The 57,671-nt window shown below is 38.2% G+C and carries 60 protein-coding genes and 1 riboswitch (1 of these 61 cut by a window edge); of the genes, 46 read left to right on the top strand and 14 right to left on the bottom strand.

All coding sequences use genetic code 11. From position 1 onward, the window contains the following. The 4 genes from M3166_RS07970 to M3166_RS07955 all read left to right on the top strand — a co-directional run. Positions 1 to 650: the 3' portion of a SigF/SigG family RNA polymerase sporulation sigma factor gene (locus M3166_RS07970; RefSeq protein ID WP_079525741.1), read on the top strand. The gene continues 118 nt to the left of window position 1, outside the view; the window shows 650 of its 768 coding nt (coding positions 119-768); its start codon lies beyond the left edge, outside the window; its stop codon occupies positions 648 to 650. A 61-nt stretch (positions 651 to 711) separates the two neighbouring features. Next, on the top strand, positions 712 to 2,157 hold the full coding sequence (locus M3166_RS07965; RefSeq protein WP_251688983.1) for a spore germination protein: 1,446 nt from the start codon (positions 712 to 714) through the stop codon (positions 2,155 to 2,157). Positions 2,158 to 2,260: 103 nt separating this feature from the next. Further along, entirely contained in the window at positions 2,261 to 3,580 is a 1,320-nt protein-coding gene (gene lysA / locus M3166_RS07960) for a diaminopimelate decarboxylase (protein WP_251688981.1), read from the top strand. Between the two features lie 194 nt (positions 3,581 to 3,774). Further along, positions 3,775 to 4,134 (top strand): GNAT family N-acetyltransferase, encoded by a 360-nt coding sequence (locus M3166_RS07955; RefSeq protein ID WP_251688979.1) that lies wholly within the window; start codon positions 3,775 to 3,777, stop codon positions 4,132 to 4,134. 1 nt (position 4,135) lies between these two features. Here the strand turns inward: M3166_RS07955 and M3166_RS07950 are convergent, their stop codons facing one another. Next, a complete protein-coding gene (locus tag M3166_RS07950) occupies positions 4,136 to 4,636 on the bottom strand; it encodes a DUF309 domain-containing protein (RefSeq protein WP_251688977.1) in 501 nt (166 codons plus the stop codon). Positions 4,637 to 4,782: 146 nt separating this feature from the next. Between M3166_RS07950 and M3166_RS07945 the strand changes: the two genes are divergently transcribed. The 13 genes from M3166_RS07945 to brnQ all read left to right on the top strand — a co-directional run bounded on the left by M3166_RS07945 (position 4,783) and on the right by brnQ (position 18,915). Next, the gene (locus M3166_RS07945; protein ID WP_251688975.1) at positions 4,783 to 5,565 is read left to right on the top strand and encodes a segregation/condensation protein A; all 783 of its coding nucleotides are present in this window, start codon (positions 4,783 to 4,785) and stop codon (positions 5,563 to 5,565) included. Further along, a complete protein-coding gene (gene scpB / locus M3166_RS07940; protein WP_251688973.1) occupies positions 5,531 to 6,121 on the top strand; it encodes an SMC-Scp complex subunit ScpB in 591 nt (196 codons plus the stop codon). Before M3166_RS07945 ends, scpB begins: the two co-directional genes overlap by 35 nt. 12 nt (positions 6,122 to 6,133) lie before the next feature. Continuing rightward, positions 6,134 to 7,108, top strand: coding sequence for a D-alanyl-D-alanine carboxypeptidase family protein (locus tag M3166_RS07935; protein WP_251688971.1), 975 nt, complete (start codon positions 6,134 to 6,136; stop codon positions 7,106 to 7,108). A 359-nt stretch (positions 7,109 to 7,467) separates the two neighbouring features. After that, positions 7,468 to 8,211 (top strand): pseudouridine synthase, encoded by a 744-nt coding sequence (locus M3166_RS07930; RefSeq protein ID WP_251688969.1) that lies wholly within the window; start codon positions 7,468 to 7,470, stop codon positions 8,209 to 8,211. 107 nt (positions 8,212 to 8,318) lie between these two features. Beyond that, positions 8,319 to 8,852, top strand: a complete 534-nt coding sequence (resA, locus tag M3166_RS07925) for a thiol-disulfide oxidoreductase ResA (RefSeq protein WP_251688967.1) — start codon at positions 8,319 to 8,321, stop codon at positions 8,850 to 8,852. Between the two features lie 13 nt (positions 8,853 to 8,865). Beyond that, on the top strand, positions 8,866 to 10,524 hold the full coding sequence (locus M3166_RS07920) for a cytochrome c biogenesis protein ResB (RefSeq protein ID WP_251688965.1): 1,659 nt from the start codon (positions 8,866 to 8,868) through the stop codon (positions 10,522 to 10,524). After that, entirely contained in the window at positions 10,521 to 11,705 is a 1,185-nt protein-coding gene (gene ccsB / locus M3166_RS07915) for a c-type cytochrome biogenesis protein CcsB (RefSeq protein WP_251688963.1), read from the top strand. Before M3166_RS07920 ends, ccsB begins: the two co-directional genes overlap by 4 nt. Positions 11,706 to 11,894: 189 nt before the next feature. Then, the gene (locus M3166_RS07910; RefSeq protein ID WP_353056557.1) at positions 11,895 to 12,611 is read left to right on the top strand and encodes a response regulator transcription factor; all 717 of its coding nucleotides are present in this window, start codon (positions 11,895 to 11,897) and stop codon (positions 12,609 to 12,611) included. Then, on the top strand, positions 12,604 to 14,379 hold the full coding sequence (locus M3166_RS07905) for an ATP-binding protein (RefSeq protein ID WP_251688960.1): 1,776 nt from the start codon (positions 12,604 to 12,606) through the stop codon (positions 14,377 to 14,379). Before M3166_RS07910 ends, M3166_RS07905 begins: the two co-directional genes overlap by 8 nt. A 162-nt stretch (positions 14,380 to 14,541) precedes the next feature. Beyond that, a complete protein-coding gene (locus tag M3166_RS07900; protein WP_251688958.1) occupies positions 14,542 to 15,075 on the top strand; it encodes an RNA polymerase sigma factor SigX in 534 nt (177 codons plus the stop codon). Further along, entirely contained in the window at positions 15,072 to 16,289 is a 1,218-nt protein-coding gene (locus M3166_RS07895; RefSeq protein WP_251688956.1) for a hypothetical protein, read from the top strand. Before M3166_RS07900 ends, M3166_RS07895 begins: the two co-directional genes overlap by 4 nt. A gap of 104 nt (positions 16,290 to 16,393) precedes the next feature. Then, positions 16,394 to 16,567: riboswitch (FMN riboswitch) on the top strand. A gap of 242 nt (positions 16,568 to 16,809) precedes the next feature. After that, positions 16,810 to 17,385: an ECF transporter S component gene (locus M3166_RS07890; RefSeq protein WP_251688954.1), complete on the top strand. Its 576-nt coding sequence runs from the start codon at positions 16,810 to 16,812 to the stop codon at positions 17,383 to 17,385. A gap of 177 nt (positions 17,386 to 17,562) precedes the next feature. After that, a complete protein-coding gene (gene brnQ / locus M3166_RS07885) occupies positions 17,563 to 18,915 on the top strand; it encodes a branched-chain amino acid transport system II carrier protein (protein WP_251688952.1) in 1,353 nt (450 codons plus the stop codon). Between the two features lie 50 nt (positions 18,916 to 18,965). On the opposite strand, the gene M3166_RS07880 is transcribed toward brnQ, so the two are convergent. Together M3166_RS07880 and M3166_RS07875 are read right to left on the bottom strand one after the other, a co-directional pair. Next, positions 18,966 to 19,823 carry a YitT family protein gene (locus M3166_RS07880; protein ID WP_251688950.1) on the bottom strand — a complete coding sequence of 286 codons (858 nt, stop codon included), beginning with the start codon at positions 19,821 to 19,823 and terminating at the stop codon, positions 18,966 to 18,968. A gap of 138 nt (positions 19,824 to 19,961) precedes the next feature. Beyond that, complete coding sequence (locus M3166_RS07875; protein WP_251688948.1) at positions 19,962 to 21,380, bottom strand: S-layer homology domain-containing protein; 1,419 nt, start codon at positions 21,378 to 21,380, stop codon at positions 19,962 to 19,964. Positions 21,381 to 21,939: 559 nt separating this feature from the next. On the opposite strand from M3166_RS07875, the gene M3166_RS07870 reads away from it, so the two are divergent. The 3 genes from M3166_RS07870 (at position 21,940) to M3166_RS07860 (ending at position 24,262) form a co-directional block, all read left to right on the top strand. Beyond that, positions 21,940 to 22,335 (top strand): MerR family transcriptional regulator, encoded by a 396-nt coding sequence (locus M3166_RS07870; RefSeq protein WP_008408113.1) that lies wholly within the window; start codon positions 21,940 to 21,942, stop codon positions 22,333 to 22,335. A 40-nt stretch (positions 22,336 to 22,375) separates the two neighbouring features. Next, a complete protein-coding gene (gene glnA / locus M3166_RS07865; RefSeq protein WP_251690033.1) occupies positions 22,376 to 23,722 on the top strand; it encodes a type I glutamate--ammonia ligase in 1,347 nt (448 codons plus the stop codon). A gap of 129 nt (positions 23,723 to 23,851) precedes the next feature. Beyond that, the gene (locus tag M3166_RS07860) at positions 23,852 to 24,262 is read left to right on the top strand and encodes a VOC family protein (protein WP_251688946.1); all 411 of its coding nucleotides are present in this window, start codon (positions 23,852 to 23,854) and stop codon (positions 24,260 to 24,262) included. 178 nt (positions 24,263 to 24,440) lie between these two features. On the opposite strand, the gene M3166_RS07855 is transcribed toward M3166_RS07860, so the two are convergent. Beyond that, complete coding sequence (locus M3166_RS07855; protein ID WP_251688944.1) at positions 24,441 to 24,617, bottom strand: aspartyl-phosphate phosphatase Spo0E family protein; 177 nt, start codon at positions 24,615 to 24,617, stop codon at positions 24,441 to 24,443. Positions 24,618 to 24,992: 375 nt separating this feature from the next. Between M3166_RS07855 and M3166_RS07850 the strand changes: the two genes are divergently transcribed. Genes M3166_RS07850 through M3166_RS07840 form a run of 3 tightly spaced genes read left to right on the top strand, consistent with a single transcriptional unit; the run spans position 24,993 to position 28,258 of the window. Further along, on the top strand, positions 24,993 to 26,108 hold the full coding sequence (locus tag M3166_RS07850) for an ABC transporter (RefSeq protein WP_251688943.1): 1,116 nt from the start codon (positions 24,993 to 24,995) through the stop codon (positions 26,106 to 26,108). 11 nt (positions 26,109 to 26,119) lie between these two features. Continuing rightward, entirely contained in the window at positions 26,120 to 27,334 is a 1,215-nt protein-coding gene (locus tag M3166_RS07845) for an ABC transporter permease (protein WP_251688942.1), read from the top strand. 12 nt (positions 27,335 to 27,346) lie between these two features. After that, entirely contained in the window at positions 27,347 to 28,258 is a 912-nt protein-coding gene (locus tag M3166_RS07840) for an ABC transporter ATP-binding protein (RefSeq protein ID WP_251688940.1), read from the top strand. 103 nt (positions 28,259 to 28,361) lie between these two features. Here M3166_RS07840 and M3166_RS07835 read toward each other — a convergent pair whose 3' ends face one another. Next, positions 28,362 to 29,606 carry an MFS transporter gene (locus M3166_RS07835; RefSeq protein ID WP_251688938.1) on the bottom strand — a complete coding sequence of 415 codons (1,245 nt, stop codon included), beginning with the start codon at positions 29,604 to 29,606 and terminating at the stop codon, positions 28,362 to 28,364. 66 nt (positions 29,607 to 29,672) lie between these two features. Next, positions 29,673 to 30,410, bottom strand: a complete 738-nt coding sequence (locus tag M3166_RS07830) for an SDR family NAD(P)-dependent oxidoreductase (protein ID WP_251688936.1) — start codon at positions 30,408 to 30,410, stop codon at positions 29,673 to 29,675. A 136-nt stretch (positions 30,411 to 30,546) separates the two neighbouring features. On the opposite strand from M3166_RS07830, the gene M3166_RS07825 reads away from it, so the two are divergent. Beyond that, complete coding sequence (locus M3166_RS07825) at positions 30,547 to 31,428, top strand: LysR family transcriptional regulator (protein ID WP_251688934.1); 882 nt, start codon at positions 30,547 to 30,549, stop codon at positions 31,426 to 31,428. Between the two features lie 512 nt (positions 31,429 to 31,940). Here M3166_RS07825 and M3166_RS07820 read toward each other — a convergent pair. Both M3166_RS07820 and M3166_RS07815 read right to left on the bottom strand, forming a co-directional pair. Then, a complete protein-coding gene (locus tag M3166_RS07820; protein ID WP_251688932.1) occupies positions 31,941 to 32,450 on the bottom strand; it encodes a DUF3231 family protein in 510 nt (169 codons plus the stop codon). A gap of 314 nt (positions 32,451 to 32,764) precedes the next feature. Next, the gene (locus M3166_RS07815) at positions 32,765 to 33,268 is read right to left on the bottom strand and encodes a CarD family transcriptional regulator (RefSeq protein ID WP_251688930.1); all 504 of its coding nucleotides are present in this window, start codon (positions 33,266 to 33,268) and stop codon (positions 32,765 to 32,767) included. A 175-nt stretch (positions 33,269 to 33,443) separates the two neighbouring features. On the opposite strand from M3166_RS07815, the gene M3166_RS07810 reads away from it, so the two are divergent. After that, positions 33,444 to 33,857, top strand: a complete 414-nt coding sequence (locus M3166_RS07810) for a MarR family winged helix-turn-helix transcriptional regulator (RefSeq protein WP_251688928.1) — start codon at positions 33,444 to 33,446, stop codon at positions 33,855 to 33,857. An 85-nt stretch (positions 33,858 to 33,942) separates the two neighbouring features. Here the strand turns inward: M3166_RS07810 and M3166_RS07805 are convergent, their stop codons facing one another. After that, positions 33,943 to 34,506: a nitroreductase family protein gene (locus tag M3166_RS07805; RefSeq protein ID WP_251688926.1), complete on the bottom strand. Its 564-nt coding sequence runs from the start codon at positions 34,504 to 34,506 to the stop codon at positions 33,943 to 33,945. Between the two features lie 358 nt (positions 34,507 to 34,864). Between M3166_RS07805 and M3166_RS07800 the strand changes: the two genes are divergently transcribed. After that, a complete protein-coding gene (locus M3166_RS07800) occupies positions 34,865 to 35,065 on the top strand; it encodes a cold-shock protein (RefSeq protein ID WP_008404960.1) in 201 nt (66 codons plus the stop codon). A gap of 142 nt (positions 35,066 to 35,207) precedes the next feature. Here M3166_RS07800 and M3166_RS07795 read toward each other — a convergent pair whose 3' ends face one another. From M3166_RS07795 to M3166_RS07775, 5 genes are all read right to left on the bottom strand, one after another. After that, positions 35,208 to 35,387, bottom strand: coding sequence for a hypothetical protein (locus M3166_RS07795; protein ID WP_251688924.1), 180 nt, complete (start codon positions 35,385 to 35,387; stop codon positions 35,208 to 35,210). 221 nt (positions 35,388 to 35,608) lie between these two features. Next, positions 35,609 to 36,307, bottom strand: coding sequence for a glycerophosphodiester phosphodiesterase (locus tag M3166_RS07790; RefSeq protein WP_251688922.1), 699 nt, complete (start codon positions 36,305 to 36,307; stop codon positions 35,609 to 35,611). A 14-nt stretch (positions 36,308 to 36,321) separates the two neighbouring features. After that, a complete protein-coding gene (locus M3166_RS07785) occupies positions 36,322 to 36,564 on the bottom strand; it encodes an excalibur calcium-binding domain-containing protein (RefSeq protein ID WP_427711641.1) in 243 nt (80 codons plus the stop codon). Positions 36,565 to 36,677: 113 nt separating this feature from the next. Then, positions 36,678 to 37,454, bottom strand: coding sequence for an enoyl-ACP reductase FabI (locus M3166_RS07780; RefSeq protein WP_079525816.1), 777 nt, complete (start codon positions 37,452 to 37,454; stop codon positions 36,678 to 36,680). Between the two features lie 141 nt (positions 37,455 to 37,595). Then, positions 37,596 to 37,844, bottom strand: a complete 249-nt coding sequence (locus tag M3166_RS07775) for a ferredoxin (RefSeq protein ID WP_008404945.1) — start codon at positions 37,842 to 37,844, stop codon at positions 37,596 to 37,598. A 102-nt stretch (positions 37,845 to 37,946) separates the two neighbouring features. On the opposite strand from M3166_RS07775, the gene M3166_RS07770 reads away from it, so the two are divergent. The 20 genes from M3166_RS07770 to mtrB all read left to right on the top strand — a co-directional run bounded on the left by M3166_RS07770 (position 37,947) and on the right by mtrB (position 57,606). After that, positions 37,947 to 38,987 carry a helix-turn-helix domain-containing protein gene (locus tag M3166_RS07770; RefSeq protein WP_251688918.1) on the top strand — a complete coding sequence of 347 codons (1,041 nt, stop codon included), beginning with the start codon at positions 37,947 to 37,949 and terminating at the stop codon, positions 38,985 to 38,987. After that, positions 38,984 to 40,429, top strand: a complete 1,446-nt coding sequence (locus tag M3166_RS07765; protein WP_251688916.1) for a RecQ family ATP-dependent DNA helicase — start codon at positions 38,984 to 38,986, stop codon at positions 40,427 to 40,429. The genes M3166_RS07770 and M3166_RS07765 overlap by 4 nt, the downstream gene beginning before the upstream one ends. An 81-nt stretch (positions 40,430 to 40,510) precedes the next feature. Then, the gene (locus M3166_RS07760) at positions 40,511 to 41,206 is read left to right on the top strand and encodes a LysM peptidoglycan-binding domain-containing protein (RefSeq protein ID WP_251688914.1); all 696 of its coding nucleotides are present in this window, start codon (positions 40,511 to 40,513) and stop codon (positions 41,204 to 41,206) included. A gap of 179 nt (positions 41,207 to 41,385) precedes the next feature. Continuing rightward, complete coding sequence (locus tag M3166_RS07755) at positions 41,386 to 42,144, top strand: metallophosphoesterase (protein WP_251688912.1); 759 nt, start codon at positions 41,386 to 41,388, stop codon at positions 42,142 to 42,144. Between the two features lie 42 nt (positions 42,145 to 42,186). Next, positions 42,187 to 43,152 (top strand): YpdA family putative bacillithiol disulfide reductase, encoded by a 966-nt coding sequence (locus M3166_RS07750; protein WP_251688910.1) that lies wholly within the window; start codon positions 42,187 to 42,189, stop codon positions 43,150 to 43,152. Between the two features lie 12 nt (positions 43,153 to 43,164). Then, the gene (locus tag M3166_RS07745; protein WP_251688908.1) at positions 43,165 to 44,130 is read left to right on the top strand and encodes an asparaginase; all 966 of its coding nucleotides are present in this window, start codon (positions 43,165 to 43,167) and stop codon (positions 44,128 to 44,130) included. A 128-nt stretch (positions 44,131 to 44,258) separates the two neighbouring features. Beyond that, on the top strand, positions 44,259 to 44,933 hold the full coding sequence (gene prsW, locus M3166_RS07740) for a glutamic-type intramembrane protease PrsW (protein ID WP_251688907.1): 675 nt from the start codon (positions 44,259 to 44,261) through the stop codon (positions 44,931 to 44,933). Between the two features lie 162 nt (positions 44,934 to 45,095). Next, entirely contained in the window at positions 45,096 to 45,884 is a 789-nt protein-coding gene (gene sleB, locus M3166_RS07735; protein ID WP_251688892.1) for a spore cortex-lytic enzyme, read from the top strand. A 13-nt stretch (positions 45,885 to 45,897) separates the two neighbouring features. Further along, positions 45,898 to 47,181, top strand: coding sequence for a PepSY1/2 domain-containing protein (locus M3166_RS07730; RefSeq protein ID WP_251688890.1), 1,284 nt, complete (start codon positions 45,898 to 45,900; stop codon positions 47,179 to 47,181). 108 nt (positions 47,182 to 47,289) lie between these two features. After that, on the top strand, positions 47,290 to 47,943 hold the full coding sequence (locus tag M3166_RS07725; RefSeq protein ID WP_251688888.1) for a flagellar brake protein: 654 nt from the start codon (positions 47,290 to 47,292) through the stop codon (positions 47,941 to 47,943). A gap of 427 nt (positions 47,944 to 48,370) precedes the next feature. Continuing rightward, positions 48,371 to 49,045: a (d)CMP kinase gene (gene cmk, locus M3166_RS07720; protein ID WP_079525837.1), complete on the top strand. Its 675-nt coding sequence runs from the start codon at positions 48,371 to 48,373 to the stop codon at positions 49,043 to 49,045. A gap of 115 nt (positions 49,046 to 49,160) precedes the next feature. After that, positions 49,161 to 50,303 carry a 30S ribosomal protein S1 gene (gene rpsA, locus M3166_RS07715; RefSeq protein WP_251688885.1) on the top strand — a complete coding sequence of 381 codons (1,143 nt, stop codon included), beginning with the start codon at positions 49,161 to 49,163 and terminating at the stop codon, positions 50,301 to 50,303. Positions 50,304 to 50,686: 383 nt separating this feature from the next. Continuing rightward, the gene (gene der / locus M3166_RS07710; RefSeq protein WP_251688883.1) at positions 50,687 to 51,997 is read left to right on the top strand and encodes a ribosome biogenesis GTPase Der; all 1,311 of its coding nucleotides are present in this window, start codon (positions 50,687 to 50,689) and stop codon (positions 51,995 to 51,997) included. 113 nt (positions 51,998 to 52,110) lie between these two features. Continuing rightward, positions 52,111 to 53,124, top strand: a complete 1,014-nt coding sequence (locus tag M3166_RS07705) for an NAD(P)H-dependent glycerol-3-phosphate dehydrogenase (protein WP_251688881.1) — start codon at positions 52,111 to 52,113, stop codon at positions 53,122 to 53,124. A 144-nt stretch (positions 53,125 to 53,268) separates the two neighbouring features. Next, the gene (locus tag M3166_RS07700; protein WP_251688880.1) at positions 53,269 to 53,538 is read left to right on the top strand and encodes a DUF2768 domain-containing protein; all 270 of its coding nucleotides are present in this window, start codon (positions 53,269 to 53,271) and stop codon (positions 53,536 to 53,538) included. 20 nt (positions 53,539 to 53,558) lie between these two features. Then, positions 53,559 to 54,281: a hypothetical protein gene (locus tag M3166_RS07695; protein WP_251688878.1), complete on the top strand. Its 723-nt coding sequence runs from the start codon at positions 53,559 to 53,561 to the stop codon at positions 54,279 to 54,281. A gap of 97 nt (positions 54,282 to 54,378) precedes the next feature. Further along, the gene (spoIVA, locus tag M3166_RS07690; RefSeq protein ID WP_285848802.1) at positions 54,379 to 55,893 is read left to right on the top strand and encodes a stage IV sporulation protein A; all 1,515 of its coding nucleotides are present in this window, start codon (positions 54,379 to 54,381) and stop codon (positions 55,891 to 55,893) included. Positions 55,894 to 56,092: 199 nt separating this feature from the next. Further along, the gene (locus tag M3166_RS07685; protein WP_004232618.1) at positions 56,093 to 56,365 is read left to right on the top strand and encodes an HU family DNA-binding protein; all 273 of its coding nucleotides are present in this window, start codon (positions 56,093 to 56,095) and stop codon (positions 56,363 to 56,365) included. A 400-nt stretch (positions 56,366 to 56,765) separates the two neighbouring features. Continuing rightward, positions 56,766 to 57,335: a GTP cyclohydrolase I FolE gene (gene folE / locus M3166_RS07680; protein WP_079525849.1), complete on the top strand. Its 570-nt coding sequence runs from the start codon at positions 56,766 to 56,768 to the stop codon at positions 57,333 to 57,335. A 55-nt stretch (positions 57,336 to 57,390) separates the two neighbouring features. After that, entirely contained in the window at positions 57,391 to 57,606 is a 216-nt protein-coding gene (gene mtrB / locus M3166_RS07675; RefSeq protein WP_008404919.1) for a trp RNA-binding attenuation protein MtrB, read from the top strand. Positions 57,607 to 57,671: the final 65 nt, after the last annotated feature.

The following is a 57,671-nucleotide window of genomic DNA, read 5'->3' as shown; positions in this document are numbered from 1 at the left end:
CTAGACTTGTTTGGTCTATCGTTCAACGCTTTGCGTCAAGAGGTGTTGAACTGGAAGATTTGTTTCAAATTGGCTGTATTGGCTTAATGAAATCGGTTGATAAATTCGACTTGTCCTATGAAGTGAAATTTTCCACATATGCAGTGCCGATGATAATTGGGGAGATTCAACGTTTTTTAAGAGATGACGGCATGGTAAAGGTAAGTCGTTCTATAAGGGAATTGAATTACAAAATTCGTCATGCGACTGATGACTATTTAAAAACGAATGAAAAACCTCCATCTGTTGCAGAATTGGCTGAAATATTGCAAGTTTCACAAGAAGATATTTTATTGGCAACTGATGCAATGCGTGATCCGGCGAGTTTGCATGATCAGCTCTTTGAAAATGATGGAGATTCCATTACATTAATGGATCAGATGCGTGACGATAAGTCTGAGCTTGCATTTGATTATGTGCCATTGAAAGACATGTTGAAGAGACTAGGGAAACGGGAACAATCGATTATTTATTTCCGCTATTATCTGGATTTAACCCAAACGGAAATTGCCGATCGTCTCGGTATCTCACAAGTACAAGTATCACGATTGGAAAAGAAAATACTAGCCCAGTTGAAATCATGGATGGATCAGTCTACATTAAGCAGATAAGTTAAGTGACCCGCAATTACTCCATGGTGCATTAGACTAAATATGAATAAGCGGTGAAAAAATGACAAATCAGCTTTTTACATCAATGAAAATTGCAGAAGGATTTTTTAATTCACAATTTGAACCAGATAAAAATTTTGATTTATGTATTAAAGAAATTATGATCAAAAATTTGCCGACATTAACGGTATATGTGAGCGGGCTCGTAAATGGAGACAGTTTGACAGAAATTCTTTCGGAATTACAGCGTGACAATGAGGAAGAAGAAATTCTGGATGAACAGGACTATTTTCACGCCCACTTCAATTATTATGGGGTAGATTTAGCGAAATCGATTGATGACTTTATGCTCGGCGTATTAAGTGGCCGGGTAGGCTTTGTAACGAAGAGCGGTTATTGTTATTTGGCGGAATTCCGGAATTATCCGGGTCGGAATCCGGAAGAGCCGGATAATGAAAAGGTTATTCGTGGTTCGCGCGATGGTTTTGCCGAAAATATTATTTTGAACACGGCATTAGTTCGTCGACGAATTCGAAGTGAAAAGCTGCGATTTCAAATGCACCATGTAACGACCTATAGTCAAACAGATGTCGTTCTTTCCTATATGAGTGATTTAGTCAATGATAAGCATCTTAACTGGCTTGTTGAACGACTTCAGCAAATTAGGCATGATGGGTTAACGATGAGTGACAAATCGCTGGAGGAATGGCTGTTTAAACAGAAATATCACCCGTTGCCTTTTGTGCGTTATACGGAGCGGCCTGACATTGTAGCTGCCCATATTTTAGAGGGGCATATTGCGATAATGGTCGATACATCGCCTTCTGTAATGCTTATTCCTGTCACCATGTTCCATTTGCTGCAGCATGCGGAAGAATATCGCCAGGCGCCGTTAGTCGGTACGATGATGCGGTTTCTTCGTTTTGGAGCGGTTATTTTAAGTTTTCTTTTACTTCCTTTTTGGTATTTACTCGTTACACATCCTGAGTTACTCCCCGATAAGTTAGCATTTATCGGGATAAATGAAAGTGGTGAAATTCCTATATTCCTGCAAATATTAATTGCGGATATCGGAATTGAATATTTGCGAATTGCTGCGATTCATACACCGACACCGTTATCGACTGCAATGGGTTTAATCGCCGGTATTATCATCGGACAAATTGCGATTGACGTTGGACTATTTTCAAGTGAAATTGTTTTATATACCGCGATTACCGCAATTTTTACATTTGCTATTCCGAACTACGAATTGAGTATTTCAGTGAAAGTTTTCCGTTTGATGTTGTTAAGTGCGACGGCGTTATTTGGTATCAATGGATTCTTTATTGGCGGATTCCTGATTTTTACGTACTTATGCTCATTAAAGCCGATGAATGTTCCGTATTTATGGCCTCTTGTTCCGTTTTTCCCAAAGGCGTTCGCACGTGTCATTATTCGGACACCTATGTCGGAGGATGCTCCAAGACCATTTATAGTGAACGCAAAAAAGCGAAAACGTGTATAAACATGAATTGCATCACTTTGACACCTATGTTAAAGTTCTCATATAATATTTTGTGATTTTTGAGAATATTAGCGAGGATTAGCTAAAGTCAGGGGAGAATACGATGCATTTATATGGAACACAGCAAATTAATGAACTCGGCCATTTAACAATTGGCGGAGTAGATACAATTGAATTGGCAAAACAATACGGGACACCGTTATTCGTTTATGATACAGCGTTAATTCGTAAACGTTCACGCGGCTTTATCGATACATTTGAACAATTAGGTGTAAAAGCGCAAGTTGCTTATGCATCTAAAGCATTTGCCTGTGTTGCGGCATATCAGTTAGCTGCGCAGGAAAACCTGTCGCTGGATGTTGTATCAGGAGGAGAACTTTATACAGCGATTAAAGCTGGATTCCCGGCAGATCGCATCCATTTCCATGGCAATAATAAATCGGTTGCCGAACTTGAATTGGCGTTTGAAACGGGAATCGGTTGTATTGTAGTCGATAACTTTTACGAGATTTCGTTAATTAAAGAAATTGCACAGCAGAAAAATCAGCAAATGAAAATTTTATTACGTGTAACACCAGGTGTTGAAGCACATACACATGATTTTATTACAACAGGTCAAGCAGATTCTAAATTTGGCTTTGACTTAAATAATGGACAAGCTGATGAGGCATTTAAGCAAGTAGTAAACGATGAACATATCGAACTATTAGGTTTACATTGCCACATCGGCTCTCAAATTTTTGAAACAGAAGGCTTTAGTTTGGCAGCAGGTAAAGTAATGCAAAAAATGGGTGCATGGAAGGAACAGCACGGTTTTATTGCACAGGTACTGAATCTTGGCGGTGGCTTCGGAATCCGTTATACAGAAGAGGACAAGCCTTTAGAACCTCATGAATATGTTGCGGACATGATTCGAACAGTGCAGGATGAAAGTAAAAAACTTAATTTGGCAATGCCGGAAATTTGGATAGAGCCAGGCCGCTCTTTAGTTGGAGATGCTGGTACATCACTGTACACAATCGGTTCTCAGAAAACAGTACCAAATGTGCGTGAATATATTGCTGTTGATGGCGGGATGAGCGATAATATCCGTCCAGCACTTTACGATGCAAAATATGAAGCGATAATTGCCAATAAAGCAAATGATCCAAAAACAAGTACATACACTGTTGCAGGTAAGCTATGTGAGTCAGGAGATAAGTTAATTATTGATGCGTCATTACAAAATGCACATACCGGTGATATTTTAGCGATGTTCTGTACAGGGGCATACGGTTATTCGATGGCATCAAACTATAACCGTGTTCCAAGACCGGCAGTTGTGTTCGTTGAAAATGGAGAGCACCAATTAGCGATTAAACGTGAAAGCTATGAAGATTTAGTGACAAATGATTTGCCGTTAACATTTACAAAGGGTGAATAGCCGTTGAAATTATCAAAGCAAGCTAAATGGGGTTTCGGTCTATTAATTGGAATTGTGATTTGGTCGCTCTTGTTTATTTACATTATTAGTCCGCTAATTTACAAATTTTCAAACTGAACGTTGGAAAATTGTGTTATTGCATTTCGGTCGATCTTTTGATAGGATGTGCAATGGTAGAATTGAGGGAATGTAAAATGTTAGTTCGATATAAAAAAGCACTTGAAAAAATTGCAATGGGATTAATTTCGTTAATGCCGCAAGAAAAAGATATTAAACGCTTAATGGAAACCATTCAACATTATGATCAAAATGAAAATTGGACACTTTTCTTATGGAAAAATGGCGAAGAATATGTAGGGGCTATTGGGATTGCAGAAGAAAAAGATGCTGCAATCGTCCAACATATTACAGTCATCCCATCGTATCGGGGTGAAGGTGTCGCATTAAAGATGTTACATGAACTGCGGAATATGGGGTATGAGCATATTCAAGCGAATGAAGATACAAGTGCATTTGTCCAGAAATGTATACCTATATTAAAAGAAGTCGACTAATTTACTGTCGACTTCTTTTTTTTAATTCTCTAGCTTCAAGTATTTCAGTCCGGTCCCGAAGCATATGTTTATTGAAAATAAAGTGTGAATCCATTAGAGGAATCGACTTTATTCTTTCATGTACCAATTCTTGAAGCTGTCGATCTGTAATAGGCAGTGTAAAGTGTGCGAATGGTTCATTTTCCTGCATTTTTCGAAGTTGGTTTTTCATTAGGCGAAGCAGTTGTCTTACATCGATAAACTCGAAAAATTGACTATTATGATTCAGCTCAAAGTTAACAATGGCTTTCTCCATTATGCGTGCAGCGCCAGTAACATTTGCCCGCCGAAAGTGGTACATACCTGTCGCAAGCTGGACATAGCCTACTAACGGATGGAGCTTTTCTTTTGGTGCAATTTCTTTCCAATATTCTTCTAAAACTTCATGGCATTCAAAATAGTCATTATTGCCATTAAAATAGGCGCAATAATCGATAAATAGTGGATGAAACAAAGGATGCATTGTTGTCCCCTTTCCTCTATACTAATTAGATAGGTTCTGCTATATTTTGTTGAATTTTGACGAATAAAGTAACTAGCAAAACGTAAAATTAATCATAGCGAATTAGATGCTAATGATAATTTCCGATTAACGATAGGTGGTATTTTATGTCTTACGAAGTGAAACTAGACGCCTTTAGCGGGCCACTAGATTTATTATTGCATTTAATTCATCGTTTGGAAATTGATATATATGATATTCCAATGGCGGAATTAACGGAACAGTATATTGATCATATCCATGCGATGCAAACATTGGAACTGAATGAAGCAAGCGAGTATTTAGTAATGGCCGCAACATTATTGGCGATTAAAAGCCGTATGCTCATTCCGATTAATGAAAACGAAATCGATGCAGAGGAGCTCGAAATAGATGAGGTCGATCCACGGGAAGAGCTTGTTGCACGTTTAATCGAATATAAAAAGTATAAAGAAGCAGCTGTTCAACTTCAGGAATTGGAAACAGAACGCGGGCAAGTGTTCACGAAAGCGCCTGCAGACTTGTCGGAATTTATGCCGGAAGAACAATTAGCGCTTTTTGATCAAAATGTAAATGTTTACGATATGTTAAGTGCGTTTCAAAAACTGATGCGTCGTAAACAGTTGAAAAAACCATTGTCAACGCGTATCGCAAGACAGGAAATTTCAGTGAAGGAACAAATGCGTTCCGTTGTGAACATTTTAAAAAATGCAGGCGGAAGAGTGATGTTCTCGCAATTGTTTGAAGCAGAGGATAAGCCAATGCTTGTATTGACGTTTTTAACATTACTGGAATTAATGAAGCGCCAAGTGATTTTTGTCGAACAGCAAAATAACTTCGATGATTTATCTGTATTATTGACAAAAGAGGAGATCAATGATGAATTCGAACAACTTACTGAGCCGAATTGAGGCACTATTATTCGTAGCTGGTGATGAAGGTATGACCGTTAAACAACTTGCACAATATATAGAAGTAGAACCTATGGATATTGAAGCGGGATTAAGCGAACTCCTGTCTCATTACAATGAGGAGGAAATGCGGGGAATTACATTAAAACAGCTTGCCGGTACATATCAGTTAACAACAAAACCGGAAGTGACGGACACATTGAAAAAATTAATTGAAAACCCGACAAATCAAGTATTAACCGCAGCTTCATTAGAGGTTCTGGCAATTATAGCGTATAAGCAGCCGATCACGCGCGCGGAAGTGGAAGATCTGCGAGGGGTGAAAAGCGAACGCCCGATTGCGACACTCGTTTCTAGGGCGCTCGTACAGGAAGTTGGCAGGGCGGAAGGAACAGGACGGGCAATCTTATATGGTACGACAAAAGAATTCCTAAATTATTTTGGCTTAAAAAATATTAAAGAATTGCCGCCTTTACCGGAAGAAGTCGATCAGGAAGATGATCAGCCGACTGATTTATTTTTAACAAAGTTCCAGGAAACATTTAACCAAAACTAAAGGAGTGGCCTGTTGAAAAAGTGGTTTGTTTCTATTGTTGTATTGTTCGTATTTTTGAGTAGTTCGTCACAAATTCAGGCGGCGTATAATAGCTATGTTGTTATCGATGCGGAAAATGGACGGACATTAATGGGTGTGAATGAACATGCACGCCTGCCGATTGCCAGCCTGACAAAAATCTGGACGGCCCTGGTTGTTTTAGAAAATAGTGAGCTTACCGATGAAGTTGTCATTTCGAAGGAAGCCTCGCTTGTTGAAGGCTCATCAATTTACTTATTGGAAAACGAGACGTATACGATTGATTACTTGCTTCATGGTTTAATGATGCAATCAGGAAATGATGCCGCTACTGCGCTGGCGGAACATATTGGAGGATCTGTAGAGGGCTTTGTTCAGCTTATGAACGAGAAGGCAGAGCTTTATCAATTGAATGAAACAACTTTTACAAATCCTACAGGGCTGCACAATGAAGCCCATTTATCCTCTGCCTACGATACGGCAAAGATGCTGCAAATTGCGATGATGAATCCACAGTTCAGAAAAATTGCATCTACTCAAAATTTTTCGGATGGCAGGCAGTGGAGAAATAAACACCGGCTTATGCATGAGAAGATAGGAGCCGTTGCAGGGAAAACAGGCTATACAAAAGTGGCTGGAAGAACATTGGCAACTTATTTTGAACGGGAACAAAAGTCATTTGTTGTCGTTACTATTAACGAAGGAAATGATTGGAATATCCACCGGAACTTGGCGGATTTTGTCGACAATAATTTTGAACATAAAACGATTGTGAAGAAAGGGAAATATAATGCGAACGGGTTGGCAATCGAGTTAGATGAACCGTTCCAAATGCTGCTTCATAAGAAAGAACGACCGAATTTTGAGCATATTGTAAAAGTTTCACGGCTGAAAGGGTCGGATCGAGGGGTTTGGCTTTTATACGCAGATGAATCGCTCGTATCATCAAAACTCGTTACAGTAAAATAATCCAAAAAGTGAAATACTTTAACTTCAGGATTGAAGTTAAGCCCCCCGGAGATGTCATGGATTCGAAAAAGAGTTCTTAAAAGGAAGTCAGCTTAAAAGCGTCGCATCATGCGACAACGGCTGACTGACCCACATCCAGTGGGCCTCAAAGCCGAATCCAGACGCAATTACGCCAGAGCGTAATTGATTAAGTTCTAAAAGTATGACATAATTTTTATTCGTTAAGGATTTATTTTCGCTCGTATTTGTGGATTACAGCAATAGTATTTAATAATTAACAAAGCAGTAAATGAAAAGTGCAGGGACGAATGCTGAAGAAGTATGCGTCTTTGCAGTTTATCAATCAATGAGGTGAACTTATGGAAAGATTACAAAAAGTGATTGCCTATGCAGGCGTTGCATCACGACGTAAAGCAGAGCAATTAATCGTAGAAGGTAAAGTAAAAGTAAATGGAGTCGTAGTTAAAGAGCTTGGTACAAAAGTATCCAACTCGGACACGATTGAAGTTGAAGGCGTAAAACTGGAAAAAGAAGATAAAGTTTATTTCCTGCTATATAAACCACGTGCCTATATTTCAGCAGTAACTGATGATAAAGGTCGAAAAACAGTAACTGATATTTTTAAAAAGCATGTTCACCAACGTATTTTCCCGGTAGGTCGTTTAGATTATGATACGACTGGATTATTGCTTTTAACGAATGACGGCGAGTTTTCAAACTTAATGACACATCCGAAATTCAAAATCGATAAAACATATATTGCACGTGTTAAAGGGATTCCAACAAAACAAGGTTTAATGAAACTACAAAACGGAATTAAGCTGGAAGACGGAAAAACGGCTCCTGCAAAAGTTAGCATGACAAGCTTTGATGAGAATGCTGGTAAAGCGATTTGTGAGATTACCATTCATGAAGGGCGAAATCGTCAAGTCCGTCGTATGTTTGAAGCAATCGGTACACCTGTCGTGAAATTAAAACGTGAGCGCTTTGCATTTTTAGATTTAACTGGACTTAGCCCAGGCGAATACCGTCAGCTGACAAAACATGAAGTAAAACTACTACGTGTATTAGCTGAAACAGGAAAAATTGAGTATAACAATTAATAGTTTAAGAAATTCATAAATCATTCTGAAAGAAAAGAATTTAAATTTTGTAATAATTTGCTATAATAGGCAACAGTAGTTGCTGAAGTGGAAGGGGGTTTTTTATTTTGGAAAAAAAGAAACAACGTTCTGTGACTCGCGGTATCATTTTAACCATTTTAGCAATCGCAATCGGATATACAGTTTACGCTGCCGTAACGAAAGATAAAATTAATATTGTACAAGCCGGGGCACAGGCGCCTGATTTTGAAGTAGTAGATTTGCATGGTGAAAAGCATAGATTGAAAGACTACGAGGGAAAGGGTGTCGTACTGAATTTCTGGGGTACATGGTGTGAGCCGTGTGAACGCGAATTCCCTGCAATGACTCGTCAATATGCAGAATTTAAGGGCCAGGATGTTCAAATTATTGCCGTTAACTTCGCACAGTCTGAATTCGAAGTAAAAAAATATGTGGCGAATATGGGGATGACGTTCCCGGTTGCGATCGATAAAACGAAAAGTGTTTTCACTGCCTATAATATTGGACCCCTGCCTACATCAATTTTCATTAAACCCGACGGTACAATAGACCGTATTATTACTGGAGAAATGACCGAAGGAGAAATTGTGCAATATATGGGGTCAATAAAGCCGGAATAGGAGTTTTTACGCAATGAATAAACTACTTTGTGAATGCGGGCATGAAAATCCTGAAGGTACAACACTCTGCCAAAAATGCGGTTCTCCATTATCCGCAGAGGAAAAAAGCAAAAAAATTGCAGATATGCGGTACGAAGGGACAGCCATTCGTTCAAAAACTTATAACAAGTCAGTTATTGATAAGGTTTGGAATTTTTTCTCAAGTGTAAAAGTCGGAATTACGCTCATTATTATCAATTTAATAGCAGCATCAATTGGTACAATACTGCCTCAGGAGTTTTATATAAGCGTAGCAACAGACCCGGAGAAGGAAAAGTACTATTCAGATGTTTATGGATGGTTCGGTGAAATATACTACGCGTTAGGTTTATCGGATCTTTATTCATCCCTATGGTTCCAATTACTTGTATTAATGTTAGGTGTGTCCATTATTATTGCAAGTATTGATAGAGGTATTCCATTACATAAATCTTTAAAAAATCAACGAGTGAAACGACATACAAACTTTATGAAGCGTCAGCGAATTATCGGTGAAGGGAAACCAAGTGAAACGCCTGAACAAACGCTCCAGCTCGTTGAACAATCTTTAAAAAATTTAAAATACAATGTGCGTCGTGAAAATGATTCCATTTTAGCGGAACGCGGGCGTTTTTCCCGCTATGGTGCTTACGTAAACCATGTTGGATTAATTGTCTTTCTGATTGGGGTCATGCTCCATCTAGTACCGGGCATGTACGTGGATGAATCGATGTGGCTTCGTGAAGGCGAGACACGTGCTGTACCAGGTATGGACGGGTACTTTCTGAAGAATGACAAATTTATTCTTGAAACTTACGACAATGTTCCCCAGGGCGAGCAGATCAAACAAGGGGTCAATGTAGTCGCGAAAAACTTCCAGACAGACGTGACATTGTATAAACAGAAAGAAAACAGTGTGCCGGGACAGGCGGAAAACCTGGAAGAAGTAACGAAATACGGAATTCAGGTAAACCATCCGCTGAAGCATGAGGGCTATGCATTTTATCAGATGGATTTCCGTTTAAATGAGATTAAAACAATGGTGTTTGATTTAACGAATAAGGAATCGGAAGAATCGCTTGGTCAAATTAGCATTGATTTAACGAACCCGCAGGAAGTGTATACGCTCGAAAATGGCGCACAAGTCGAATTAATGGGTTATTATCCGGACTTTTCAGGTTTTAAAGAAGGCGTACCGCAAACTGTGTCCCAAACACCGAATAATCCGGCATTTATTTTTAAAATGATTACTCCTGAAACACCTGAAGGAGAAACAAGCTTTGTTGCGATTCAGCAAACGCTTGAGCCTGAAGGTGACAATATTTATAAAATGAAGTTTTCGAATGTGGAAACACGCCATATGTCTGGTTTAACGATCCGTTATGATCGGACAATCCCTATTCTAATCGTAGGGGGTATTATCTTTATGATTGGTGTTGCAATCGGTTCCTATTGGAATCATCGCCGTATATGGATTGAACAGTTGGCGGATGGAACAATACGTCTGGCGGCACATACGAATAAAAACTGGTTTAGTATGAAAAAAGATTTAGATGCATTAACGAAGCATGCTCATTTACCGCAATACGTAGATCAACAGGAAATAGAAAACAATGAACATGTTGAAACAGAAAAGGATGGTAAAACCTTATGAGTTTAATCGATTTAAGCGGTTATTTACTGTATGCTGCATTCATTTCTTACTTAGTTGGTACATTTTTATTTGCAGGCGCAATTAAAGTGAAAAATGACACGGCAGCAACACGGGCGGATAAATACGGTAAAATTGCCCTTGTTGTTACAATTATCGGTTTTGTTGCACAGTTAGGTTATTTCATTACGCGTTGGGCGTATACAGGACATGCACCGGTTAGTAATATGTTTGAATTTACTACAGCATTCGGTATGTTCATAGTACTATCGTTTATCGTCATTTACATTACGTATAAAGTTGCAGCATTAGGTGTTGTTGCTTTACCAATTGCATTATTGATAATTGCCTTTGCCTCTATGTTCCCGACAGAGGTAAGTCCTTTAGTACCTTCACTGCAAAGTCATTGGCTGACGATACATGTTACGACTGCAGCACTAGGGCAATCGATTTTTGGGATTAGTGCGGTAGCCGGACTTATTTACTTGCTCAGAAATGTGAATATGGACGAGCGCTCAAAAGAAAGCTTTTGGCTGGAAACAGTCATGTTCTGCTGTGTACTAGTTGTAGGATTTGTTGCAGCAACGGTTACATTCAACGCCATGGGTTATGAAGCAAAGTATGAATACGTTGATACATTGGATCAAGTCAATACATCTACGTATTTGATGCCGGCTGTTTTCGGTATGAATGAATATGTGGAACTGTCTGAAGACCGTATGACACCATTATTTGAGTTGCCTGCATTGATTGATGCACGAAAGCTAACAACTGTTTTCTGGTCTGTTCTATTCGGTACAATTATTTATATATTGATTCGACTGATCTTTAGAAGAAAGATAGCGAAAATGTTCCAGCCATTAGTAAAACGGGTGAACTCGACGCTGATGGACGAAATCGCCTACCGTTCAATCTTGATTGCTTTTCCGATTTTCACATTAGGCGCGCTTATTTTTGCGATGATTTGGGCACAGGAAGCATGGGGCCGATTTTGGGGCTGGGATCCAAAAGAAGTATGGGCACTTATTACATGGCTGTTTTATGCAGCATTTTTACACCTTCGCCTCTCAAAAGGTTGGGAAGGAAGAAAGAGTGCATGGCTTACGGTAATCGGTTTCCTTATTATTTTATTCAATTTAGTCGTAGTTAATCTAGTTATCGCTGGATTGCACTCTTATGCATAATGTGACAACAATTTGCTTTTTACACTATTTTTAAAGCAATTTTGATCGTTTCCAATTCTATGCAAAATAATTAATAAACTGTCATAAAGTTAGAAAAGTTCAATCAGAATGATTGGGCTTTTCTTTTCAATCGTTCGCTAAAAAGGTACAATAGAGAAGAGAAATAGAGTTTTGAAAGGGGCAACACCAGTGTCTGAAAATATTTCTGTGTTAATTGTGGACGACGAGGATCGAATTCGTCGTTTGTTAAAAATGTATTTAGAGCGTGAGGGCTATACAGTAGAAGAAGCGGAAAATGGAGAACAAGCACTTTCGATGGCACTTGAAAAAGATTATCATTGTATTTTGTTGGATATTATGATGCCTGAAAAAGATGGTTTGGAAGTTTGTGCTGAACTGCGCGAAAAGAAAACAACGCCTATTATATTGTTGACGGCAAAAGGTGAAGAAGCAAACCGTGTACAAGGATTTGAACTTGGTGCGGATGATTATATTGTGAAACCATTTAGTCCGCGAGAAGTCGTATTACGTGTAAAAGCAATATTACGACGCTCAGCAGTATTTTCACCTGTTTCAAATGCTTCATCTTCTAAAGATTTAGTTGTGTTCCCGCATTTAACAATCGACCATGATGCACATCGTGTGACAGCAGATGGAACGGAAGTAAATTTAACACCGAAAGAATATGAATTATTATACTTTTTGGCGAAGTCACCCGATAAAGTATTCGACCGTGAGCAATTATTAAAAGAAGTATGGCATTATGATTTCTTTGGTGACCTGCGCACAGTTGATACACATGTAAAGCGCCTGCGTGAAAAGCTGAACCGTGTCTCTGAAAATGCAGCAAAAATGATTGTTACGGTTTGGGGAGTAGGCTATAAATTCGAGGTCGTAAATGATTAGAATAGCAACAAGTATTGTCGGGAAGCTATGGGTAACCATTTTGCTTCTCGTTTCATTTGTCCTGTTTATTTTTACAATTTTCATGTTGGAGTTTCTTGAAAACTATCATAACGAACAGTCCGAGATTTCATTAAGGCAAACAGCCGCAGCCATTGCGAGTATTATCGATGAAGAAGAGATCGATGATAAGCAGTTTGCAATCATCTCGGAGTTATTGACGGAAACGACAAACGTACTTATCGCCAAAAGTTCAGATGAAATATTGTATGCAAGACAAGAAGGCATCAATAAAGAAGAAATTCAGCAAAAAATTATAAGCAGCAAAGCATTTGAAGAAGTATATGCATCATCAGAGCCAATAGTAAAGGAACTGATGCTACCTTCGAATCGAGAAGAAGCGAACAGCTCCAATTATATTGTATTAGGCTTCCCGCTTAAAAGTGTTGAAGATCTACATGGGGCCGTCTTTATTTATAAAAATCCCGATGCTTTACACCAGACTAGTAATGAAACGACGAAAATTGTTGTGTTAGCTGCGGCTATTGCATTTATATTGACGACAATTTTTGCATTTTTCCTTTCTTCTAAGATAACGCTTCCATTGCGTAAAATGAGAGAGCATGCATTTGAATTGGCAAAGGGGCGTTTCGATTCAAAAATTGAAACGAAGCAAAATGATGAAATTGGTCAGCTTGCCGTCGCCTTTAACCAGATGGGCCGCCAATTGAAGCATCATTTGGAAGTGATCAACCAGGAAAAAGAACAATTATCGAGCATTTTAACATCGATGACCGATTCTGTTATTACATTTAATCGCGATAAGACGATTTTAGTGAGCAATCCTCCTGCTGAGCGACTACTGCAAAAATGGTTCGTCGAAAAAGGATTGGATAGCTCAAAGCCGATACCGGATGAACTTTATCAAATGCTTGACCATGTGTTGAATTTCGAGGATCAGCTGGACGAAGAGTTTGAAATGGGTAAATCCTATTACAGTATAACAATTAGTCCTTTGTACAGCAGAGATTCCATTCGTGGTGCAGTCGCTGTTATACGCGATAAAACCGAGGAAACGAAACTGGAAAAACTGAAATCGGATTTCATTGCCAATGTTTCACATGAGCTCCGGACACCAATCGCGATGCTACAAGGCTATTCGGAGGCGATTATTGATGGGGTTGTGACAACAGAGGAAGAACGTATTGATATGATCCGGATAATTTACGATGAATCACAGCGTATGAGTCGTCTCGTAACAGATTTACTTGACTTGGCGCGGATGGAATCAGGACATATGAGTCTGTATAAGGAAGACGTGCCATTAGTAGCGGTTATTGAACGGATGACACATAAGTTTGACCAAACAGCGAAAGAAAAGCATGTGCAACTGCAGATTGAAACTGACTTTTCGGATGAAACGCTTATTTCGATTGATGAGGACCGTATCGAACAAGTATTAACGAACTTGATCGACAATGCGATTCGCCATACACCAGCCGATGGATCGGTAACTGTTTCTATGGCAAATGAGCAAAACTATGCAAAAATTCAAATTAGGGATACAGGGCAGGGCATTCCGCAAGATGATTTGCCATATGTATTTGAACGGTTCTACAAAGCAGATAAAGCACGTACTCGTTCGAAAGGCGGAACGGGCTTAGGCTTGGCCATTACGAAAAACATTGTGGAAGCACATAACGGCAGAATCTCTGTTGATAGTGTGGAAAAGCAAGGAACAACCTTTACATTTTACTTGCCATTATCTTAAAAAAGTGGGGTAATGGAATTATGAGTATAAAAAAGTTTATCATTTTGAATCGTTCAAAGTGATAAACTTTTCTTTTTAATAGACTAATTCGTTCGTAAAAGGATGATTACTGTAACTTTTCTGTTTCGAAAACGACAAATTACGTGAATGGAGGTGGGATGGGTGCAGCAATCCATTTTCCATCGATTATACGATACGTATCATCAGGATGTTTTTAATTTCTTATTTTACTTAGTGAAAAATCGTACCGCAGCTGAGGATCTTGCCCACGAAGTATACGTTCGTGTATTAAAATCATACGAGCGATTCGAAGGGAAAAGCTCGGAAAAAACTTGGCTGTTCTCTATAGCAAAAAATGTGGCGATTGACTATTTCAGAAAAAAACAAGTTCGAGATAAACATGCATTTACAGCTTTTGATTGGGAGACAGAGCAACTCGTAAGCCCAATCCCTTCACCTGAACAATTCACCGAATTAAATGACCAGCTCCATCAATTACTGGTTGCATTGGAGGAATGTTCAGGTGATCAGAAAATGGTGATTATTATGCGGTATATTCAAGAACTTTCAATTCAGGAAACAGCGGAGATATTAGGATGGACGACCGGAAAAGTTAAAACGACACAGCACCGTGCTTTAAAGAATCTGCGGCTGCTATTGGAAGCGCAAGAAGGAAGGGAGGCGAATCCATTATGAAAAAGGAGCATTGGGATGAAAAAGAGATTGAAATTTTTCTGAAAAAAGCACCGAAAGTAACTGATCATCGTTCAAAAGATGAGGTATTTAATCGTTTAATGGATGAAGGAGCATTTAATGAAGATCCGCCTCACATAGAGCAAAACAATCAAAAAGGTATACGTTGGGCGCCATTATTCGTCTCGATTGCATCAATATTTATTATTGTTTTAATCAGCGCGCAATTTATAGGCAATAATGAATCGGTTACTATGCAGAATGAAACATTCGATCTTGCCACTCCGGAATCGGAAGAAAGTATGACAATGAGTGCGAAGGAAGATGCATCTACACAACGCTCCATGATTAATAGTTTTTCGACGGAAGCTCAACCGGAGCAAACATTAGTTTATGAAAGCGAGCTAGAGGAAAACACATTATTTGCAATTGGTCTTGCAGGGGATGATGCAGAAAGTGTACCTGTAAGCATATTGATTCCAAATGAAATTGTTGCCGAAAAAACGGGTACAGAAAATCCGACGAAGCTGGAACTTTATAACACATTCAGTCCGTTGCTTGACGAACAGTCGCTAGGCTTTAATGAATACCATCCTTACAAGGGCGAATTGCGTGAGGAAGGGAATAGGCTTGTTCATATGTTGCCGGAAGATCACCAATATGATGCGGGAACTGCTTCCTTATCAAATTATCTCGGTTCCCTTGTCGACACTTTCAGAGATGCATATATGGAAGTAGAAATACAAAATACGGCCGGAAAACCAATTTACTTTGACCATGTTGGCGACGTAAAAGAGCCGTTTTTATTAAATGATGAGAACGCTCAATATAATTATTTTATGTATCAGATGCGGAATGGGGCGGTATATTTAAGTCCCAATTTCCGAATGAGCTTTAAAGATGTGCAAGAAGCAATCAAAAATATGACGGTGGAAGCGAATGATATATACAGAACGGTTATATTGCCGGGTGTATATTTAAAAGTTGAAGACGCTAAGTCGATTGTAACAATTACATTTGAAGAACCTTTAAACTTGGACAATTATGAACCAGCTCAAGGAATGCGAATGATTGAAGGATTAATAATGACAGTAGCAAGTTTTGATAAACAGGTGAAATTTGAAAATATCGTACAGGAACAATGGGGCGGTTATGACTTCACAAAACCGGTAGATAAGCCGGTTGCGGCGAACCGTATTCATTATGAATTTCAATAATTCAAATAATTTTACTAGGAATTGTAAGCAATGGGCTTTACAATTCCTTTTTTTTATATATAATAATAGTTATAGCAAGGTAATTGCTACATAATTTCATATTGATTCATCTTCGGGGCAGGGTGTAACTCCCGACCGGCGGTAATAAAAGTTATAACTTCTGACCATTTACTTGGAGGAAGTTATGTCGAACTTTTCGAGCCCGCGAGCCACTTTTGTGTGCAGGATTTGGTGCAATTCCAAAGCCGACAGTATAGTCTGGATGGGAGAAGGTGAAGGTACGGTCGTCATTTTTTGAAAATGCCGTGCTTTGCAGTACTTATTTCTAATTCCTTATTTGTAAACGGAATATTTTTCGTGTACAAAAAACAGGAATTGCTGCAAATGCACAGATAGACCCTTTATTTAAGTGTGCCTATTTCTCCCTTATGCTCTAGTTTAGCATAAGGGTTTTTTCATGGAATGATTTGATACGTCCTTTCTTCTTGCGAGATGGAATCAGCAAAGAGGAGAGATTTATATGCAAAAAAGAAGTTTAAAGTTACGATCATTCGTAACAATCGCAATGCTGAGTGGGGTTTCATTTGTGCTAATGTTGTTAAACTTCCCACTACCATGGTTCCCGGTGTTTTTACAAATTGATTTCAGTGATGTGCCAGCATTGATTGCGGCAATTACGATGGGACCTGTTGCAGGTATCCTAGTTGAACTTGTTAAAAATGTGCTTGACTGGATTTACACAGGGGCTCCTGAAGGAATTCCGGTAGGTCATATGGCTAACTTCGCTACAGGTGTATTATTCATTTTACCAGCTTACTATATTTATAAAAAATTCCCTTCTGCAAAAGGGTTAATGACAGGCTTAGTTGTTTCTACAGTTGTAATGTCAATTGGAATGGCGGCATTAAACTACGTGGCGTTCTTACCGCTGTACACGTACTTACTAGGCTTCGAATATAATATGTACGAAACAATCGTGTTAGGTATTTTACCGTTTAATATTGTTAAAGGAATTATGATGTTTGTGGTCGTGACGATGCTTTACCGTTCAATGCGTGTATGGATTGAAAATCAGCGCAGACAATATTTAGCTTAATTAAATAATAAATTATGGAGCGATGTCATAAAAGTGTTAACTTTATGACATCGCTCCTTTTATATTTACTCTTACTATTGTCATTCTGTTATAGGGCTGATATGATATTGTACATTGTTAAGAAAATTAGGACGTTTCATTAAAACACCATGAAATGACATCTTGGGAGAGAATATGATGGACAAGAAAATACCATTTTCAACCTATGCAGTAATCGGAACGATGCTGTTTGGGATGTTTTTTGGAGCAGGAAATTTAATATTTCCGATTCAAATGGGGCAATTGGCAGGGACAAACTATTGGTTTGCGCTAATTGGCTTTTTAGTTACGGCAATTGGTTTGCCGTTTTTAGGAATTCTGGCAATCGGATTGTCGGGAAGTAATGGATTGCGCGATTTGGCAAGTAAAGTACATCCGATGTTTGGATTGTTTTTTGCATTGGCTTTATACTTAACGATTGGGCCGTTTTTTGCAATTCCGCGTACAGCAACAGTACCGTTTGTTGTTGGATTTGAACCATTTATCGATCCTTCACAGGCGACATTGTGGCTTGCGGTATTCAGTTTTATTTTCTTCGCAATCGTTTTTTATTTTTCACTAAATCCGGCGAAGATCATGGACATTATAGGGAAGTACTTAACACCGGCATTTTTAGTATTTTTATTTGTGCTAATCGGTATTAGTCTGTTTTCTCCAATGGGGAAATTCGTTGAGCCTGCTGGAACTTATATTAACGAGGCGTTTATGACAGGTTTTAAAGAAGGCTATAATACGATGGATGCACTTGCTTCGCTTGCGTTTGGTATTGTTGTCATCCATGCGATAAAGCGGACAGGGATTACAGATAAGAAAGAAATTGCAAAAGCGACTTGGAAATCAGGTATTTTTGCAATGGCATTAATGATGCTGATTTACGGTCTGATTGCTTACATGGGAGCATCGAGTATAACGGCGATTGGTACATTTGACAATGGCGGGCAAATCTTTGCTGCGGTTGCCGATCATTATTTCGGCTCATACGGAGCAATTTTGTTGGCAATTATTATTGTACTTGCATGTTTAAAAACGAGTATTGGGCTCATTACTTCATGCAGTGAGTTTTTCCATGAAGTGTTTCCGAAAATCAGCTATAAAACATTTGTAGTCCTATTATGTGTTGTTTCATTTATCATTGCGAACTTTGGTTTAACAAATATTATTACATATGCAATTCCAGTGTTGATGTTCCTTTACCCTCTGGCAATAGTGTTAATAATACTGGCGCTTCTAGGACCGCTATTTCACTACAAAAGGACTGTATTTGCAGGGTCAATTTTACTCGTATTCTTTATTAGTATAATTGATGGGTACAATGCGTTAATCGGAAGTGTGCCGGCATTTGAAGTGAGTGTGCTGTCTTCTATTTCAGCTTTTTACGCAGATTACCTACCGCTCTATTCCATTGGTTTAGGGTGGATTGTTCCGGCGTTAGTAGGAGCGGTTATCGGATTATGTATTCCGAATCGCACGAATGAAATCAATACGGATTAAAAAATGGTTGTGTAAAAGGAAAATTTCCTTTTACACAACCATTTTCTGTTTTAGTGGATATTTTGCTTTTTAAAGCTTCCACCTTTAACTTCGACTACTTCGTATACTGTCACAAAGGCATTCGGATCGATTTCTCGAATAATACCCTTTATCTTACTTTCTTCCATACGGTTGATTACACACGTAATTTCTTGAAATTCCTGATGGGAGTATGCACCGTATACTGTGCTGAAAGTCGCGCTTCTTCCTAAACGATCTCGAATTGTTTCGACCATTTTAAGCGGCTCTTTTGTAATGATTTTATATGTTTTAGAGCCACTAAGTCCTTCTTCAACAATCAAGATAACTTTTGATGCGATATAATAAGCAATTGCTGATAACAAAGCACCTTTAAAGCCGAATACAAACGATACAATGATGAAAACGAAAAAGTTTAAAAACAAAATGAGATCACTTGTACCGAAAGGCAATTTTCTCGATAGTAACACTGCAAGCATGTCTATCCCATCAAGAGCGCCACCATTACGAAGCGCTAACCCCATACCAATACCTAAAATAATTCCTCCTACAACTGTAATAAGCAATGCATCGCCAGTAATAATAGTTGGAACATGGTGCATAAGCGAAGTACCAATTGCTAATGATGCGATACCGATAACGGAGTTGATTGCGAAGGTTTTTCCAATCTGTTTATATCCTAAGTAAATAAACGGAATGTTTAGTATGGCGATCAGCAGGCCTAATGATACTGGTGTTAGCTGAGAGATGACAATACTAATCCCCGTGATTCCACCATCCGATACGTTATTTGGTATTAATACTGCTTCTAATCCGTAAGCAGCGATTAAACCGCCAATAATAACGATGATTTTTTGTCCGATTGACTTTGCTATGTGTTGCTTTGACATAAAATTCCCCCTCAATATACGGTAACAATTATACATGAATAATAGCGATATTACTTTTCATTGCCCCATTTTTTTCAAAAAAAAGCTATCGGGAAAAACAATGCTTTTTCCTGACAGCTTTTATGGGAATTTTGGGAATTATTTATTTCCTATTTCTGATTCAATTAAATCCTCCAAAGATTTTGCGTTTTCCAGAGCTTCGGCAGGGATTGTTATTGTTGGTACTGTATTAAAATCTGAATATTTCATAGTTGATTTACTTTTTATATTCATTACAACACCTTCCAGGTTCATGCCGAATCCGAAGTCCATTACCATTTCTTCTATATCAAATGTTTCCTTATTAATTTTGATTTCATAAGAAAAATTATCGTATTTTAAATTTTTCATATCGGCCAGTACTTCCTCGTCCAAACCTAAGTTCATGGCAGACATTTGTTCTTGTATAAGAGCGGTAAAGTTATCTCCAGTACCTTTCAAATTTAATGTATAATACCCATCCGTTTCTTTGATATTGAAATCGGTTGCAAATTTCTGCAACATTTCTAATTGATCAGCAGCATTAATTTGTGCGCCAGCTTGCGTTAATATTTCTTCGAACATGTCGGCAGGATAATTAATCCAAGTTTCTGACGTGCCTTCATACATATACATGCCATCTTTTTCTGTCATATACATTTTTAAAGGCATATCAATCGATTCGCCTGTTGTTGGCTCGACCATAGACATTGTTCCTTCAATGAAGAACTGCATAGGTTTATTGACAATTGACATATCCATTTTTCCGTTAGTATCGATTTTTATACGTTCTTCCCCATCTTGGATATCCATCGATTGCGTCATTGTCATTTTTGCTTTCATGCTAGTTGTAGCTTGTTGTTTTTCGATTGCCTTTGTGAAAATGGTTTTTAATAGCGCTGAATCCGTTGAAGACGCTTCTGTATCATTTTCTGTGAATTCGTTCACTACATTGAAAATGAATGTTGCTAGTTGACCGCGTGTTATCGATTTCTCTGCGCCAAATTCCGTATCACTTATGCCTTTTGCTATACCGTATTCATATAAAGCTGTAACGACATAAGCGTATTCATTATCCCCAGTCACATCATGAAAAGGGCTGTCGCCTTCAGCTTTTAAATCCAATGCTTTAGCGAGCATATAAGCAAATTCCCCACGCGTAATTGTTTCATTTGGCTTGAAAGTGTTATCTTCATACACTTTAATTGCATCGAGTGCAGTCAATGCTGCGATAGAACCGTAGTACTGATGTGATGCCGGAATATCGGTGAACTTAGGATTGACCACATTTTCCGTATCAAGACCAAGTGCACCGGCAATAATTTTAGCTGCCTGTCCACGTGTCACATTCTGCGCGGGTTTAAATGTTCCATCTGGATAACCACTAATAATTTCGGCTGCATGCAATTCTGTAATCGCCTTAAAATGTATGTTGTTTTCAGCAACATCTGTGAAATTTACGGCAGCTGAAGCAGGGGCTACTGTTGCTGCTGTCATTGCTAATGAAGCAACTGCAAATGTGTAAAACTTCTTTTTCATACTAAATATCCTCCTTGTCCTAAGCAAATATTCATATGTGTCATGCATAATTTGCAAAAGACTTTATCTTAATTCGGCAGCTGTTTTCGTGCAGCTAATGAATTAGAAACAAAGTAAGTGACCGGCAGGAAAGACGGATAAGCTTCCGGGTAACGGGAAATTTCTATTATTTGTAAGAGTAGTTAAGCATTTTTTAGTATGCCATATCACATATATCCATTATATATTAATATATTATAATTATTTCAATAAAGTCCATAATTTTGAAATATATTTGTGTTTTAATTATGACTGTGACATGGATTGTAATAATCAGGTGGAACTAACTTAAATGTAAACAACTTTTAAAAATAGAGGAAAGCTCACATAAAAAAGAATGAAACTTCGGTGACCGTATGCTAATTGCTGTTCTTGGCGTACGGTTCTTTTTGTGGAATTAAAATGTTCGAATTATGCGATTAAATTATTCTAAAAACGATATGTTAGTTTTTATAACATTAGATTGACAAAGAACATTACATTGATTTAAAGTAAATGGTAAGAAGAGGGAGGCGAGATAATGAGTCGAGAGTTTCGAAGAGCGATGCCGTTACTGCCGATTAGCATGGTTATGCAATTGACGGAATTAACGGCTAGACAAATTCGTTATTATGAAGAACATGAATTAATCGTCCCTGCCAGATCAGAAGGGAATCGAAGGATGTTTTCTCTTGATGATATTGATGCATTGCTGGAAATAAGAGAGCTACTCGACCAGGGCATTAATATGGCGGGTGTCAAAAAGGTATTTGCAATGAGATCGAAAGAGTATGTAAAGAAACCTGACGTGGTACGCGTGACAGATACAGAATTGCGGACTATATTGCGTGAAGAAATGCTGCAGGCGCAGCGCATGCAAAAAACATCGCTACGTCAAGGCGATTTATCGCGTTTCTTTCAATATAAAACTGAGTAGGACCAACTAAAAAGGAGAGTGTTGAAGTATGGCAAATGTAATGGTGAATGGAACAAGCAAAGCAACGAAAGAAAGCATTAAAAAAATTGTAGCCGATAAAAATGTTAAATTTATTCGTCTGCAATTTACCGATATTTTAGGAACAATCAAAAACGTTGAAATTCCGGTAAGTCAGTTAGATAAAGCGCTGGATAACAAAATGATGTTTGACGGTTCTTCAATTGAAGGTTTCGTGCGTATTGAAGAATCTGACATGTATTTGCGTCCGGATTTAGATACTTTCATGATTTTCCCATGGACTGCAGAAAAGGGAAAAGTTGCCCGATTAATTTGTGACATCGCACGTCCGGACGGCTCTCCTTTTGAAGGGGATCCGCGCTCTAACCTAAAAAGAATGTTAAAAGAAATGGAGGAATTAGGTTTTACAAGTTTTAACTTAGGACCTGAACCAGAATTCTTCTTATTTAAATTAGATGAAAAAGGCAACCCGACATTAGAACTAAATGATGATGGTGGATACTTCGACTTGGCACCAACAGATTTAGGGGAAAACTGCCGTCGCGATATCGTATTGGAACTTGAGGAGATGGGCTTTGAAATTGAAGCATCACACCATGAAGTAGCTCCGGGTCAACACGAAATTGACTTCAAATATGCCAACGCGGTGGAAGCGTGTGATAACATTCAAACGTTCAAATTAGTAGTAAAAACAATTGCGCGTAAACATGGCTTACATGCGACATTTATGCCAAAACCTTTATTCGGTGTGAACGGTTCAGGAATGCACTTCAACTTATCGTTATTCCAAGGAAGCAAAAATGCGTTTTGGGATGAAGGGGAAGACTTACAGTTATCAAAAACAGCGAAACATTTCTTAGCAGGTGTATTAAAGCACGTTCAAGGATTTACAGCGGTGACGAATCCGACTGTCAACTCATACAAACGTTTAGTACCAGGCTATGAAGCACCTTGTTATGTGGCATGGTCACCAAAAAACCGTTCACCATTAGTACGTATTCCGGAATCTCGTGGTCTATCAACTCGTATTGAATTAAGATCAGTTGACCCATCTGCAAACCCGTACTTAGCAATGGCTGTTATTTTGGCTGCAGGATTGGATGGCGTGAAAAATAAAATCGAGCCACCAGCACCGGTTGACCGTAACATTTACGTGATGAATGCTGAAGAGCGTGCAGCTTATGGTATTGCAAGTTTACCAGGTTCATTGGATGCAGCATTAGCTACTTTAGCGAAAGATGAAGTAATCATTGATGCATTAGGTGAACATATTTATGCAAACTTCAAAGAAGCAAAAGAAGTGGAGTTTGATATGTTCCGCACATCTGTACACCAGTGGGAACGCGACCAATATATGAAGATGTACTAAGAAGAAAGCGTTGGGGCTGTAGGCTCCAACGCTTTTTTCATTAAACAATATTTAAGATTTTTATTTCATCCTAATGTTGTAGAGTTTTTTTCTCCTTTTCTCTCTAAAATGTGGTAAGGAGGGATGTAAATGAAACAGTGGACAGAAACATTACATGTAGCACAATTTCGTATCGCACGGCCAACTGATCAAATAGAACAGATTGAACGTTTTTATTGTGAAGGTCTTGGTCTTAAAAAACTTGGCGGCTTTAAAGGACATCGAGGGTACACTGGTATTATGATTGGTTTACCGGATGCATCGTATCATCTGGAATTTACTGAACATATTGATGGAAGTCCATGTCCTGCACCAACGGAAGATAATTTGCTCGTATTTTATATGCCTGATGCCGAACAAATTCAAGCAGTGAAGTCTCGACTCGCTAGTATGGGCTACCACGAGGTGCCGCCTGAAAATCCGTATTGGGAAGAAAAAGGTGTGACTTTTGCGGACCCGGATGGCTGGCGAATAGTATTGATGAACACTGAGGGGATTTAATATCTGGTAAACAGTATATAGGTACAAAACCTGCACTACGAGGACGCACCACTAAATGAAAATATATTAAAAAGAAAGCGTTAGGGCTGTATGCTCCAACGCTTTTCATTAATAAAACATAAATATGGCAGATCCATATTACGAACCTGAACAACATTATTTATGTATTCTCTCTATTTTATGCAGCAGTATCTGAATACTTATTAAGTAATTCATCTAATTCTTGACTGCAATGTACTACTTCAGGGTGTGTGAATCCTAGATCATTTGCTTTTTTGTACATGTCTTTTCTTTTAGATTCAATTCTTATTCTCAATCTTAGTCTAAATATTTTTTTGAAAAATAAAAATTTCATTGCTAAATTTATGTTCCTTTCTGAAGTATTACGCTGTTTTATATTTTCGAATTAAATATAATAGCGCTTATTCATCGTATCCTATTAAGAAATAATAAAGTGTCGAATCGTGGTAGAAATATAAAGTTCATAAATTTGTAAAAAATAGGTGTATTATACAAAAATAATTTCATCTCATATTGACTTCAATTATGAAACGAAATAGTTAAATTAAAGTGTTGATTTAAAGCGTTTATTTTCCTGTTTTTTGAAAATTTACCTTTTAGTTTGTAAATTATTAATTGATAGATTATTCTAATAAAGTACCCAATAAATCGAAATTTAGGTTTGTAACCGTTTTCAATGTCGATATATAGAAGGGGGAGGGGATTACATATGTTGCAGGCATTAAAAATTGGATTTCTCATCGAACGCTCTAACCGAAAAAATATTGTTGCGTTACTCGCAGTGATCGTTATTGTGTTTGGATGTATGTTTTTTATTAAGGCAGAGTCAGTAGGGGATCAGCTCAATGAGAAAAGAGGCGACTACTACAGTTCGCGTGCTGTATTATCCAAGTTCCAAGTTCAGGATGCCTCAAGGGACGGGGATGGCAGTGATTTATTTAAAAATCTGACACAGCAGAAAAGTGCCGTGGCCTTACAAATTGCTTCATTAACTGTAGAAAACTATCCGATGTATTATGAGGCTTCCTATCGTATTGCTGAGTTGCGGCAACAAGCTTTTGATATGGAAGAGTACGAAAAAGTGAAGGATTTGCTGCCTACAAAGTTTCAAAATTCAATGAATTACTTATATTTTAAAGTGATGTACGAATCGGGCAAAAATACGATTAGCGATCTATCTCATTACATACCGTTTTTGTTGTATTTCTTTAGTTTAGTAGGTGTTGGCTGGTACATATTTATGAGTTTCTATACGAGTTCGATTTTACTGGATGATTTTGAGCATTCAAGCATTATTAAAGGTTACCCGGTCCGATTTGACCAATATGTAATATCCAAATGTATCATTGCCTTTTTGTATGTTGTCGCATTTATTGCGCTCATCTTTATTAGTGCTTCACCCTTGTTATTCAATGGATTGGGAGAAGGCTCTGAACAAGTGGCCGTCTATTTCGGAGAGCCGACATTAATTTCAAGTGTGTACTATATTGCACTTTGCATTGTCTATATGTTTGTCATTTCGATATTTGTAATGCTTTTGTCCATTATTTTAAATGTACTGCTGAAAAATATGTATTTGACATTGTTTGTTCATTTGATTCTATTCTTTTTACCGATTATTTTCCCTTTAATTATTAGTGTGTTCCCGTACAATCCGTTCCATTTCATGAACTTCAATGAAATTTTAAATGGAATGCCGTTGGATTTAGTGCGTCCTGTGGATGTAACGATGAATATCGGATTACTGATTATGAGTATTTGTATTTTAATCATGTTATTCGTCATTAAAACATTCTTCTCTACAGGAAAAATTAAAAGGGCCTAGGGGGGAAAGAAATGTACGGATATTTTAAATTTGAACTGAAACAGTTTTTTACGAATAAGAAAAACTTGGCGGTCTATTTTCTGCTGGCATTTGCTGCGATATTTTATGCGTTTAAGATTGCACCTGCCTATGATCCTATTGAAAAGGTCGACAGGGAGGAAATTGAAGCCCGCTATTTAACGCGTCAGGAATTTATTGATGATTTAAGTAAGAGGGATTTAAGGGAAATACATCCGACATCAGTTAGAGCATATTATGATTTTGCTGATATCAACCCGCTGGATAAGGCAAGAATGGATGCCCTTGATGCAAATGATCTGAAAAAGTATGCGGAAGTAACAAGCGACTGGTATATTCAAATGAACTATTTGACATTTTATAATGAAAACCTTTTCTATAATGACCGATATTATGTGGCAGACAGGGAATTTGCAAATGTTGAAGGTGCTTTAAATGCGATGGATCAACATTTCCGGTACGGTGCTTTTAATGAGGCTAATTACGAATTGTCGATTGGTGTTTTTGAACAGCGTACGGCATTGCAGACGTTTGAGCGACTTCTGAAAGGTCCGCTTCCTTTAATATTAATTATTTGTACCTTATTACTGGCGATCGATATTGTGACGAAGGATCGTCGTCACCCGTCTGTGCTGAAAGGCTTTCCGATTGCGGACTGGAAGAAGCTGCTCGTAAAAATAGGTGTTGCTTTTATCGGCAGTATCACATTATTTGTACCTTTACTTATTGGTTTTATGATAATCGGGGCTCAATCAGGTTTCGGCCATCTTAAACTGCCATCACCCGAGTATGCTTTTAATTTCTTGCAATGGGGGAATGAGAGTTTAGCTAATATGATGACATTAGGCATGTTTTTGGGTCGGTCTTTATCATTACTGATTGTATGGTTCATTGTCATAATCAATGTTGTAATTTTATGCAGTGTACTGTTCCGCCAAGAAATGGTGAATTTGGCAGTCGGACTATTGGTCATTTTTGGCGAAAAGTTTTATATAAGCCGCGGTATCGGATATTTTTGGGAAGTGGAAAAAGTTCCTACTACGTATATCCATGTCGGAAAAGTTGTATCTGGTTATCAGAACTATTATTTAGGAAGTGAGAATGTAGATTATCAATACGGCCTGCTATTATTGACAATATGCGCGGTTATTCTATTGGTGATTGTGTTGCTCATTTCACTTATTAAACGTTTCAAGCTTGTAAAATAGGGGGGACAACGAATGATTGCTATTGAAAATATTACCGTTCAGTTTGCTGATAAAAAAGTGCTAAACGATATTTCGATCAAGTTTGAACAAGGCGAAATGATCGGGCTAGTTGCACCGAACGGAACCGGTAAATCTACTTTGATGAATGTCATTATGAACTATTTGCCGCCAACAAGCGGAAAAGTATCATTTAACGATAATCTTAGCTATTCAAATAAATCCAGTGAGGTAAAAATCCACAAGTTTGTGTCGATGATGCCGGATCAAAGCGATTTATATAATCATTTAAGCGGACGTGCCCATTTAAAAATGTTCGCAACGATGTGGAAGTCTGATCCGAAACTGATCGACGAAACAATTGAAGCGCTGAATATGGGCCATTATGTAAATAAGAAAACTGGGACTTATTCACTCGGCATGCGTCAGCGGCTTTGTTTTGCGATGCAAATTGTGGCGAATACAGACATTATGATGATGGACGAAGTAATGAACGGGCTTGATCCGAATAATATTGAAGTGATTTCTAGGATTTTAATGAAGAAAAAGGCTGAGGGGAAAATGATCATTATCGCTTCGCACTTACTTGATAATCTGGAAAAATATGCGGACCGGATTTTCCTGTTTAATGAAGGGAAGCTGGTCGATACAAATGAAATCATTGAAGGGTTCAGTCAGGCGAAAATTAAAACAGTACGGGTAAAAAATATGGAGGAGTCCGTAAAAGCGCTCCTAAAGGAGAAATATCCGCTAATCGAGCAGCAAACACTCGTTACGGATATGACACTGCTGCATCTCCCTAGTTCGGAACCGATGCTGTTAAGCGATCTAACTGAATTTTTGGTGGATAACAATGTAATGGACTTTGCATTTGGCAAAGTGACATTGAATGATTTATATGCCCTTTACTATCATGAAGTTATATAATAAAAAGCCTTCGTCAATCAATTTTGACGAAGGCTTTATTTATAACGAACAACAAGTTTGAATGGTATGCTTGTAAGTTACAAAAGAGTATAAATTTTACTTTTTAAACATTTAATTTTTTCTTCCAGTTCAATGAGAAGATACTTGAAGAAATAACAACTACGAATAACGTAATTACCGTAATAAATACGATGTAGTAAGAACCAGTTGTATCGAAAATATAACTGAATAAAGTAGTACCGACCGCAACACCTAATGTTGAAGCAGACATGATTGTAGTATAAATGGATGCATAGTCTCTACCGCCAAATACTTCACGAATAACCATTGGAGGTAAAAGGGTAGACCCTGAGAAACCGATACCGAATAATAATGCACCTAAATACATCATACCGATGCCGAATGAATCAGAGAACAGCAGCGCAATCGTACCTAAAATACCACTGCCGATACCTGTCAACAGTGCTAATTTAACGCCAAATTTATCGTTAACCGCACCGATCAGGAACTTCCCGCCCGTTTGGCCGATCGTCACACATGTAACACCTGTAGCGGCCATTGCAGCAGAGAAACCAACTGACTGGATAAAGTTTGGTACGTGGAAGCCAACTGTAGATGCTAAACCAAATAAACCTGTAAATCCTAAAATTAAATAGAATGGAATTGTTTTGATGGCAACTTTCTTCATTACCCCAGTTTCAGGTTGTGCTTGTACAGCCTCTTTATTTGTTGTTTCTTCAGCACCATAAGGCTGTTTGTTCATATCTTCGGGTTTTGAACGAATAACGAATAATGTAAACGGCAAAATTAATAGGGCAATACATACACCTAAAATCATGTATGTTGGACGCCAGCCGATTGATTCGATTAACGCACCAGTGATTTGAGCGAAAATCGCACCACCAATACCCATGAAAGCCATTGCAAAACCTAATGCCGTACCGGCTTTTGCTTTAAACCAATTGTTGATTAGTAATGGAATCGTTCCATAAATTAAGAATGTACTACCGATACCAAGTGCTACACCTGAGATGTAGAAATTCCAGGCAGATGTATAGAAGCCCATTAATCCGAATGCGAGTGCATTTATAATACCAGCTATTGTTAAAATATAACGAACATCGAATTTATTTAGAAACTTCCCAGCGAACGGTAAGAAAATTGTTACCGTTAAATACATAATTGATGTATACAAACTAATATCAGATACACCAACACCGAAATCTTGTGCAACAGCGCGATATAATAGACCAGCACAGCTTACGATGATCCCGACACTTGCCGCATAAATCGCAGCACTTGCGATCATGATCCACCATGCATAGTGCATTTTTCCTTGTTTTTTCATGCTATCTCCTTTGATGTATAAGAGAAGCAAGTGAATTGCTTCTCCTCTTCATTTTTGTAAAATCATTTATTGAATTGTGAAACCGCCATCAATTGTTACCGCAGTACCGCTCATAAATTTCGCTTCATCAGATGCTAAAAATACAGCTAAGTCTGCTACTTCTTCAACTTGACCAAATGTACGTGTCGGTACAGCTTCTTTAGAAAGACCAGCTAAAACGTCTTTTACTAAAGGTGTTTCAATTGTACCCGGGCAAATTGCATTGATTTTTATACCGTAGCGAGCGTATTCGCTAGATAAATGTTTTGTGTAACCGATTGCACCATGTTTAGAAGCTGTATATGCTGCTCCACCTTTACCTGCAACTAAACCGGCAACTGAACAAATATTTACGATTGCACCAGTTTGACGCTCAATCATGCTTGGTAATATAGCGTTACAGAATTCGAACATGCTTGTTAAATTAATATCAATTAAAAATTTCCATTGATCTAATGTAGTTTCAAGCGATTTTTGATACTTGTCGAATACACCTGCATTGTTTACTAGTACATCAACTGGACCGAATGTTTCTTCTGTCACTTTAATGCAGTTTAAAATGTCTTCTGTTTTCATGACATTTACCGGTACAGCGATTGCTTCGCCGCCAGCTGCTTTAATCTCTTCTGCAACAGCTTTTGCCCCTTCCAGGTTTAAGTCTGCAACAACGACTTTTGCCCCTTCTTTAGCAAAACGAATTGCTTCGCCTTGACCCATTCCTGATGCTGCACCTGTAATTATGGCAACTTTATTTTGTAATCGCATAGTAGATCTCTCCTTAAATCAATTTTTTAATAATTGCTTGCGCGCAATTTATATCTTAAACTTATGGTACATATAATTAAAAATACTTATTTCTTATGTTGATATAACTTAAAGTTATTTAGAGGAGGCAATTTGAATGGATTTAGTGAAACTGCGCTATTTTTATGAAACAGCGAAAGTACAAAATATGTCACATGCCGCAAAAGAACTTTTAATTTCACAACCGGCATTAAGTAAGGCAATTGCGCAGCTGGAGGAAGAATTGGAGATGGATCTTTTTTACCGTAACGGCAAACGCATTACACTTAATTCAAATGGTGAATTTTTATTTAAACGAGCGGAACGAATTTTTGCGGAAATCCTGGATCTGGAGCGAGGTTTACGTGAATTTCGTGAGCAGGGCAATGGGGAATTGTCCATTGTTACAACGTTACCATATACATTTACGAATATATTAAATGAATTTTTAAATTTTTATCCATCCATTAAATATAAGCAAGTGCCACTATCGAAGGATAATCTTGAACAATTTATCGAATATGGAAAATTTGATTTGTGTATCACAACGGAAAAGTTGAATCACCCGAATGTGGAATGGCTTCCTTTGTTCAACGAGGAAATATTTTTAACGGTACCTTCGACATACCCGGAAGCTGAATTGGAGTCGGTTAACCTTTCCGAATTGCGTTCTTTACCATTCATTGGTCTGACTGCTGAATACCGTTTTCGGCAGCTGACGGATGATTTTTGTCGGGAGAACGGTTATACACCTGAATACCAAGTGGAAGTAGAGGAAGCGACGACGATACTTCAGCTTGTAAAGAATGGTCGTGGTGCTGCCTTTACACCTGAAACGTCGATGAGTATGTATGATGATAAAATCAGGCATATCCGAATTGAAAATGGAGAATTTACTCGGACAATTGGATTATTAAAACATAAATATACGTATACTACAGCCATTTCTAAAGCATTTATTCAGCATTGTTATAATTATTTTGAGAGTACACATAAATAACCCTTTAAAAGACGAATTCCCCGCCTATTGAACATAGACGGGGACATTTTATTAGGGGGAGTTGATTGTTTTGTCGAACAATGTATTGTAATAGTTTAGAAGTCATTCGTTGAGCAGAACTTAATAAACTATAATTCGTCCAAATTTCCTCCAAGAAATTTGATGGCTTTGAATTTTAAAGTTGGAGGCTGTAAAATCCAATGATAAGACTGAGTAAAAGTCCTGAATTACAAAATCGTAACTTAAATTCGAGAGTGAAACGAATTTAAATTAGGTTATTTATGCAGAGACAAACAATCTTTTGCACAAGTAAAATATACATGGATTTTTTTATTATGAAAAATACTTATTTTTTATTCTGATATAACTTTTGGTTATTAAGGGAGCACTATATAAAATCAAAACGCCATTTCCTATTAAAGAAATGGCGTTATTGTTTATATGATGAATGGGGGATTGTATCGTAGTGCAATATAAAATGACAAATAATTATTAAGGGATTCAATACTTCATCAATGCAATGGATGGTGCAGATGCAATGGTGGAGGGATGAGCCAGCCTTTTGATTTGTTTAGGCGCAATAGCTTTGCTCCAAGCTGTGCCTTAGCCGTATGGAATTGACCATACATCATTCCGATATCTTCTCGCATTGTCATACCCATAGCCTGACTGCAAGCAACTAAACCGGCAGCGACATCTACAGATAATGCTGCACTTATTTCAGGATCATTGAATCTTGCTCCTGGCGGGATATTTTCGATTCGTGCTTCAGGACGTTCTGGTGGTGCAGGAGGAAGTCCAACTCCATTTAATTTAAGAATTTTTTCTAATTGCTTAACTTCATCTCTTGCAAATTGGATAAAGTCTTCAATTATTTTTTTCAAGTCCTGGTCACCGGCATGATTATAAAAAGTCTGATACCCTGCAATCATACTGTAACCTGCAGCCAAACTTGTCCAAATGTTAAAAACTTCTCCATAATGTAACGGTTCGTCTTTTGGGTTACCCGTTAATATTCCCATCATTACACTTCCTTTCAAAATTAGGTGAATTTCATACAACGGTAGTATGAGCAACTAAAGTGTTTTAATTCATTTTTAATTGAAAAAAATACTATACATCACCTGACTTTGAAAAACGAAAAACAATTCATCATTAGAATGAAAAGTTTGATAAATGACAAAAAAATAAGACGCTTGCTACTGAAATAGAATAGCAAACGCCTTATTTGAATGTAATTAATATGTATAAAGTGGTAAGTCAACCAGTAACGAGTAATGTTGAAGTAAACGGGATTTACTTCAACTCGTTAATAAAATAAAGCTATTTTTATAAATTAGTTAGTAGGACCTTGAACTCTTTTGTAAATTTCTTTTTCAATTTCTTCTTTTGGCTTTTTAAGCGCAATTTCCAAGACATCTAATATAATTGTTGAGAGTTGCTGTAAAATTTGGGAGTCTTGAGATGTGATTTTTTTCTCTTCTTTTTGTAATTCCAAATCTTTTCGTAGGAGTGTATTCATTAATTGGGCAGCTTCTAAATGATTATTCGCACCTAAGATTTCTGCGTGATTTCTTTGGCGGTTTGTACTGCGGTCATTCCATTCGCTTGGTTCATTCGAAAAACAATCCATAATTTGAACTGCTTCATCATAGCTCAATAATTTTTCAAGTTGTGAGTTTTTACTCTCAACTGGATGATATAGTGTTACTCCCGGTCTGATTTTTGATTGCATAACATAGTAAAGCATAGGTTCTCCTGTGAAGTTTTGTTCTATAATACCCTCAATCTGGCAAATACCATGGGATTTATAAAACGTTAAGTCACCAATTTTATACATATATACGCCTCCGGAAAAAGTTATACATTTAATAATAAAGTAAATTACCGTTCAAGTCAACTAAGTTGACTTGAATATCCTATTAGTATTATGAACTTGAATTAATATATTAGCTTTAGTATGATGCTTGAGACTATTTAAGAATTATGTTGACAGAAAAAAGGGGGGAGAAGCAATGATTGACTTTATCGAATTATTGTATCGCCAACATAAACAATTACGCCAAAAGGCAGAAATTATGTGGAATGAAAATAATGACCTTCATATAACGAGTTCCGAATGGTTTGTACTGAAAAACATATATGAGGGCTACGTAACGGTACCCGAATTAGTAAAACAGTTAGACATTTCAAAGCAGGGGGTTCATAAATTTGTGACTTCCTTACAAGAAAAAAAATTAATTACGACCGAATTAATAAAAGGCTCGAAAGTTCAAAAGATGGCACATTTGACCGAGAAGGGAATCGTTATTTTTAATGAAAGCAAAAAGATGGAGCTTGAAATAGAAAAGATGGTAAGGGACACGATCGGGGATAAAGAATATGAACTGCTGCTGGAAATGCTCAAAAAGCCGCTCCTGAAAATTTAAATCCGATAATTTGGAAATGAAGATAACTGAAAAACCGCACGAAAGAATACTTCCTTCATGCGGTTACTTTAATATAGTATAAATCTTATTTAAAAGAACCTTCAAAAACAATTTCGTTTAACGGACGTCGACCTGATGGTGTTTCACGTGCCTGTAATTCAGGAGACAGCATTTCTTTGTCGCCTTTGTAACCAATTGCTATTGCTAAATGCACATCAAATGTATCCGGAATGTTAAACGTCTCTTTTGCCACATCTTTATGAATACCGCTCATTGGATGTGTGATTAAACCTTCCTTAGCTGCCTGAAGCGACAAGAAGCCCCATGCTGTCCCTGCATCAAACTCATGTGAACCTTTTGTATTGTCAGAAACGACTAATACTAAAACAGGTGCACGTTTTGCCCATACTAAATTACCTTCCATTAAAACAGGGTGGAATTTTGCTAAATCCTCTTCTGTTTTCGCTACGATAAAACGCCAAGGTTGGTTATTGCCTGCTGAAGGAGCCCAACGAGCTGCTTCAAATAAACGGTTTAATACATCTTCTGCAACAGGTGTGTCTGCATAAGCGCGCGGTGACCAACGATTTAAAAATACGTCAGAAATGTCGTGTTCCGCTGTTCGAAATTCTTTTGCTTGTAATACCATAAAAAAATCCTCCTAGTTCTATGTAATACATCTCCTATAATAACCAACGCTAAAATACAATTGCAAACAAAACGATTACAAAAAGTAAGTAAATAATTTTTAGTTAGCTAATGTGGCTAGTTATTGAAAATATGCATCTACCCATAAATAATTGTTAAGGCAGATAAAGTTGAGTTTATAGTAGACAAAACCGATTTTTTGCTATATACTAAGGTCAATGAGATAGTTATAAGACATTAAATTCACCTATTACAAAAAGTATTTCGTGGTTTAGTTGGTACTTTTTGTAATATGTGAATTTTTTTCTTTTTGAAGAATTGCGATCTTATTAAATTTAATTAATTGGAGGTCATTTATTATGACACAAGGTACAGTAAAATGGTTTAACTCAGAAAAAGGTTTCGGTTTCATCGAAGTTGAAGGCGGTTCTGACGTATTCGCTCACTTCTCAGCTATTCAAGGCGACGGTTTCAAAACTCTTGAAGAAGGTCAAAAAGTTGAGTTTTCAGTAGAAGACGGTCAACGTGGACCACAAGCTACAAACATCGTAAAACTTTAATTTTAATGATGTAACTATAAAAGAGGGATCCTTTCATTAGGATTCCTCTTTTTTTGGGTATTTTTAGACAAAAAAATAAAGCAGTTCAAATTTATGGGGAAGTAAATTTGAACTGCTATTAATTTTGCTTATTTTTTAAAGTTTATCCGACTAAGTTATGCTTAACTACTTCATAAGCTTGGCAAATATTTTTGTAAGCATCTTTATGCTCAGCGATCATTTCAACTGCAATTTCATATAAATCAGAAGAGTCTGTTGTAACTAAATCGTTTAGTACAGCTGCTTCCATTTTCTCTACAAATGATAAAATTTCTGTATTCATAATTCCATCTCCGAATCTGTTTGTTGTTACTCTTAATATACAGTAAACAGACGTCTGACTTCAAAGGGAATGGGGGTGAAAACGGGTAAAACTTTTAAAGTTTGACGATAAAATGAACTTAACAAATTTTAGCTCTTTGAAAGCGTTTTTCTAACAATTGTCCAAATATTACATAAAAAACTGTTTCAAAAGAGTTCTTCTGAAACAGTTTTTTAGCATCTTTATAGGTTTACTACATCGGAAAACACGGCATCCATACCAAGTGATTCCATTTGCCGGGCTATTGCTGCATCATTTACTGTATAAGTTCTGACGATCATGCCGTTCTTAATTGCTTGCTGAACAATGGAGCGCATCCCGTAGTAGTAGGGGATATGTATAGCATCAGCGCCAAACTTCTTTACATATTCCTCTATGTTTACAATAAGCGAAGCGAATAGCAGCGCGGTTTTCACATTTGGCATGATTTGCTGGAAACGCGTAATGCTTTCATGATTGAATGAAGAAATAATGACACGGTCTTCTAAATTAAAAGCATGAATTTCATTTGCAATGAGCGCTTCAATCCCGGGGTATTCAAAAATATCAGACTTTATCTCGATATTAATTTGAAAGGGGGTTGATTTAAAAATAGCCAAAGTTTCCGCTAATGTAGGTATTTTTTGACCTGCAAACTCCGGAGCAAACCATGAGCCATAGTCGAATGCTCGCAACTCTTCCAGTGTCATATCCTTCACATAGCCTTTACCTGTAGAAGTACGGTCAATTGATTCATCATGAATAACGACTAACTGGTTGTCCTTTGTTAAATGGACATCAAATTCAACTCCCCAAATGTCCATCTTTGCAGCTTCCTGAAAAGCAATCATCGTATTTTCAGGGTAGTTGGCACTGTAACCACGGTGAGCGAGAATCTTCATATAATTCACTTCTCCTATTTTTCGCAAGCAATCCCGTCTTTATCGCGATCGCTTTTCGCATTTAATTTGTAAAGCTCAGCTGATACGAAAGGTTTATATTTTGTTTTCCCGCCTTTGTTCGTAGTTTTGGCATCTTTCGCAACGCCGCCTTTATATACCTTATTTAAATCAGTGCAATTTTTATAAGCAACTGCTTTTGTAGCTGCTTCTGCTTCTATTGCCGAAAGTGAGAAACCGCCTATTAAAACAGCTCCCATTAATAATCCTGAAATATACTTTTTCACTGAATAACCCTCCACAAACAGTATTTTCCAGTATTTTAACATATAAAAAAGCGAATTCACAAGGGAGGTAGTGAATTCGCTTTAGATTAACCCATAATATTATAACCGCTATCGATATAAATCGTTTCGCCTGTCACACCGCGGGATAGGTGGCTTAACATCACAATTGTCATGTCAGCTACTTCTTCCTGATTTGTGTTGCGTTTTAGCGGAGAAGTTTCTTCGATTTTGTGCAGGATCTGATTGAAGCTAGGAACACCTTTTGCTGCCAATGTACGGATTGCTCCGGCAGAAATCGCATTAACACGAATATTATCCGCACCGACATCGGCTGCCAAATAGCGCATTGAAGCTTCCAGTGCTGCTTTCGCAACGCCCATTACATTGTAGCCGTCAAGAACACGCTGTGCACCTAAATAAGACATCGTTACGATAGAACCGCCTTCTGTCATATAAGGTTTTGCAGCTTTTGTTACAGCGATCAGCGAATAGGCACTCGTATCTTGTGCAAAGGCATAGCCATCGCGTGTTGTTTCGACGAATCGGTTGTGCAGATCTTCGGCATGTGCGAAGGCAACAGAGTGGATAATTCCATGAATTACTTTAAATTGCTCACCGATTTGATTGAATGCTTTTTCAATACTTTCGTCGCTGTTTACGTCACATTCTATCACTGTTGCATTGTGCTCTTCGTAATTTGTTAATAGTTTTTCGATTTTTCCTTTTGAACGTTCTTTACGATATGTGAAAATTACATTTGCTCCGACATCAAATAGTCGTTTCGCGATGCCCCAAGCAATACTGCGCTCATTGGCAACACCCATTACGACAATATTTTTCCCTTTTAATTGCAATAAATCCATAACGACACCCCTAAAATGATTAGTTAATATTAGTACCTACTACTAATATTAACTATAACATCTCGATTATAGATTCGCAATGAGAAAAAAGAGCAAAATAAAAAACGACCCTTGAAAGGAATCGTTTCGTATGTTTGTATACTATTCGAATTTTAATGAGTCGCCGTCAAATGTTTCATCTGCAACTTTAATTGAGTCAGTTGGACAGCCTTCAAATGCATCTTGCATATCTTCTAGTAGATCTTCTGGAACTTCAGCAGTACCCATGTTATCATCTAAAATAACGAAAGCGATTCCTTCATCATCATAATCATAAATATCCGGTGCAGCAGCGCCACAAGCGCCACATGCGATACAAGTATCTTTATCTACGATAGTATATTTTGGCATTGTTACCTCTCCTTTATCCGTTCGTTTCCATAAAGCTCTTACTTATTCTAATGGTGTTTTCGGCACTTTTCAACCTAATACTACGAAAATGAGGGATTTGATATGCTAGTCCAACAAATTCTTTTAAAAATTTTACATACTTTTCAACAGGAACGCACTGTTTCCGCAGCCTATCATTTATTGAAAGGGAAGCGGTCAGGACAGACAATTCATGATGTAGGACTCTTTAATTTATATTCCTATTTTGGTCTGCTCCCAAAACTAGCTCGTCATAAATTTGATGAGCAAATTGATCTCATGTTTGCCAAGAGTATTATTATAATAGAGGAAAACGGTTTTTATACAATGACGGACAAAGGAAAACAGCTTGCTTCACAACCTTTGCCTCTTTCTTTTGATGGCTGGCATTACCGTGGCAATGAACATATGTTTTTCGGCAGGCTTTCGCTTATTATTCAAAGTCTGTCACATCAGCTCCATCATAAAAAAGCATTTATACCGATAGAAAGAAATGAACAGACACAGCAATGGGTACGTCAATTTTTAGTGCGTCACCATTATCAGAACGGCTTGCTGCAACAAGCAATTTACACAGAAATGACGGCAAGCTTATCCGAAATTGCAATTGAAGAAAACATGAAAGATATACTCATGTATCGATTAACCGGCTATAATGAACCGGGATTTACTTGGCAGCAACTTGCATTTGGCTATAATATGCAGGAAATGGATGTTCAACTGCACTACATAAGCGCATTGCATACTTGGTTGAACGAATTGTACCGTGAAAAAACACAATACCCGATATTAAATGAAATTATGCAAAATATACGTGTAGAAGTAGTGTTGACTGCTTCGACAAACTCAACCGCCCAGTTATATAGAGCGGGGAGAACATTGGAAGAAATCAGTCATATTCGTCGATTGAAAATGAGTACGATTGAAGATCATATTGTCGAACTTGCAATGAATGAACCGAACTTTTCGATTGAGCCATTTGTAACAAGTGAAGAACAGAAACAAATTCTGGCTGCAGTTGAAGGTTATGACACGAAACGATTAAAAACGTTGAAGGAACTACTGCCGCAGCTAAGCTATTTCCAACTTCGGCTAACGCTGGCGAAAGGAGCGACACCAACATGAATTTACAAAGTGCCTTAAAGCGATATTTCGGCTATGATGCATTCCGTCCAGGACAAGAAGAGATCATTAACAATATTATTGCTGGTAAAGATGTTGTTGCCATTTTACCAACCGGGATGGGGAAATCCCTTTGTTACCAGCTGCCGGGCTATTTATTTCAAAAACCGGTCCTTATTGTGTCGCCGCTTTTATCGCTCATGCAAGACCAGGTCGATCAGTTAAAGCAAATGGGGGAAAAGCGGGTTGTGGCATTGAATTCCTTTTTAACTCCAGACCAGAAAAGGTATGCCCTACACTATTTGGAAGAATACCGATTTATTTTCGTATCTCCTGAAATGCTGTTGCAGCCTCAAGTAAAGGCGAGAATCCAAGGAATGGAACTTTCATTAATTGTTGCGGATGAAGCACATTGCATTTCACAGTGGGGATTTGATTTTCGTCCGGACTATTTACGGATTGGCGAAATATTATCGGAATCGAAGCGTCCGCCAATCCTTGCGTTATCAGCGACAGCAACAGATACGGTTTTGGCAGATATCCAGTCTTATTTAAAAATGAATTCACCTTTTCACTATATGCATGATGTAAACAGGGAAAATATTCATCTAGTAAAAAAACTGTTCTCAGAGCGTGAGGAAAAGATGGAATGGATTATTGAACATGTTAAAAATACAGCCGGCCCGGGCATAATTTATACACAATCCCGGTCAAAAGCAGAGGCGATCAGTTTACAGCTTCTACAGCAAAATATTTCGGCGGCTGCTTATCATGCCGGGAAGGAAGCGCAGGACCGTCAGTTTATACAGCAGCAATTTTTAGCGGGTCAGCTTGAATGGATTGTTGCGACAAATGCATTTGGTATGGGTGTCCATAAAGAGAACGTCCGTCAAGTCATTCATGAAACAATGCCTGCAACGTTGTCGAATTATATGCAGGAAATTGGGCGGGCAGGTCGCGATGGCAAGAAAGCTGTAGCCTTTTTGTTATATTGTGATGGTGATGAGCAATTTGCAAAGTTTATCGCTTCAGAAGATTTGCCTAAAAATATACATGTTGACCGATTCGCAGAAGTGATAGCAGCCGGGGAGCAGCCGCAGTCATTACTTGCAAACGGAGAAATGTCAGAAGTGGTTTTCCGTGTTTTAAGTTATTGGCTGGCACGTGAATCAGCCGAGGAAGTAAAGAGCCGGATGCTGAATTTACAGATTAAGAAATTTGAAGAAGTCCGACTTGTATTAAAGCTTATTGAACATTCGGATTGTATGCGAAAGCAAGTAGTTCAGTACTTTGGTCAGCAATTAACAGAGCAGCAGGAAAATTGTTGTTCCAACTGTGGGATCGACCTGTCTCAACTTGTTGAAGAGAGAGATATTTCAAAAACTATGATTAAAATGACAAATTGGCAACACCGTCTCAAGAAAATATTGTTAATAAACTCTTAATCTACTATCGAACCGTTTACTTTTATGTAGAAATTGGTCATAATAAAGTTATAATTTTTAGTAGTTGGAGGGGTGCAGGCCATGACAAAAGAAGATTACCGGGAGAAGGTAGAGGAGCATCGTCAAGAGATTGACCTACATAACGAGTCAGGTACAAAAATGTCACGTGTTAGCCGACATCGAAAGAAAAACGGAAAAAAACAAACAAACCCGATTATGACGGTTTTAACAGTTGTCTTAATTTTTATTCCATTAGTTATTTTAGCTTATGTGTGGTTGATCTATGAACCGAATACATCTGCAAGTGAAAACGTAAATGCGGATAAGAAGGACGACTTAGTAGTGGAGATTCAAAAACAGGATCCGAAAACACAGCCATCTGCTACTAACGATGACGAAGAAAAAGAAGAAACAAATGATGACAATACGGCCGAAGTGGATGAGGCTAAAGCTAAAGCGGAAAAAGCTGCTGAAGAAGCGAAAAAGGCGGAAGCAAAAATCGCAAAAGAAAAAGCGGAAAAAGAAGCAGCGGAAATAAAAAAGGCGGAACAAGCACAGAAGGCAGCGGCGGCTAAAGCGAAAGAGCAGGAAGCGAAGAAAAAAGCTGCTCAAGCACAGCAAAAAACGCATACTGTACAATCGACTGACAATTTATACCGCATTGCATTAAAGTACTACGGTAATGGTGGTCCTGAATATGTTAATAAAATAAAAGCTGCCAACAATTTATCATCCGACAGTATTGCGACAGGGCAAGTTTTAGTAATTGTTCCATAATTTTTTCTATCCTGTATAACGACTAGTAAAAAGACGAACCGTTCCGGCTCTCGTCTTTTTCTTTATGAAAGAAATTTATTATTTTAGAAAACTTAATAACACTACGTTAAATTAATGGTTAATAAAACATTAAATCAGGCTATTGTATAATTAGTCTTTTTTGAATTGGAGGACCGTGTATGGTCATAATAAGTATTATCGGAATCGCCTGTATTTCAGTGCTTCTCTATATGTATAAGGAAGCGCATGAAAATAATATCCGGTCACATGAAGTGAAAGCAAATGGCGATAGTGAAACAATCCATCTATTTTTTATATCGGATACGCATGCGCGCAAAATTAATGAGGCGATGATTGATTCGATTGATCAAAATATACAAGCTGTCCTCATAGGGGGAGATTTTGTTGATCGTCGGACTTCTGAAGACACAGTGCTTCATAATATACGTATGCTTAAAAAACTTGGCCCTACCTATTTTATATGGGGGAATAATGATGTCGAATTCGGTGAACAAAAGCTGCGTCAACTACTGAAAGACCATCAAATCCATATTATAGAGAATGGGTCAATCAAGCTCGAAAGCAAAAATGATATGTCAGTCAGCGCGGTTTCATATCGTCCAGGGGAGCAGAACATCCAGCGTGCAATCGAGCAATGCGAAGAAAAGAACACCGTTTTCATTGCACATAATCCGGAGTTGTTCGGCAAAGTACATAAGCAGTTTCAGCCACTGCTCAGTATTGGGGCACATTTACATGGCGGGCAAATCCGCCTTGGGAAATTTGGACTGCAGCCGCACGGATATTTTAAAAAAATCAAAAACCGGTATGAACTTGTCAGTAACGGGTATGGTACGACTCTTGTCCCGTTGCGCCTCTGCGCTAAGCCGGAAAGTCATTTTATTACAATTAAATTTGAACAAGATGAATTGAAATGAGTAAATAATGTTTTACAGGAATTGGAATAAGGAGATGTTAGTATGCAAAAGGTAGAAGCAATCATTGTTGGTGGAGGTCCTTGTGGATTAGCTGCAGCGATTGAACTACAAAATCTCGGATTGTCGCCAATCATTATCGAAAAAGGTAATATTGTCAATGCGATTTACAATTACCCGACACATCAGACTTTTTTTAGTACGAGTGAAAAGTTGGCTATCGGTGATGTGCCGTTTATTATTGAGCAGCGAAAACCGAAACGCAATCAGGCGCTCGTCTATTATCGTGAAGTGGTGAAGGCGAAAAAACTTCACGTAAATCGTTTTGAAACAGTGGAAAGTGTTAAAAAGACGGACGGTTTATTTCATGTACAGACAGATAAAGACAGCTATGAAACACCGTATGTAGTTATTGCAACTGGCTATTACGATCATCCGAACTATTTGAAGATACCGGGGGAAAGCTTACCGAAAGTCCATCATTATTTTAAAGAAGGACACCCGTTCTTCGATTTAAATGTACTTGTAATCGGCGGTAAAAACTCTGCAATTGATGCAGCATTGGAGCTCAATAAAGCAGGCGCACATGTGACAGTCATCTATCGGGGCAATGATTATTCCCCGAGCATTAAGCCATGGGTATTACCGGAATTTTTAGGGCTTGTCCGAGAAGGTGAAATTACAATGCACTTTAATACAGAAGTAAAAGAAATTAAAGAAAACGAAGTCATTGTGGAAATCGAGGGCAAACAAGAAACAATTGCCAATGATGTCGTATTTGCAATGACCGGTTATCACCCTGATCATCGCTTCATCCGTGAAATGGGCGTAGAGATTGATGAACAAACAGGAAGACCGACATTTAATCCTGAAACAATGGAAACAAATGTAGAAAATTTATTTATTGCCGGTGTCATTGCAGCAGGAAATAATGCAAATGAGATCTTTATTGAAAACGGCCGCTTTCATGGGAACATGATTGCTCAGAAAATTGCTCGTCAAACTACATAAGGGGTGAATGTTGTGAAGAAAAAAGTAGTGCTGATTACGACAGGTGGAACGATTGCGAGTACACGCAATAAGAAAAACAAACTGGAGTCCGGCAAGCTGGATGGGCAAGCCATTTTATCGATGTGCCAGCTTGAAAATGAGATGGATATTGAATTGATTGATTTATATCAGATTCCATCGATGCATATGACATTCGAAAATTTAAATCTATTGAATCAAACGGTCAAAAATGTATTTAAAGATCAAACGGTAAGCGGAATTGTCATTACACATGGTACGGACAGTTTAGAGGAGACGGCCTACTTTTTAGAGCTGACAATTCATGACGAACGTCCGGTTATTGTAACAGGTTCCCAAAAGTCACCTGGCGATATTGGTACAGATGTTTATTCCAATCTGCGCAATTCCTTATTGGTTGCTTCGAATGAAGAGGCAAAAAATATAGGGGTGTGCGTTGTCTTTAATGAAAAAATCATTCATTCCAAATACGTAAAAAAAATGCATTCTTCAAGCATTAACGGCTTTGGTTCAATCGGCTATGGGATGCTTGGCTTTATCGATAATGACGAGGTCATCATTTATCAGAAGCCAACCCATAAAGAAGTATACGAAACAAAAGAAAGCTATCCTGCTGTTGAAATAGTATTTGCCTATTTAGGAGCAAGTTCTATTATTTTGGATGCCCTCTATGAAGCAAATGTTGAAGGTGTGGTGCTAGTCGGTGCCGGCCGAGGACAAGTTGCTCCGAAAATGATGGATGCGATCGAAAAGCTTTGTCAAAAAGGAACGAAAGTTGTACTAACAACATCGACTGAAGAGGGACGTGTTTTCCCAACATACGATTATTACAGTAGTGCGAATTACTTGAAAGATACCGGTGTCATTATGGGCGGAGACTTTGATCCAAAGAAAGCGCGTCTAAAGCTCCTGTTGATGATTGCTAACGGTAATACGGATTTTGATACATTTATGCATTAATCATAAAAACTCGGCAGGAAATTAGCCGAGTTTTTATATTTTCTAGACAAATATTGGGTATGCTACACTGTTGTGAAAAAAATAGTGCTATACTAATTAGGAGTCAAGAATCGAAAGGAGCCGGCATGATGTTTATACTTTTATCAGCAGCGATTGCGCCGGGTTTAGCCCTTTTAAGCTACTTTTATTTACGCAATGAGATGGATACCGAACCACGGCGTACACTAATGCATTCATTCATATATGGTGGGGTTATTACATTCCCCGTTTTATTTATACAGTTCGTAATAAAAGAAGAACAGACATTTTCGAATCCTTTCTTTATCAATGCTGTTTTTACCAGTTCGATAGAAGAATTCGTGAAATGGCTCATTATTTTAGCGGTAATTTTACGTCATATTGAGTTTGATGATCCGTATGATGGTATTTTGTATGGTGCAGCTGTTTCATTAGGATTTGCTACTGTGGAAAACGTCCTCTATCTATTATCTTTCGGAATTGATCAAGCTTTTATGCGTGCGTTATTGCCGGTATCAAGTCATGCACTGTTCGGTGTAGTAATGGGTTACTATTACGGTAAAGGGAAGTTTTCAAGTAACGAAATACAGAAGAAATATATCGCGCTTGCACTCTTAGCCCCTGTAGGACTTCATATTATGTATAATTCAATTTTAATGTTAGAAGAATACTTTATGTATGTGATGCTGCCGTTTATGTTGTTTTTATGGACGTTTGCATTGCGCAAAGTAAAGCAGGCACACGAACATCTAATTGAGCACTTATCCCGCAGCAATCATTTATAAAAGGTTTGTTACAAATATTTTTGTAGCAAACCTTTTTCTATGTAAAAAACGGATTAGCAAACTCAAAATAAGTGATGAGAATATTCTCTATAGACATAAAAAAGCAACTTTACAATGTATAAACTTTTCAATTTTCTCCATCCTACTGAAAAAGGAGTGGAAATGTCAGTGAAAAAAATCGTCTTGTTCGTATTCATTATATCAAGTAGTTTTGTAAGTCATACATTTGCATTTTCAGGTCAGGATGTGCAACGGGGTGCATTTGGTGACGATGTAATTGAGTTACAGGCACGACTTCAATACTTAAGTTACTATAATGGAAAAATTGACGGAAAATTTGGTTATGGAACGTATTGGGCGCTTCGTAATTTCCAGGAGCAGTACGGGCTACCTGTAGACGGAATTGCCGGAAGAGCGACGAAGGAAAAGCTCGAGAATAATTCGGATTTTGATAAAGTATGGGTTCATAAACAAATCAATGCAGGGAACAGTTTTACGTATTATGGCGGAATAGCGTTGGAAAATCAGGTGAAAAAAGGCGGGAATGGCGGTAAAAGTGCAAATGATACAACCTCCATGCAGCTTCCGCCAGGCTACACAGATCAGGACTTGCAAATTTTAGCGAATGCAGTATACGGGGAAGCACGAGGCGAGCCGTATGAAGGACAAGTTGCAGTTGCAGCCGTAATTTTGAATCGTCTGGAATCACCGGAATTTCCGGATACGATTTCGGAAATTATTTTTCAACCGTTAGCTTTCACAGCAGTTGCGGACGGCCAGATTTGGCTTACACCAAATGAACGTGCCAAACAGGCTGTATTGGATGCAATTAACGGCTGGGACCCATCCGAGAATGCTTTGTATTATTTTAATCCTGTTACAGCGACAAGTGATTGGATTTGGTCTAGACCTCAAATCAAACAAATTGGTGAGCATATTTTCTGCTTATAGGCGGGGGTAAAACATGAAAAAATTTGCATATTTATTAGGTTTATTTGTCGTCATATTAGCCTTTGTTTCCTTTGATCTATTTACACAAAATAAGGATTTGGAGCGAGCTGTTTATGCTACCCAATCAAGGGACCTTTCGGCAGCCACTGAAAAATTATCGGTATTGCATACAACGGTAGAACAATCTTTACTCTTTCAGGATGAAAAAGCTCTAAATAATGAGTTGGATTCCATATGGCGGATGAGCAGTGATTTAAGAAAAACTGTCGCCAACTTACCGATCCAGGCAGAAGTACAAAATGAATGGATGCGTTATTTAGGAAGAATTGGTGATAATGCAAAACAAGCGGCCGCTACAGGAGACTACGAAAATTGGCGCAACAAAATGGGAACGGTAGCTTCCAATTTACATGCATTCGCAGAGGAATGGAATATTGCCACTGTTGCATTTTATGAAAATGATGGAAATTTAAAAAAATGGTCAACGAATCATACGACCAATCTTAAAGATTCGCCATTTATGAACGTATCGAAACAATTAAAAACATATAATGAAACCGATTTTCCATTAACGGCGAGTGAATCGGACTATGAGAAAAAGCGGGAATTACAGCATTTAAAAGATAAAAAAATTACGAAAAACGAAGCTATTCAAAAATTCAAAAACTTTTTCCCGAATATCGATGATTCGATTGTAACGGTTACGAAAAGCAGTGATGATGCACCATATCCGTTCTATCATATTCAATTTATCCACGGTTCAAAAATCGGTTATGCTGACATAACAGAAAATGGCGGTCACCTTCTTTCGTTCCTGCTAGAACGGCCGGTTAAAAAGGATGCACGTTCACATGAGGAGATTTTGAACACTGCAAAAAGCTTTATGAATAAAGTGGGATACACTGATGTGAAGCTTTCAGAGTCACGAGAAAATCACGAAGCATGGCATCTCGTGTTTACGCGAGTGTATGGAGATGATGAAGCATTAATTTACCCGGATAGTATTCAAGTGAAAATTGCGAAAGATAACGCTGAGATTTTAGGTGTCAACGCAATGGAATATATTCAGGAAGAGAAAATTAAAGAGCAAAGCGAAGTACAGATAGATTGGGATAAATTTTTTGCAGATCATGTAGGTGTTGAACAAGTGCAAAAAATTTATACAGGCAATGGAAATCTGGAACTTCGTAAATGTTATGAAGTCATTGCAAGGCTCGACAATAAGACACAGGATACGTATCGTGTTGTAATTGATGCGGAAACACATGAAGTAATTAAAAATGAAAAAGTGTTTTAGTTGCATGTATCTGGTGCAAGGTCCAGTAAAGTTAATTGTAAAAATATAGCTATATTTACATTCCCATGAGATAATAAAGTATCAATAATTTCTTATGGGGAGAGGCAAATGGAACTTAAAATTGGAACGCAACTAACGCTGGAGCCAACCTATACGGAAAGGGCCGAAAAATTTAAATGTCGAGTTGTCGATCGACAAGACAATATGATTTTTATCGATTATCCAATTAATACGGCAACTAAAAAAATCGCTTTTTTAATAGATGGTGCACAATTCCGAGCAACATTCAGTACCGAAAAAAAAGAAAGTTACTGCTTTAATACAGAAGTTTTAGGACGTAAAGGCGGCAATGTTCAGATGATTCTGCTTGCGTGTCCACCTGCTGAAGAATTTATTAAAATCCAGCGACGCGAATATGTTCGTGTGGAAACACCTGTAGATATTGCGATAGAACATGACGGACAGAAATTTCAGTTTGCGGCCGAAGACATTAGCGCAGGGGGAACATTAATTCATATTAAGTCACCTGTTAATTTTACTGAGGGCGATACAGTTAAAGCTTTCGTCGTCCTGCCATTTGTAAATGGTGAAATTCGCTATGTCGAAACAGATGCGAGAGTCGTGAACACGTTCGAACGTAATGAAATGACGATGGCATCATTGAATTTCACGGATACGGATGATTATGATAAGCAGCAGATTGTCCGATTCTGCTTCGAACGACAAGTAATGATCCGCAAAAAAGAAATGAATGAATTATAAGCGGGATTGGCTAGAACTTTGAATTGAAAGAACACTTAAATAGAAAACGGATATTTTGTAAAATTGATTGGAATGAAGGGCGACTCCAGCGGGAATTGCGTGATGCCTGAGACTAGGAACAAAAGCTAAGAACGCCACTTCCTGTGGCAACGCTTTTGTGACCAACATCCTGTTGGCCTCACGCCAGCGCAAAGCGTCCCGGAATGGAAATTAATTTTTACGCACAGCAAAAAAATGCCATTTTTCTCCGGAGAAAAATGGCATTTTTGCATTATGTGCCAGCCTGTTTTAAATAAGTAAAACGAATGTGATGGGAGACGGTCCAGATTGTATGGAGGGGCAGCTTTTTTTCAAAAAAATATAGCGTAAAGAAGGTAAAAATTTTTTCGGTTATGATACAATAGCAACGGAAAGTAGGGAGTTAATTATGATGAAAAAAATTCAAATTGCAATTGATGGTCCTGCAGGTGCGGGGAAAAGTACCATTGCAAAAATTGTAGCCGAAGCACTTCGATTTACATATATCGACACAGGTGCAATGTATCGGGCAGTGACGTATAAAGCGATGAAAGAAAACATACAATTACATGACGCAGAAGCAATTGAAAAAATGCTGCAAGAAACGGCGATTACATTGAAACCGTCGGAGCAGGGACAACTCGTTTTTGTGGATGGACAAGATGTGTCACAGGCTATACGTTCAAATGAAGTTACGGCAAATGTTTCAGAAGTTGCGGCGCATGCAAATATTCGTGAAATTCTCGTAGCGATGCAGCAAAAGCTGGCTGCGGACGGCGGAGTTGTCATGGATGGACGTGATATTGCAACACATGTATTAAAAGATGCAGAGCTTAAAATTTACATGTCTGCCACAGTCGAAGAACGTGCACATCGACGCTTCCTGGATAATGAACGCCGCGGTATTCCTTCAACAATCGAATCCTTACAGAAGGAAATTGCACTGCGGGACAAGCTTGATAGTGAACGTGAAGCTTCACCGCTCATCCAAGCAGAAGATGCTTTATTTTTAGATACGACGCATTTATCAATTGATGAAGCAGCGCAGGAAATTTTGAAATTAGCGCAGCAAAAGATGCAGTAAACGCTAGTGCAAAATGAAGCTAACGTACGAAATTTCTGAAAATAAAGGGTTATTTTTTGTCTTTGTAGAAATTATCGAATAAAATAAAAGTGGAATACGCGAAGGAGGGCTACATATGTCTGAGGAAATGAATTTAGGGTCAAACCAAAAATTTCAAGAAGGAGATATTGTGAAAGGTGTTGCTGAACAGGTTGAAGAGAAGTCAGTAACGGTTTCGATCGAGGGGGCACCTTTCGACGGGATTATACCTATTAGCGAACTTTCAAGCTTACACATTGAAAAAGCTTCTGATATAGTTTCAGTTGGCGATCAGCTAGAGCTTATGATTACGAAAGTTGAAGAAGAGAATTTTGTATTATCAAAACGCAAAGTAGATGCACTACACGCGTGGGATGAATTAAAAGCAAAATTCGAATCTGGTGAAGTATTCGAAGCAGAAGTAAAAGATGTTGTGAAAGGCGGACTTGTCGTCGATTTAGGCGTGCGCGGTTTCGTTCCGGCTTCACTCGTTGAAGATTATTTTGTTGAAGATTTTGAGGATTACAAAGGCAAAACATTACGTTTAAAAATTACAGAGTTAGATAAAGAAAAAGGCCGACTTATTTTATCTCATCGTGCAGTACTAGATGAAGAAAAAGCGTCGAAAAAGCAACAAGTGATTCAAAACATCCATCAGGGTGATATGCTGGAAGGTACTGTTCAGCGCTTGGCGAAATTCGGTGCGTTCATTGATTTGGGCGGCATCGATGGATTAGTCCACATTTCACAAGTAGCGCATGAACATGTTGAAGATATTTCAACGGTATTACAGGAAGGACAATCTGTCACTGTAAAAGTACTTTCAGTCGATATTCCGAATGAGCGTGTTTCATTATCAATCAAAGATACGCTGCCTGGTCCGTGGACAGACATTGAAGAAAAGGCTTCTAAAGGCGCAATCTTAACGGGTACTGTAAAACGTCTTGTTACATTCGGTGCGTTTGTAGAAGTATTCCCTGGTGTAGAAGGTCTTGTCCATATTTCTCAAATTTCCCACAAGCATATTACGACACCACATGAAGTCTTAAAAGACGGCCAAGAGGTGGAAGTAAAAGTACTTGAGGTAAATGAAGCGGAAAAACGCCTTGCACTAAGCATTAAAGCATTGCAGGAAGATTCAGCGAGCGACGAGGACTTCGATTACGAGCTGCCTGAAGAAACTAAAGGCTTCTCATTCAGCGATGTTATCGGTGATCAGCTAAAAGGATTTAAAAAATAATAACACGAAAACCGCCAATGTAAGCATTGCTTATATGGGCGGTTTTTTTGCTTTTCGGGAAGTTGTTGTCTTCGGGGTGTGTGACTTTATTAGGACAATTTTGTAGTTTACTAGAAAAAGATAGTTAGATTTTAGAAGAACTGTAATCAATATTTGAACAAATGGCATTCATTTTAGCACTTTTGGGAACTATATTAGAAAACCGCATACTTATTAGAACAAATAAAATTATATTAGATAATCTCTAACTATTATAGAAAATCACACCGTGCGAAAAGTTTGACGATAAATCGAAATCGATTTTGAATGTTGCGAAAAAATGATATAATAGTCAAATTCGTGTATAATACGGAAAGACAAGAGTTTGGAAGGATGAAGTACAGATGACAAAACCAGTAATCGCCATCGTAGGACGTCCGAACGTAGGTAAATCGACAATTTTTAACCGAATTGTTGGAGAACGTGTATCGATCGTGGAAGATATCCCAGGTGTAACACGTGACCGTATTTATAGTTCGGCTGATTGGCTAGCACATGAATTTAATATTATCGACACTGGTGGTATTGAAATTGGAGACGAGCCGTTTTTAGAGCAAATTCGTCAGCAAGCGGAAATCGCTATTGATGAGGCGGACGTTATTATTTTTATGACTAATGGACGTGAAGGTGTTACAGCTGCAGATGAACAAGTAGCAAGAATTTTATATAAAACTAAAAAACCGGTTGTCTTGGCAATTAATAAAATCGATAACCCGGATATGCGTCATATGATTTATGACTTCTATTCATTGGGCTTCGGTGAGCCTTGGCCGATTTCAGGTTCACACGGTTTAGGTTTAGGGGATTTATTGGATGAATGTGCCAAACATTTCCCGCAGCCGGATGAAGAACAATATGATGATGATACAATTAAATTCTCTTTAATTGGACGCCCGAATGTTGGGAAATCATCTCTTGTGAATGCCTTTTTAGGTCAGGATCGAGTTATTGTAAGTGAAATTCAAGGAACGACTCGTGATGCAATTGACTCTCCGTACTCATATGATGGACAAGATTATGTCATCATTGATACTGCAGGAATGCGTAAAAAAGGGAAAGTCTATGAATCAACAGAAAAGTATTCGGTACTTCGTGCACTGCGCGCAATCGAACGTTCAGATGTTGTTTTAGTTGTTCTGAATGCTGATGAAGGTATCCAGGAACAGGATAAAAAAATCGCTGGCTATGCACATGAAGCTGGTAAAGCAGTCATTATTGTTGTAAACAAATGGGATGCGATTGAAAAAGACGAGAAAACGATGAATCTCTTTACAGAGCAAATTCGTGAGCATTTCCTGTTTTTAGATTACGCACCGATCATTTTCGTTTCAGCAAAAACGAAACAGCGTGTCCACAATATTTTACCGATCATCAAGCGTGTGAGTGAAAACCATGCAATGCGTATTCAATCATCAATTTTAAATGAAGTAATTGAAGATTCGATCGCACGTAATCCGGCACCAACAGATAAAGGCAAGCGTTTACGTATTTACTATGCAACACAAGTAGCGATTAAACCGCCTACATTTGTTGTATTCGTAAATGAACCGGAAATGATGCATTTCTCATACGAGCGCTTTTTAGAAAACCGTATTCGAGAGACTTTCGACTTTGAAGGAACTCCAATACGCCTAATTACACGTGCTCGTGACTAAATCAATAAAAAGAACGCTAGTTTATGAAAATGAACTAGCGTTTTTGTTCATAATAGGGTTTGACTTGAAGGATAAATTTTCAACTGACTTTAAGTGAAATTGGGGGTTATTTAATGGAAAATGTAGTAGTTTTAGGAGCAGGTTCCTGGGGAACGGCACTGGCCATTGTTTTAGCTGAAAATGGTCATAATACGTTAATTTGGTCGCATCGCGAAGATCAGGCAGCTGAAATTAATGAACAGCATACAAATAAAAAATATTTGCCGAATACGATTTTGCCAAGTAACTTAAAGGCGACTTCAAATTTAGAAGAGGCTGCAAAACACGGTTCTACTATTGTAATGGCAGTACCGACAAAAGGGATTCGGGAAGTTTGCGGTAAGATTTCGGGCTACTTAACTGAGAAAGCATTATTTGTCCATGTTTCTAAAGGAATTGAACCGGATACATTAATGCGTATTTCAGAGCTGATGAAGGAAAGCCTTGCTGACAATGCAGTAAGTGATATCGTAGTTTTATCAGGTCCTTCGCACGCGGAAGAGGTCGTTTTAAAACATCCGACAACCGTAACGGCTGCTTGCGAAAATTTAGAAGCTGCGGAAAAAGTGCAGGATTTATTTATGAATCAGTACTTGCGTGTCTACACGAATGATGATGTAATTGGCGTTGAAATTGGCGGTGCACTTAAAAACGTCATCGCGCTGGCTGCAGGGATGACGGATGGTCTGGATTTCGGTGATAACGCAAAGGCTGCCTTGATAACACGTGGTCTAGCTGAAATTACGCGGCTCGGTGTAAAAATGGGCGGGAATCCATTTACGTTTGCCGGACTGACAGGTATGGGTGATTTAATCGTTACATGTACGAGTGTCCATTCCCGAAACTGGCGCGCAGGCAATATGCTCGGTAAAGGAATGAAGCTTGAACAAGTATTGGATGAGATGGGAATGGTTGTCGAAGGTGTACGTACGACAAAGGCTACATACCAGCTCTCAAAAAAATACGATGTTTCGATGCCGATAACATCAGCCTTATATGATGTGCTGTTTAATAATATGGAACCGAGAGCATTAGTCGAATCATTAATGTTGCGTACGAAAAAAAGTGAAATTGATGAGATGAGCTGAACTAGTATATTTTGCGGGATTTCCAATTAATTTAATAATTTGTCACAAATAAGGAGGGATACTTGTATGCCTCCTGTTTTTTTTTACCTGAAAAGGCTATAATTATTAGCGGTATCAACAATAAATAGAAAGGCGGTTTTAATAGTGCAACTTACTTTGCAGCTCATGCATCCACTATCAAATTTACTCTTAAATTCTGCACGTGGCCCATTAGCGAGCATGCATGCGTTAGATGTTATGTGGATTTCTTTTTATTCGATTGGTTTACTGTTAGTATCAATTCTCATTATTACAGCAGTCCGTAAGTGGGTACATAATATGGTTTTGTCATTTTTATTGAAATTAGTAGCTTATGTCATGTTTTTTATCGGCACATTGTTAATGGTACTTGTCATACTTACATGGCCGAACTAATATAGGGGGAAATACATAATATGAAATCATCAAAATGGTTTGTTCTTTTATCGTTGGTCATTTTAGTGTTGACCGGCTGCGGCTCACCGACAAATTTTGACCAGTCCAGTTTAAGGCCGGATGTCGATATGCTTGCCGGCGTACAGCGTGCGGTCAATGAATATCGCGAAGATACAGGGGTTCTTCCGATTAAAACACGTGACCAGGATACAGATATCTTCATTAAATACTTAATCGATTTTGAAAAGCTTATCCCAAAATATATCGTCTCACCGCCGGCAAATTCCTATGAGAAGGGCGGTATTTTCCAATATATCATTTGGGATCCGGAAGAAAATCCAACTGTAAAGCTCGTCGATTTACGAACACCGGAACGTATTCGTGAGATTAATATCCGTTTCAAAGGAACAACATATCCACAATTCAAAGATAAAATAGTGGAGCACGTCTACACGGTTAATTTTGAGAATATTGGCTATAAGGAAGATATAACTGTACAAAGTCCTTATTCGAACAATCAGCTCCCGATTGTCGTATCTGCTGAAGGGGATTTATATGTCGATTATTCGATTGATTTATATAATTATATGAAAGACAATAATATTACAGCAGAACCGGGTGATGACATTCGCGAAATATTGGTGGAAAACTTTCCGGTTGTCCCTGCTTACTCATTGCCATATACGGTAGATGAGAACAATGAGCCTGTCATTATGTATGATCCAACCAAAAAAGAAAATTAAACTAAAAAAGGTGTGTAAAAAGTTAAATCTTTCTGCACACCTTTTTCATATTTAAAAATGTCAGTACATATAGTGTTTTGATAATGAATACTTCTAATTGGAGAAGATTACGGTATATAAAGGAGGCAATACAATTAGCGAGCATATTTTTCAGCAATTGGCAGAACGTACGAATGGTGATCTTTATATCGGCGTTGTAGGACCTGTTAGGGTAGGGAAATCCACGTTTGTTAAGAAGGTAATGGAAGGCGTGATTTTACCTAATATCGAAAATGCCGAGGACCGTATGCGGGCGATGGATGAACTTCCTCAAAGCTCACCTGGACCAACAATTATGACGGCTGAGCCAAAGTTTGTCCCAGCACAGGGAACTACGGTTGCCTTTGGGGAAAGTGCAATACCGTTTCGTGTTAGATTGGTAGATTGTGTAGGTTATGTAATTGATGGAGCAAAAGGCTATGAAGATGAGTCAGGACCGAAGTTTGTGCAAACACCTTGGCATAATGAAGCGATAGCGTTTCAGGAGGCTGCTAAAATCGGTACCGACAAAGTTATTCGGGACCATGCCAATATCGGAATTGTTGTAACAACAGACGGAACTGTAAATGGCATGTCGCGAGCAGCGGTAGAAAAAGCGGAGCAGCAAATTATTGAGCAGCTTACAGAGATCGGAAAGCCTTTTGTCATTGTGCTCAATAGTACGACACCGCATTCAGCTGAAACACTGCACTTACAAAATGCCCTGGCACAAAAATATGATGTTCCTGTTATTCCGACAGCCATTCAACATATGCAGTTGAATGACGTAATGCTCATTTTGCAAGAAGCATTATTTGAATTTAATGTGAATGAAATTCAAGTGGAAAAACCGGATTGGTTGGATGTTTTAGATGATACTCACCATTTAAATGAAACATTGGCATTTGCGACGGCGCAATTACAAGATGATGCAATGAAAATCCGTGATGTGGAAGCTGCAAGTCAACTGCTTCGCGAAATAGATTTTGTAGAAAGTTGCACCGTTGAAAATATTGATGCTGGACAGGGGATTGCGACATTACGTGTCAACATTCACAATGATTACTATAAGGAAACGTGTACCGAGTTTCTTGAAAAACCAGTCGATACAAAGAAAGAGTGGCTCCTATTTATTAAGGAAGCTTCAGAGGCAAAAGCAGCACAGCGAAGATTCCGCGATGCGATTGAACAAGCGAAGGAACACGGCTATGGTGTCACACTGCCTGCGATGGATGAATTTGATCCGAGCGAGCCGGAGCTGATCGAGCAAAATAATTTCTATGGTGTTCGTATGAAGGCGAAAGCCCCTTCTTATCACATTATCCGAATTGATATGGAAGCGGAATTCTCACCATTAATCGGATCTGAATTCCACAGTCAGCACTTGCTGAAAGACTTGCAGCATGCGTATGAATTTGACCGCCAGGCATTATGGCAAACGCAATTGTTTGGGACACCGCTTCATGAAGTACTGACGGAAAGTATCCGTTTCAAAATGAAAAGTGTTCCGACACATGCGAAAAATAGAATGCGCCTCATGCTGGAAAGATTAATAAACGAAGGCGAAAGAGGTTTAATCACGTTTATTATCTAACATACTAATTGAATAGGAAGTACCTACGATTACAGGACCGTTCACTTTTATAGGTGAATTGTCCTGTAATTTTAGTTTTTTTTCAAAAAATGTTGAAATATATACAAAACATGAAGGAATTCAGTTGCGTCGCGGTTTTCTGTATGTTAATCTTTTTACAGGATTTAGATTCATGACCCTTTGAGAGGAGGTGAATGGTGTGAATAAAACAGAATTAGTAAACTCTGTTGCTGAAGCTGCAGGTCTTTCTAAAAAAGACGCTTCTAAAGCAGTTGAAGCTGTATTTGATACAATTCAAGATGCTCTTGCAAAGGGTGACAAAGTACAATTAATCGGTTTTGGTAACTTTGAAGTTCGTGAGCGTGCAGCACGTAAAGGTCGTAACCCACAAACGGGTAAGGAAATCGAAATTGCTGCTTCTAAAGTACCTGCTTTCAAGCCAGGTAAAGCACTTAAGGACGCTGTAAAATAATTCAGTTTCTCGAGGTACATAGAGCAGCTCTCAGTCTAACTGAGAGCTGCTCTTTTTTACGTCTAGGCTCAAGCGCCAGCTCCTCGCACCATTAGGTCCCTCGTGCAAAAGTGGTGAAGCGTTTACTTTTGCGTCGGGCCCTCCAATGTCTGTCGGAGCTGAACGTGCGCTTTAGCGCTTTTGTTCATTTCAGTTGTTTTTACCTAACTATGCTAAAAATAGTATAACTGTTTTGAACTTATGAGCTTTATGTGCTACGATTCAAGAGTGTATTTAACCTTTTTTGCTAAGGTATTATCAACTAGCGAAAAATTTAATATAGAATAAAAATTAATTAAAAATTAATTAGATATAGATTTGTACATAATAAACGTTTTGGTTTGTAGGAGGAATTTGTTTCATGTCAAATGTCGATTTAAAAAAGATAGAAGAAGCGGTAAAGATGATTTTGGAAGCAGTTGGGGAAGATGTAGAGCGTGAAGGATTACTGGATACACCAAAACGTGTTTCAAAAATGTATGCAGAAATGTTCAGTGGCTTACAAGAAGATCCGCGTGATTATTTCAGTACGGTATTCCATGAAGATCACGAAGAACTAGTTTTAGTGAAAGATATTCCATTTTATTCAATGTGTGAACATCACTTAGTTCCTTTTTACGGAACAGCCCATATCGCCTACATACCTAAAGACGGAAAAGTTGCAGGATTAAGCAAACTTGGACGCTGCCTCGAATCAGTAGCACGCCGCCCTCAACTTCAGGAACGCATTACATCAACTGTAGCGGATACAATTATGGAAATGCTGAATCCTAAAGGAGTGTATGTTGTCGTGGAAGCGGAACATATGTGTATGACGATGCGCGGATTAAAAAAACCGGGTTCTAAAACAGTTACAGCGGTTGCGCGCGGTATCTATGAACAGGATGATGTAAAGCGCAATGAAGTGAATACATTCATCCAAATGAAATAATAATAACAATTATGGTATTATAGACAAAGAAATTAACACGTGGGGAGATTGTATAATGGGACAATCAGAGTATATTATTATCGAAGCAGAAGAAGATGGTGTACATGTTATTGGTTTAACACGCGGGACAGATACAAAATTTCACCATTCAGAAAAGCTGGATGCTGGTGAAGTTATGATCGCCCAATTTACTGAACATACATCGGCCATGAAAATACGCGGAAAAGCTAAAATTCACTCTGCACATGGTACGGTACAAAGTAAAAAGTAGCATATCGTAATTCTCACATAAATATAAAATCGTACTTATGCTTTATAACATTGAAATGGAGTAAT

Origin of the sequence: Solibacillus isronensis (assembly GCF_023715405.1) — a bacterium.
Lineage (GTDB): Bacteria > Bacillota > Bacilli > Bacillales_A > Planococcaceae > Solibacillus > Solibacillus isronensis_B.
Note: the sequence above shows the minus strand (reverse complement) of the source record. Positions and strands in the feature narration are given on the sequence as shown.

What these genes read in the sequence shown, in the direction of transcription:
- M3166_RS07965 (WP_251688983.1), top strand. Translation starts at nt 712, where the DNA reads ATGACAAATCAGCTTTTTACATCAATGAAAATTGCAGAAGGATTTTTT.
- lysA (WP_251688981.1), top strand. Translation starts at nt 2,261, where the DNA reads ATGCATTTATATGGAACACAGCAAATTAATGAACTCGGCCATTTAACA.
- M3166_RS07955 (WP_251688979.1), top strand. Translation starts at nt 3,775, where the DNA reads ATGTTAGTTCGATATAAAAAAGCACTTGAAAAAATTGCAATGGGATTA.
- M3166_RS07950 (WP_251688977.1), bottom strand. Translation starts at nt 4,636, where the DNA reads ATGCATCCTTTGTTTCATCCACTATTTATCGATTATTGCGCCTATTTT.
- M3166_RS07945 (WP_251688975.1), top strand. Translation starts at nt 4,783, where the DNA reads ATGTCTTACGAAGTGAAACTAGACGCCTTTAGCGGGCCACTAGATTTA.
- scpB (WP_251688973.1), top strand. Translation starts at nt 5,531, where the DNA reads ATGATGAATTCGAACAACTTACTGAGCCGAATTGAGGCACTATTATTC.
- M3166_RS07930 (WP_251688969.1), top strand. Translation starts at nt 7,468, where the DNA reads ATGGAAAGATTACAAAAAGTGATTGCCTATGCAGGCGTTGCATCACGA.
- M3166_RS07920 (WP_251688965.1), top strand. Translation starts at nt 8,866, where the DNA reads ATGAATAAACTACTTTGTGAATGCGGGCATGAAAATCCTGAAGGTACA.
- ccsB (WP_251688963.1), top strand. Translation starts at nt 10,521, where the DNA reads ATGAGTTTAATCGATTTAAGCGGTTATTTACTGTATGCTGCATTCATT.
- M3166_RS07905 (WP_251688960.1), top strand. Translation starts at nt 12,604, where the DNA reads ATGATTAGAATAGCAACAAGTATTGTCGGGAAGCTATGGGTAACCATT.
- M3166_RS07895 (WP_251688956.1), top strand. Translation starts at nt 15,072, where the DNA reads ATGAAAAAGGAGCATTGGGATGAAAAAGAGATTGAAATTTTTCTGAAA.
- M3166_RS07890 (WP_251688954.1), top strand. Translation starts at nt 16,810, where the DNA reads ATGCAAAAAAGAAGTTTAAAGTTACGATCATTCGTAACAATCGCAATG.
- brnQ (WP_251688952.1), top strand. Translation starts at nt 17,563, where the DNA reads ATGGACAAGAAAATACCATTTTCAACCTATGCAGTAATCGGAACGATG.
- M3166_RS07880 (WP_251688950.1), bottom strand. Translation starts at nt 19,823, where the DNA reads ATGTCAAAGCAACACATAGCAAAGTCAATCGGACAAAAAATCATCGTT.
- M3166_RS07875 (WP_251688948.1), bottom strand. Translation starts at nt 21,380, where the DNA reads ATGAAAAAGAAGTTTTACACATTTGCAGTTGCTTCATTAGCAATGACA.
- M3166_RS07870 (WP_008408113.1), top strand. Translation starts at nt 21,940, where the DNA reads ATGAGTCGAGAGTTTCGAAGAGCGATGCCGTTACTGCCGATTAGCATG.
- glnA (WP_251690033.1), top strand. Translation starts at nt 22,376, where the DNA reads ATGGTGAATGGAACAAGCAAAGCAACGAAAGAAAGCATTAAAAAAATT.
- M3166_RS07860 (WP_251688946.1), top strand. Translation starts at nt 23,852, where the DNA reads ATGAAACAGTGGACAGAAACATTACATGTAGCACAATTTCGTATCGCA.
- M3166_RS07855 (WP_251688944.1), bottom strand. Translation starts at nt 24,617, where the DNA reads ATGAAATTTTTATTTTTCAAAAAAATATTTAGACTAAGATTGAGAATA.
- M3166_RS07850 (WP_251688943.1), top strand. Translation starts at nt 24,993, where the DNA reads ATGTTGCAGGCATTAAAAATTGGATTTCTCATCGAACGCTCTAACCGA.
- M3166_RS07845 (WP_251688942.1), top strand. Translation starts at nt 26,120, where the DNA reads ATGTACGGATATTTTAAATTTGAACTGAAACAGTTTTTTACGAATAAG.
- M3166_RS07840 (WP_251688940.1), top strand. Translation starts at nt 27,347, where the DNA reads ATGATTGCTATTGAAAATATTACCGTTCAGTTTGCTGATAAAAAAGTG.
- M3166_RS07835 (WP_251688938.1), bottom strand. Translation starts at nt 29,606, where the DNA reads ATGAAAAAACAAGGAAAAATGCACTATGCATGGTGGATCATGATCGCA.
- M3166_RS07830 (WP_251688936.1), bottom strand. Translation starts at nt 30,410, where the DNA reads ATGCGATTACAAAATAAAGTTGCCATAATTACAGGTGCAGCATCAGGA.
- M3166_RS07825 (WP_251688934.1), top strand. Translation starts at nt 30,547, where the DNA reads ATGGATTTAGTGAAACTGCGCTATTTTTATGAAACAGCGAAAGTACAA.
- M3166_RS07820 (WP_251688932.1), bottom strand. Translation starts at nt 32,450, where the DNA reads ATGGGAATATTAACGGGTAACCCAAAAGACGAACCGTTACATTATGGA.
- M3166_RS07815 (WP_251688930.1), bottom strand. Translation starts at nt 33,268, where the DNA reads ATGTATAAAATTGGTGACTTAACGTTTTATAAATCCCATGGTATTTGC.
- M3166_RS07810 (WP_251688928.1), top strand. Translation starts at nt 33,444, where the DNA reads ATGATTGACTTTATCGAATTATTGTATCGCCAACATAAACAATTACGC.
- M3166_RS07805 (WP_251688926.1), bottom strand. Translation starts at nt 34,506, where the DNA reads ATGGTATTACAAGCAAAAGAATTTCGAACAGCGGAACACGACATTTCT.
- M3166_RS07800 (WP_008404960.1), top strand. Translation starts at nt 34,865, where the DNA reads ATGACACAAGGTACAGTAAAATGGTTTAACTCAGAAAAAGGTTTCGGT.
- M3166_RS07795 (WP_251688924.1), bottom strand. Translation starts at nt 35,387, where the DNA reads ATGAATACAGAAATTTTATCATTTGTAGAGAAAATGGAAGCAGCTGTA.
- M3166_RS07790 (WP_251688922.1), bottom strand. Translation starts at nt 36,307, where the DNA reads ATGAAGATTCTCGCTCACCGTGGTTACAGTGCCAACTACCCTGAAAAT.
- M3166_RS07785 (WP_427711641.1), bottom strand. Translation starts at nt 36,564, where the DNA reads ATGGGAGCTGTTTTAATAGGCGGTTTCTCACTTTCGGCAATAGAAGCA.
- M3166_RS07780 (WP_079525816.1), bottom strand. Translation starts at nt 37,454, where the DNA reads ATGGATTTATTGCAATTAAAAGGGAAAAATATTGTCGTAATGGGTGTT.
- M3166_RS07775 (WP_008404945.1), bottom strand. Translation starts at nt 37,844, where the DNA reads ATGCCAAAATATACTATCGTAGATAAAGATACTTGTATCGCATGTGGC.
- M3166_RS07770 (WP_251688918.1), top strand. Translation starts at nt 37,947, where the DNA reads ATGCTAGTCCAACAAATTCTTTTAAAAATTTTACATACTTTTCAACAG.
- M3166_RS07765 (WP_251688916.1), top strand. Translation starts at nt 38,984, where the DNA reads ATGAATTTACAAAGTGCCTTAAAGCGATATTTCGGCTATGATGCATTC.
- M3166_RS07760 (WP_251688914.1), top strand. Translation starts at nt 40,511, where the DNA reads ATGACAAAAGAAGATTACCGGGAGAAGGTAGAGGAGCATCGTCAAGAG.
- M3166_RS07755 (WP_251688912.1), top strand. Translation starts at nt 41,386, where the DNA reads ATGGTCATAATAAGTATTATCGGAATCGCCTGTATTTCAGTGCTTCTC.
- M3166_RS07750 (WP_251688910.1), top strand. Translation starts at nt 42,187, where the DNA reads ATGCAAAAGGTAGAAGCAATCATTGTTGGTGGAGGTCCTTGTGGATTA.
- prsW (WP_251688907.1), top strand. Translation starts at nt 44,259, where the DNA reads ATGTTTATACTTTTATCAGCAGCGATTGCGCCGGGTTTAGCCCTTTTA.
- sleB (WP_251688892.1), top strand. Translation starts at nt 45,096, where the DNA reads ATGTCAGTGAAAAAAATCGTCTTGTTCGTATTCATTATATCAAGTAGT.
- M3166_RS07730 (WP_251688890.1), top strand. Translation starts at nt 45,898, where the DNA reads ATGAAAAAATTTGCATATTTATTAGGTTTATTTGTCGTCATATTAGCC.
- M3166_RS07725 (WP_251688888.1), top strand. Translation starts at nt 47,290, where the DNA reads ATGGAACTTAAAATTGGAACGCAACTAACGCTGGAGCCAACCTATACG.
- cmk (WP_079525837.1), top strand. Translation starts at nt 48,371, where the DNA reads ATGATGAAAAAAATTCAAATTGCAATTGATGGTCCTGCAGGTGCGGGG.
- rpsA (WP_251688885.1), top strand. Translation starts at nt 49,161, where the DNA reads ATGTCTGAGGAAATGAATTTAGGGTCAAACCAAAAATTTCAAGAAGGA.
- der (WP_251688883.1), top strand. Translation starts at nt 50,687, where the DNA reads ATGACAAAACCAGTAATCGCCATCGTAGGACGTCCGAACGTAGGTAAA.
- M3166_RS07705 (WP_251688881.1), top strand. Translation starts at nt 52,111, where the DNA reads ATGGAAAATGTAGTAGTTTTAGGAGCAGGTTCCTGGGGAACGGCACTG.
- M3166_RS07695 (WP_251688878.1), top strand. Translation starts at nt 53,559, where the DNA reads ATGAAATCATCAAAATGGTTTGTTCTTTTATCGTTGGTCATTTTAGTG.
- folE (WP_079525849.1), top strand. Translation starts at nt 56,766, where the DNA reads ATGTCAAATGTCGATTTAAAAAAGATAGAAGAAGCGGTAAAGATGATT.
- mtrB (WP_008404919.1), top strand. Translation starts at nt 57,391, where the DNA reads ATGGGACAATCAGAGTATATTATTATCGAAGCAGAAGAAGATGGTGTA.